Below are 55,038 nucleotides of genomic sequence, written 5' to 3'. Positions count from 1 at the left end.
CTAACTCGTCGACGCAGAGCGAGCTCCTGGGAAGTTGGCTCCGTCTTTTGGCTTTGTCCTTTTGTCGGCTCGACGGACTCGGCTGAGCGCTTAGTTCGTGGTGGTAGATCGGTGGTGCTTGAGGAGGATGCCCGAACTCGGTTTTGAAGCGTGTCAAGCCTAACACTCCGGTCAGTGAATGCGGCTCGTTGAACCAAGCGGGTATAGGCTGGTCCAAGTTCATTTTCATCGTATACATTGCGACTTTTATGATCGACGTACACGTACTGCTGTCCCGTATCGATCACCTGAATTCCGGCGCTTCGTAACTGAGTTTTAAAATCCGCTTCACTCAATTGGCTGTACGACCCCAGACTGTTGTGAATCCGTTGCCGCGTAGCTTCTTTACCACTGCGGATGCGGGTAGCGTTCTGTTTGAACTTGCGCTCCAGTCGTTCGTAGGTCGGTGCAAACGCAAAACGACTGGCTTTGATAGCCGGGCCGATTGCTTCCCCTCGTTGATCGTTCGGCCCATTGTGCAATTGAAACGTAATGCCCTGGTAGGGCTTTCCGTCAGCTGCCACGCCACTCAACTGATTCATCTGTACCCGGTGCTGGTGGAGAAACTCGGAAAAGGTCATCACATTGGAAAAATTATAATCTGTCAGGGCCGTACGAACCACGTTACCGATTGCTTTTTTAGCTTCGGGTTCTTTATAGCTTAAAACCTGCTCGGGTAATAACCCATTCATCAGTACTTGCTTGCCTTGCTTCTCAGCTTCAACCAGGCCGTATTCTTTTTCCAGCGCCTGGCGAATGGCATTACTACGTCGCTGCTGATGAGAATCAGAAATTCGATTTCCCTCGCCATCGACTGATACAGAGACAATGTGTATGTGCGGATGATGAGTGTCTTCATGACGATACATCAAATAGGGTTGATGACTATACCCCAACCGTTCCATGTATTGCTGGCCAATTTCACTGATCCTTTCGTCGGATAATTGTTCGTCGGGATGAAAGGCTAAGGAAACGTGAAACGTTGGCTTGCCAATGCGCGGGTTGCCCGCAGCGTATAAATCTAGGACATCAATTTTATTTTCTACGCTTAACTCATTTCGCTCGTATTGTATAGCGTTGAATCCACCAAGGTAACGCGCTTCGCCATGGGAGACTTTATATTCATTATAATAAACAGCACCCGCTGGTTTAGCCCCCGTGTTAATTCTGGCAATCATAGCCTGTATATAGTTAAAGAGGTGTTGATTTTTCTAGCGATTCAAAGAGCTGTTTGGCCTGTTGAATTAATGTTAGAATCTCGCCGGCTAAACGGGCATTCTTTTCAAATTCACCATGCAGCTGTTCGGGAAAATGATATTGATTAAGCCGCTTGACAGATTGATTATAGTTTACCCCGATATGACGCAGTTCACTGACAAGTTCATTAAGCTTTTTTAACTGATACTGATTTAGGCTGGAAGTAGACGTCACGGCTACTTTTCGGCGCGGAAAAAGTTGTTGTTTGGCGAATTCATTTAAGGAAAGCTTTACACCCCGCCTGGCGTTATCATGATTACCGGTAAGCATGATCATTTCTGGCGGAGTCAAGTAGAGCGTTAGCTTTTCACTGCAGACCAGTTTGGCATCCTTAATCGGGCGGCCTCCTCTTGATGCCTTTGTCCCCATCGTTTTGTCCGCTTTCGACGTTGTGACGCGCTTTGTTTTCATAGCATTATTGCGGTTAATAATCTGCTTATAGCCGCCACCTGCTTAGAAGGTGGTTGGTGACTCGGCATCGGGCGAATGTGTTAACGAGCCCGAAATGCCGCCTTTTTAGCCTCGCAGAGCAAGATTCGTTTGAGCGGGGTAAACTCGACCGTAGGAAGAGTTTTACACCGTGAAAAACACATCTTGCTTTCGCAGTGGCGAACCGGTTTTCGGGCGAGAAAAGCCCCCGATGGGCGAACAAGCTCAAAAACCGGCATTTTCAAAGATTTTGTAGGGATTGACTTAACTGGTTATTAGCCAATGATTCATTTTTTTATTTTAAATGAGTTACAATGGGCTATTATCCGATCATCATTTCAAAGGTAGCTTGTCTTGTAAAACTAAAAAATAGGTGCATTAAGAAAAGTGCGACCGAAAAAAAAATAATTTATACCTACAGATAAGAGTGTATTGACAAGCCCTACTTTTGGATAAAAGAGACTGTAATCGCCCATTCTGATCATCTGGTAGGAGAACTAGGAAGTCTAGGAGAGCTAGGATTCATAGGAAAACTAGGAGGGTTAGGGTAGCTAGGAAGTCTAGGATGTCTAGGGTAGTTAAGAAAGCTAGGAGGGCTAGGAGAGCTAGGTTAGCTAGGAGAGCTAGGAAGTCCAGGAGGGCCAGGAGATGTAGGAAAGCTAGGGTAGGTAGTAAAGTTAGGGTAGGTAGCAGAGCTAGGAAGTCTAGGGTAGCTAGGAAATCTAGGAGATGTAGGATAGCTAGGTTACTTAGGACAGCTAGGGGACTTAGGTGAACTAGTAGAGCTAGGGTAACTAGGCAAGATAAGGTACCTAGAAGACTTAGAGATGCAGGAGAATTAGAAGGGCTAGGACGTCAATTCAACGGTTCGTTTGACGTGATTAAAATTTTAATTACATGATGTTGGTTGAGTCTAAAGACTTAATTTTTCAAAAAATTCTCAAATCAATTTAATCAATAAACAAAATAAGCCATGACTAAAGTAATCAGTTTCATGTCACAGAAGGGGGGTACAGGCAAAACCACTTTATCAATATTAACAGCTACTTTTTTACATTCAATTGGTGCTGGAGTTGCTGTAATTGATGCAGATTTTCCTCAACACTCTTTTACAAGAACCCGAGCAAAGGATCTACTGGATTTAAAAGAAAAACAGGGCAAGAAACAAGATGAATCCTTAACACCGGCTGATTCTCCAATTAACTACTATCCTGTTATTGATGCTACTGTTAAGGAAGGAACAGTTGCATTAAAAGGAATGAAAACAAGCGAACATTTAGAATTCATTTTAATTGACATTCCGGGTACGTTTAATGTTGAAGGTATTGATTATTTAATCGATTCTTTGGATTTAATAATAGTCCCTGTAGAGCTAGAGTATAAATCTATTACGGCAGCATTGGAAACAATGTCTATGATTCGATCGCTAAATCAGAAAGTGACTATAAGTGTTGTATGGACCAAAATTAAGAAGAACCATAAAATCGCCGAGCGCCAGGCTTATGAAGAATACTTTAGATCCAAGTTCAACCCGCATATTTTTCAGTACATGTTAATCGAGACGGTTAAAGTAAGTCAGCTTCTAAATACCATAACCCCGCAGCCTGAATCGATTAGTGAATTCGTTGATGAAGCTGGTACGCTGCTCTTAAATAAGGCAAATACAACTGTTCTAATTAATTAGTTGATATGGCAAAAGTTAAATTACCTCCTCTACCGGAGTTAGAGCCCAAGGGTAGTATAGCTACCTATTTATCGCAAGTCCGTCAGAAACGCGCTGATGAACAAATCATGAACCCGACCGCTGAAGACAACAAACCTTCAACTGCGGACGACCATAGGGGCAAATTGAATTCCCATCTTGAAGGTGAATCGAACACTGAACCGCTTGAATCATCTGTCATTTCACAGTTCAAAGATGCTTCAATAGCACCTAATGACTCCAAAAATATAGTCTTAGATTTAAATGAAGGCAGTGAAAGAGATGCCAGTCAGGATAACGGTTTGTCCAAAATTTTGGACAATCCCCCTAGGGAACCAAATCGAGTAGAGAACCTTGCTGACAAAGATTCTACATCAATGGATGCCTTTTCGAAAGAATCTAATGAGCAGCATCAGGTTGTAACTAAACGATCAAGAGCTAAAACTGAAGTGTCTACCAAGTCTACATTAGCTGTTGTCAAACTTATCAATTCTTTACCAAATAGATTTTCAACAGGATTTTTCGCAAAAGGAGAATCTAAAGTGCGCCTTTCGGAAGAAATGGCTGAACTAATTCAAATTATTGTTGACTGCAGTGCAAGGGTCGATCAGCCAAAATATTTTGCAGATAATTTAGTTAACCATCTTTTGAAAGAGTTCTTCATAAAATACGCATCCGATATTGAGCAACTCAGTATTGAACAACAAGAGCAGCAACTTATCCAACATCGAAAAAAATTGACTCTATTTAAACGTAGTGTAAATCCCTAAATTTTTTATTTTAGTGTTCAAACCATTACCCATGAAGAGTATTGTATAGTGCCTCAATGGCTGTAGCCAATAAGACGCAGGTTCTACGAATCCTCGGTCGTTAAGTAAGTGCTTATCAGCATTTGACCTAATAGTAATTATCCACAATTAAAACCTTTTGCTAATGAATTTACTTGGATTTCTAGCCATTGTTATTGCCGTTACTGGAATGGTCTGGCTACTACAATTAATTTTTAAAGGAAAAGATCGGATCGATATTAATCTATCCGTTGGTCGTAGAGCTACTTCTTCATCCGAGATGCTCACTAACGTAGCTGATTCGAAAAAACCTCATCCGGGCCTTACCCAATCGAAACCAGATTCCATATTGGGTGAAGTTGTCAGCATAGGTAGTAAGATACCGTCATCATCGCCGTCCACTGCTGATTCTTCCGCATCCACAAATCAGATCATTGATTCTCCTGGGTCGTCTCCCGCCGGGTCAAATCAAACAGACCAGGATGCGTACCTAAATAAAGCATTAGAGGACGAATCATTTGAGGAACATACTAACGAATCGCTTTTGCAAGCGGTTGCCAATGGCCAGCTCACGCCGCCAATGGGTCAGCTGACTTTCTCTGGTTTCGGCAGCATTGCTTCTCAACTTCCTTCGGATAGCTTTGATAAGCCTCAAAGCCCGGAGCAGATAGAGGCGATGTTTGCTGTGTTAAAAGAAAGTACCCGGCGTATTGAGCAGCAAATGATCGCCCTTTATGAGGTTCATCGTTCAATGCAAGTCAATCAAGACACACCTTCCAACTTGGCTCAGTCCACAGTAGAAGACCAAACAGCTAATGATGCTGGTGACTATGATTTTGGCGAGGATGATGACGATAATGATAATGAGCACTCATTTGGTGGCGGATTAAACACGCAGCTGACAACGAATCCTTCAGATGAGGAATCACAGAGTGCTCCGGCCACTGAGTTTATTATGACGATGGACGAATTATCCATTCTGGTACCGGATGGCACAATCCAAACATTCGATGCATCGGATGTCTTGGAACCAGCACCTGAGATACGGCATGAAGCATTGCCTTATTTCGCTAACCTAAATAAAACAGGGGAATTAGGCTTTAATGTGGTCGAAGCTATCAAACGAAGAGCACCTTCTCGGGAGGTCAAGCATCGAGTTCGTCAGGTCATACGAGCAATTGATCATTTCAATCTAAATAACGACGCAAATGCTGCTCTACGGTTGACGGCTGTATTCCGGCACTTGCCTGAACACTTAGGAGAATATGATGATGATGTTGCTGCTATCGGGCGAAAGTTTGGACTAATTGAGCCCGCTAGCGAACCGGCTCCAGTAGAAGCTGATTAAGAGTACACGCATTTTTTTCTAAAAGTGTGACCGAAAAAAAAATAATTAAAGGCTTTTGTTTTAGGGTAGTTTTGAATCAATACTTTTGAATCAAGATAGACGGGGGTCTATTTCTAATGAATCAAACCTTTCATAGTCTTATGAAAAAACTAACTGTAAGGGGGTGGAATACCCGAACTCTGGTAATCACCTGCGCGCTCCTGAGCATTGGCGCGTATGCCATGGCCAATGCTGGAGCAGCCACGGCTGCGGCTGGTTTGGAACAAGCCAACACAGGCATTCGGGCTATGTGGCCAACGGTACAAAAGTTGATGTTCACCGTCATGGCGATCATCGGTCTGGTCGGCGCTGCGTCGGTATACGGGAAATGGTCCAATGGTGATCCTGATACCCGAAAAGCCGCGGCTTCCTGGTTCGGTGCCTTGATTTTTGCCGGACTGGTCGTCGTTATATTGGGTGCGGTTTTTTCTCCAGGTTGATATGGCTCACCGATTACCTAGGTCACAATCGCCGAACCCTGCCTGACGGTGGGGTTCGTCGTTTACAGCTGACCCCGACAAGCATTCTTTCACTTCTTAATGGTATCCTCATGTTGACTAGGCCTTGGTTTTTCCCGCTGGTTCTTTTGTCCCTGCTCTTACTGACTTGTTCAGATGTCTGGGCGGGGGGCGCTCCTCCGACAGCCGTAGCCAAAGCTACGTATCAGATATCAAGTGCCTACAAGGCCATGAAGCTTCTGGGCAGAACAGTGGCGATGATTTGCGCGATGATCGGCTCGGTGAAGGTTTATAACAAATTTCAGATGGCTGATCCGGACATGTACCGATCCATATTCGCCTGGATATTTGCCTGTCTGTTCTGCCTGTACTTCCCTTACTTCTTTGACCTGCTTTTCCGCTAAGACGCACAATGTATCAAATCAATAAAGGTGTTGATCGCCCGCCCGAGGTACTCGGAATTCGGGGTATGAATTATTTGATCTACCTGGCGGGTGGCACGGTTGGCGGCATGGTGGTGGCTACCATCGCTATGCTCATCGGCGTACCCGCCGTGTATGCCTATGGCGTCATGTTCGTCATGGTTTTTCTAGGCTACAATACACTGGCCTCCTACAGTAAAAAGCATGGCGAACGTGGACTAGCCAAATTCAATGCGCGGAATCGGTATCCAACCGTCATTCAGGTGCGCAGCACCCGGCCTTACCGGGATATGCTGATCAAGCGAGAGGTGAAAACGTCAACCTGGGATCGATTTAAACTAAAACGCAACTAAATCATGGCCCAACGCACAGAAGACTTAATGAAGTATTGGCCTCTGCGGTCAATTGAGAATGACTGCATCATTTCTAAGATGGGCGATATTACCGTCTGTTATGAAATGATCTTACCTGAGATCTACACGCTTTCCGCGCACGTCACGGAAGGTGAATTTAGGGTTGAAACGGGTGACTTCCGTGAATTAAATGAAATGTGGGGTAAGGCGCTCTCCGTTTTACCAGAACACTCTATTTTTCATAAACAGGACTTTTTCACGGTTGACACCTATGACCCGACGCGGGTAGAGGAAGGAGGGTTTCGAAATACATTTCTGGATAAAGCATCGGCCCGGCATTTTCACGAGAGACCCTACCTGAACCACCGCTGCTATTTATACCTAACTAAAACCTCCAAGCGGGCCGTCTCGACTATGCAGACCAGCCTGGTGTCCGGCCGGTTTCTGTCAAAGGAGATTTCAGACCCGATCAAGCTGTCAGAGTTCTATTCAGCCATCGAACAGTTCGTCTCGATCATCAATTCAACGCGCAACGTAAGCATGCGTCGGCTGGCGGGTGAGGAAATCTATCAGAAGGGCGATAAGCCGGGTATTCTCGAACGCTACATGAGTCTGGAGGCTGAAGCGGATGTGGTACCGCTGTGTGATATACGACGGGGAGAGGATCTGATGATTGGTGATAAGATTGTTAAATACTTCTCTCTTTCAGATATTGAAGACTTACCGGATACCGTGTATACCCACAATGAGGTGAGTGCGCTGTCCACGGAGAATTCAACGGTATCGGTGGGCTTTGCTGCTCCCGTCAGTTTAATGCTGGGGGTCAACCACGTATATAACCAATATATTTTTAAAGAAGATCGTAACGAAATCTTTCCGCAACTGGAAGCGCGGGCTACCCAAATGACCGCCTTGGCGTCCTTCACAAAAGCTAATGCCAGTAATGCAGCCAAAATAAACGATTACCTGCATTACGCGGCCGACACAGGTTACCCGCCCGTAAGGGCACACTACAACCTGCTGGTGTGGACAAATGATAAGGCGGATCTGCCACAACTACGCAACAAAACCAACGCGGCAATTGCCAAGATGGGGGTACGGCCCCGGGAAAATTCGACTAATGACAGTTTATCCATGTTCTGGGCCGGGATTCCGGGCAATGCTGCCGACCTGCCAGATGAAGATAAGTTCTGGGCATTTACGCCCCAGGCGCTTTGCTTGTTAAACGAAGAGTCCGTTTCGCCAAACTCGTATTCGAGCGTGGGCATCCGGGTAACCGATCGGCTATCGGGTAAACCGCTGTATGTTGATTTTTCGGACGCGCCCATGAAGCGAGGCTGGATCACAAACCGGAATAAATTCATCCTGGGTCCTTCCGGTTCGGGCAAAAGCTTTTTGACCAACCATTTCCTGCGGTCCTATTTTATTCAGGGAGCCCATATGGTAATCGTCGACGTTGGCGATTCGTACGAAGGCCTATGCTCGATGTTAGGCGGAAAGTATCTAACGTATAAACCGGAAGCACCTATTACGTTCAATCCCTTTTTCATAGAGGGTCGTGCCAGACCGGACATTGAAAAATTGGAATCGATCAAGGCCTTGCTGCTTTCACTTTGGAAAAAAGAGGAGGAAAACCTGAGCCGGCTGGAGGAGACCGCTCTGTCACTAGCCGTCAATGGGTACTTTTCCCATCTGGACCTTAACCCGGAGATCTTTCCCTCGTTCAATTCCTTTTTTGAGTTCCTCAAAGATGACTTCAAAAAGGCGCTTGATAGCCGGGGTATAACCGCCAAAATGTTTGATTACGACGCCTTCATTGTCGTTATGGAGCCCTTCTACCGGGGTGGGGAATATGATTACCTGCTAAACTCAGAGGATAATCTTGATCTGACCAATGAACGCTTCATTGTCTTCGAGCTCGATAATATCAAAGACAACGCCATTCTGTTTCCAGTGGTCACCATCATCATCATGGATACATTTATTACGAAAATGCGTACGCTCAAAGGCATTCGTAAAATTATCCTTATTGAGGAAGCGTGGAAAGCCATTATGAAAGAGAAGATGGCTGAATACATTAAGTACTTGTATAAGACGGTTCGTAAGCATTTTGGGGAAGCCTGGATTGTGACCCAGGACATCGACGATATCCTGGGGAATAAGATCGTCAAGGACTCGATTATCAACAATGCGGACACCCGTATTTTGATGGATCAGAAGAAGTACAAAAACCGGTTTGAGGAAGTAAAGAAGTTCCTGGCGCTGACCGATCAGGAAAAGAACCTGGCCCTCTCGGTTAATCGCGATCTGAATGCAACCCGGAATTACAAAGAGTTCTTTGTGAGCTTCGCGGGTCAAATCAGCCTGGTTTATGGACTGGAAGTGTCCGTCGAGGAATACCTGGCGTTCACCACCGAACAGAGTGAAAAAGAGGCCGTCAAAAAGCTTGTAGCGGAGAACGGGGGCAATTACGATTTAGGTATCCGCTCCTATCGGGAACAGCATGGGTAAGCTGGCCGACTGCATTGATCATGTCTAAACAAGCCATAACATCCAATCTTCTATGAAACACTTACTCATGCACGGGCTTCTGGGGCTATTGCTAGGCTTGATAGGCCCGGTTTGGGGTTACCTGCCTGCGTTTGGCCAAACGACGGACCCCGTTTCAACAACGGGATCATGGAATCCTTCGACCGACCCATTGTTCAACCCCAACGATCCGTCAACCTGGCCCCCCTCCTATGACCCAAGCAAACCAGGTTCGCTGAGTATGGCCCCTGGAAATGTTCCCCCTGTTGATCCCATTGGCGAGCATCTTGGCGATGATGGTACAAGTGGATCAAGCAGCTTTGGTTCGTTCGTTGGTCAAAAGGTCACCACGTATGCCGATAAGGTAAAATCGGAGGTCGAAAATCTGATCGGTGAGTACGAAGACCAGATTCTTCAGGGATTAACCGATGCGCTGGAAGGCTGGCTGATGAGCCAACTTCAGAGTTTGCTCGGAGCCTCCCCGATCCGTAGCGTGGAGGCCCTCAAAAAGCTAATGAAAGATGCTTACACAAAACAACAGAAGATAGACTACCAACAGTTAAAAGTCGATTTCGCCGAGCAGAAGGGGAATACCGAGCTAAGTGCCGGCTTCAGCGATTACTATAAAACGCTGCATTTAAAAGAACACGCGCAGGCGGTTGAGTATACGATCAAACAGATCAATTCAATGGCCAGCAATAAGGTGTTTACGGCCAGTGAGCAATCCCAGTTGCAAGCCCTCATCGGTGGACTATCGGATATGAGTGATATCGTCAATGAAGTCAAGTTCGCCACGAATCACTCGTCCTCCACGGCTTACATGGCCGAAGCAGACCGAATTCGGACGTTGGATGAAGCGTATAAGCGTATTCTCGACCGCGAAAAACGGGCTCAATCGGTGAAGGCCAAAGTCAAGGCAGTCTTCGTCTATCGGATGAAGGATGCCCAGCGGGATAATACGCTGGATGATCTGATTGGCACCGCAGACACGGGTGGTAACGATGGTAGTCCGCGGGTTCGCCGAATTAAATAAATCAGTTCTCATCGCTTACTCTCTACGATCATGCGTATTTCAAACCTACACGGTTCCGGCCCAACCAGCAGACTGGGATGCTTCTGGCTTGTTTTTTTTCTCCTAAGCGTATGGGTATCACCGGTTCGCGCTCAGGTGTATGATCCTAGTAATCCAACGCCGGGGACGGGCAACACGATCAACGATCTGCCCGATCCTATGTACGTGCATACTGACTGGGGCTCCTCACTCGACGTCCAAACGAAGGTCGATAACATCCTGCGCGTAAGAGGAGGGGAGATCATGAGTGGCTTACAGGATTACCAGGTTGAGCTTACCGATATTTTAATTGATAAGCTCAAGGACGAACTCGTCAAGATGTTCGCCGATATGATGCCCATTGGTTCAATGGCAGAGAAGATCATGTCTACCTATCAAAAGAAGAAGGACGAAAATCTGGCGAAAGCTATCGATCGGGTGAAGGTCCTGTCGAGGAATTCCCTCAATAAGCAATTGAAAACCAAGTATCAGGATTTCAAGGTCAATTACGCCCGGATGAACGCTAAATGGAAAAGCTTACCTGAACTCAAAAATTCGGTGGCCGATCACTTGTCGGAAAGTGAACACGATAAACTCTGGGGCGAACACGTGGTGGTGATGGATGGATTCAAGGATGAGGATACCCATAGTAAACTGAAGTGGCTTTATCCGGAAATCGATCCAAACGCGCCGGGAAATAAGGTAGAGCATGGTTGGCACGCGTTTGTCTCCGATGCCATCGTGATGGATGATGCAAAAAAATATAAGGAACTCCTCATGGCCATTTCTAACAAGGAGTATGACAATGATGCCATGGAAGAAAAGGAAATGGTGGCTTATTCTCACTATGACCGGATGGTGATGAAGCGGGCGATACTCGACCGTATGCGAGAACGGGTGCGTAACCTACAGGGCATCAACAAAAAAGTCAATCAACACATACAAGGCAGTATGCGAAAAGATCAGCGTAAGCAATTGACGGATGCATTGGGCGGTAAGGATACCTACATGCCGCTACCAAAAAAATAAGTACCCCAAGCGGGCGATAAGCCCAACTGATCACCTTTTTTTCAATTCCCATGCAAGATTCAGTTGTTCAACAACTCGACACTTTAGTTAGCCAATTGCTTACGCAATACAGCTGGTTTATTGGTCTGGCCCAAGCCATTGGCGGTTTAGGCGCGCTTTGTTACGTGTTCACGCGGGTATGGGGTCATTTAGCCCGCAATGAAGAAATCGACATTGTGCCGCTGTTTCGCCCGGTAGCGCTGGCGATCTGTTTGATGAGCTATGGTGGTATTGTGAACGGCGTTACCTCGGTAAGCGGAGCGCTTAATGAAATGACTCAACCCTTTATCGACAGCCAAAAAACGCTGGTCGATAATCTAACCAAGCAGAAAAAGACAGCCGTAGCGGCCAAACGACAAAAAACGCTTGGCCTGATCGATTCAGATCATGACGGGGAAGAAAGCTGGATGGAGATACTGAAGGCAATGTTTGACGCGGATAGCGCCACCCAATTTGGAGCCGATATGATGAGTTATTCGGTCCAGAATGTTGTCGATCAGCTCATGACGACACTCGGAGAAGTACTCTACCTATTTGCCTTTTTATGCCTTAAATTTTTAGTCAGCTTCTTCATCGTGGTTTTGCTCATCACCGGTCCAATTACGTTTGGGCTGGCCACGTTCGAATGGTTTTATTCCGGTCTGGCGGCCTGGTGTACCCGGGTGATCAACATGCTGATGTGGATACCTATTACCAATATTTTATCGGGTATGCTGGAAAGCATTCACGTGATGATGCTGCGTAAAGACCTGCAGCAATTAGCGGCTTCTACCGACAGCACCTTTACCCTTGATGATTTTACCATGGTTATTTTTTACCTCATTGGAACAGTGGCGTACCTGACAGTGCCGATGGCCGCCAGTTGGGTAGTTGAATCCAGCGGAGCCGACCAAGCCATCAGCAAGACGCTGGGCGGAGCTAAGGCGGGCGGGGGCGTACTGGGTGGCGTCGGTGGCGTTGGCGGTGGCGTTGCCCGGGGTGCAGGTCGCAGTGTTTCGGGTGGGTTCGAGCGAATCCGCGAATGGAACAGCAAACTGCCCACACTCAATAAGATTTAATTATTCACTTATTCCTTACTAAAAGTTTATGGAAGCTCCTCATTTCAGATCATTACACAACATTGAAACGTCGTTCAAGATGATCCGCACCGTCATGTTTGCGGTCATTTTGGGTACGCTCCTGCTGGCCAGCGGCATTGCCTGGTGGGCGTTCGATATCACCGAGAAGTCGCGTTCCCGGGTGTACGTTATGGAAAACGGCAAAAGCATCATGCTGGCGCTGGCTCAGGATCACAATGTAAACCGGAGTGCTGAGGCCAAAGACCACGTCCGTACTTTCTTACGGCTATTTTTTGACCTGGAGCCTGACAATCAGCAGATCCGTAAGACCATTGAAGAAGCGTCATACCTGGGCGATGAATCTGTCGTCAGGCTTCACAAGGATTTTACCGAAAAAGGCTACTATTCAGACTTGGTACAGGGCAACGTCCACCAAAAGATTGAGATTGACCCGGAGTCAATTCAGGTAAATATGACGCAAAGCCCCTATTATTTCCGAGCTAAAGGCAAACAACTACTCGTTCGGGAATCGACGGTCACCTACCGTAATCTGGATGTAGAAGGGTTTCTGATTGACGTTCAGCGGACCGATCGCAATCCGCATGGCTTTATGATTGAGCGGTTTCACCCGCTGGATAATTCCGATATCCAGACCATCACCCGTAACCAATGAGACAGCCGCTCCGTCGCCGTAACGGGCATTCGCTAGAACCCGACACCGCTTTAACCCCTCAGCCCCGGTGGCTGTCAAGTCCATGGGTAGGAAAACTAAACAACTCCTACCACCAGGCGACCAGTTGGGTGACTGGGTGGATTACGCTTCGAATCCGAACCTGGGAAAGCCAAACCTCGGTTAGCCAGCGTCGCCGGCAAGTGCTGCTATTCTTTGGAGTAATTGGACTTTTCTGGCTCATTCGGTTGCTCTACCTGTTTTATCAACTGCCCCCGCTCTCCGCTTTGGTACCAGCCGTTGGCCAATTCGCCAAGGAAACCAATGTAAGTCGATCTACTACCCGACGGGAATTGTTCAGTGATTCGACCCAAAAAGCCGACTACTTGGAAGCCCGGTCTGGCGTGACCCGGTCTGGCCGGTCCGCTGGCGCGGTGACCCGCCGTGGCCCGGACAAGCTCCCTCAACAGAATAAGAACTAGTCTTTATTTCAAACCAACAATGGAAACGCAAAAACGATCACTTAAAGATTTATTCGGGGACAAACGATTCCTGTGGAGTATCCCTGTGTTTTTAGTCCTGGTTGGGGCTTTTCTGTGGGTTGTTTCCTCTTCTCCCGACAAAGAAGCGCCCCAGCAGGCACCTTCGGTAATCAACACCCGGGTACCCTCGGCCAAAACCGATACGTCCTTGAGCAAAGCTAACAAGCTGGATTTGCAGACGGAAGCCGCAGTGGGTGAAAATCCACAGGCATCGAACATGCAGGGGATTCCGGACGCAAAAGAATACGTATACGGAAGCCGTTACAAAACCCCATCGAGCCGGTCAATGAGTCACTTGGATTCAACTGTCTACGAACCCAATCGACCTTCCCGGCGAAGTCAGTCCAGCGCGGGCGCATTTCCCGATGTTGTCAATCACCGCTCATCGGGTAGCCGCGGCTCCTCTTCATTTCCGCTGACGGAATCCGATAGCCGTCTCGACGATGACGATGCCCCCATCACCTCGCCCCAGCAGGCTAAAGAACAGGCCGATAAAAAAGCGAAGTTGCAGATGGCTCTGGATAAACAGGCGAAGCTGGAACGGCTGTTAACCGAATATAAGCAGGATAAGGCGAGCCGCGAAGCCCGGGAACAGGACAAAACCAAAGCGCTTAAAGTAGTTACCGATGAGGAAGGGCGTTTTGCTGTCCCGATCACTTCGTTGACCGGCCGTGATTATACCGGGCGCAATTCTTTTTTTGGTTTGTACACTGAAGATGCCCGTAAAGCCCAGCAGCGGTTATTGGACGCAGAAGTAGGTACCATTCGGGCGATGGTTTACGGCGACCAGGAAATCAGTAGTATGGGATCGCGCATCAAAATCCGTCTGCTTGAACCGCTTTATATTCGGGGTATCGTTATACCCGCTAATACCCTTTTATACGGAATGGGACAGTTCGCTGGTCAACGCATCAATTTATTGATTCGATCCATTCAATATCAGAATCGTTTATTTCCAACCAATATCCAGGTGTACGATATGGATGGCATGGCAGGCCTTTACGTGCCAAACATGACGAATCTGGATCTGGCCAAACAGACGGCCGCGCAGGTTGCCCAAAGTGGTGGTGGAGGTGGCCTGGGGGGTGGGCTTTACGTCAATTCATCGCCGAGTGCCGTTCTGGCATCAGCCGGACTTCAGGCGGGTCAGCAAATTACCCAGGGCGTAAAGCAAGGTCTCGCGCGGAAAGCGCAAATGCAGCGCGCCTATCTTAAGAACAATTACTTCGTACTGCTGCGTACTGTCGACCGCACCGAACAAGGGGGTACTGGTTCCGTCGGTACACCAGGCAATCCACCAATTATGCCGGTCTCCAGTCCGATAACCGAAAAGCAAATGCAGTTACAGATGCTTCAAAATATTATTAAGGAACAGTAAATCCTGCCGGACGCTGGTCCCTGAAGGCCAGCCTTGTTTAACCTTTATTCGCCAAACTTTTTATGAACGCTTATTTTTTTCGACCTATTGGCCTGATTTACTTCACCGGTATCAGCCTGTTGGTAACCATCGGAGCTTCAGCTCAATCAACAGGAACTAACCGGCCTGTCTCCGCTCCCGGTCAACCAGCTACCGTAGCCTACGCTACTGGACGCCCGTTTCGCCATACGTTCACGGCTGCCCTGCCCAGCCGGGGTCTATTGACAAGCCCTTCAGCCTCGACGGCCACAGCGCCGGTCAGAAAGCCAACCACTGTGGCCGGGGCAACGCCTTCCGTTAAACCGATACCGGCAGGCTTCCGGCAAGTGACTACCGAGCAAACGGGCGCAAAGCTGGTAAAGCCGGATACGTTACCCTCGTTTGGCGCGCCTAAAGTAGCGCCAAGCTCGAGCGAAAAACGATTTATAGCGACCCCTTCGAGATCGGATACAAAATCGGTGTCGGCGCGCTCTCCAGTTCCGGAGACCGATGACCAGGCCGTTCCGGCCAGCCAGATTGATGATACACCTCTCGCCGAGATGACCATTGTCAATAATAACGCGCACGCCCTGCGGGTACCCGCCATACCGATCCGAGACTATAATGTTGTCAAATCGTACTATACGGAGTTGCCCTATAACAAGACGATATCCATTATTTTCCCAACGCCGATTAAATCAGTCGACCTGGGATCGCGCGATATTATTGCCGATAAAGCGTCCGACGTGGAGAACGTGTTGAAGGTAAAAGCCAGTAAAGTGGGTTTTAACGAAACGAATTTTAGCGTCATTACCACCGATGGAAAATTCTATTCATTCGTGGCCAACTATAACGAGCAACCCGCCTTGTTGGCGCTCAACCTGACCATGAACACAATGGCTTCGGAGGGCCCCGCCCGCGTAGGTGGATCGCGGGAAGATTCTGAAGAATTCATCAATGGCCTCAATGCCAAAGATGGCGTTATTCAGTTCTCGGGGATTCGGGCCTCCGCTTCGGAAGTGGTGTATAACTGCGATCAGGTGAATCACAAACGGCGGACGATTCGTCACCTGGGCGTATCAGAAAATCTGATGGAGGCCACCATTCGTGGCTTTTACGTGAAAGACAACGTCATGTACGTCAAATTACAATTGAAAAATAAGTCAAACATCAATTACGATATTGACTACATGCGGTTTTTTATCGTAGACAAGACCATCGCCAAACGAACGACGTTCCAGGAAACCGAGATCGTTCCTTTTTACGTGCACAATGATGGCATTCGGATCATACCGGGACACCAGAAAATGGAACAGGTTCTCGCTTTCCAGAAATTTACCATTCCCGATAACAAACGGATTCTGGTGCAGATCAATGAAGCGGGTGGAGGAAGAGCCCTCACCTTTTTGATGAATAACGAGGACATCATGAACTCAGGAAAACTTTAAATCACATGAGACTACTTCGTTTTCTTCCATTCGCCCTGCTACTGGCTTTCGAGTTACTGAGCCACAGCAGTTTCGGTCAGCGCCATCGCAAAGGTCAGTACGCCTTTTCCCTGCAGGGAGGGATTATGGACCGCTTCCCAAGGGGGATTAACCTGCGGGCTGATCAGCAGGGAAGTCTGGTACGAACTGATTTCGTTCGCTACACGCGTTCGGAACATTATTGGAAAATTGGCTATCAATACGACCGTAAATTCTATCAACCACTGGGTGTCCAGGTGATAAGTGAGCGGCATACCCTGGGCATCGACTACGCGCCGATATCGCTTCACAATTACCGAAGGACCTTTTACATCTCCCCCGTACTTGGCATTTTTACTGGCCTGGAGATTGTCAATCAGGACCGGCACGACCTACCCATTGGTTTCATCGGTGCCCAGAGTCATTTTACCTTTGGAGGTAATATCGGCTTGGAAGCCGAAGTGTTTTTGACCGATCGAATCTCGTTGATTGGTGGGATTACCGAACGATGGTACGCCGTGAGTGATCTTAACCGCCTGCATACCCAGGCTCAACTGGGACTTCGTTTCACCTTCGACTCGTTTTAACCGGCCAAATCATGAAAAACAAATTTGTTTACTTTATCGTCATGGCGACTGGCCTTCTGCTGGGAAGCTGCATGAGTGATGATCTTGGCTTGCAGACCCAGACTCCATTTAGCGTGTCGACTACCAACACGCCCGCGCTGGTGCAAGCAAAAGATACCGTTGAATTTCGCTTACTTATCAATCCCAGCCCTTATCTCTCGGCAACTTCCTACCGGGTCAGTTTTCAGAACACCGACTCAAGCCTCCCCGTAGCGGTTAAAATAGGCAGACAGTTGGCTGCTCAGGGCGAGTGGCTCTCAATAAATGATCTGTCTCCCTGGATTGCTGTTCGTTGTGATTCGGTTGGCCAGCCCAAGCTTTTATTTTACGTTAAAAATCAGTCGGGTGATTTACAAACTGTCGAAGTTAGTTATACCTCTGCCAAGTAAACCATTTACAATAAAAAAGCCGCAGGATCGATCCTGCGGCTTTTTTGTGGACTCAGGCCTTACATAGACGGCTTGCTTTGGTGCTTGATCAAATGAGATGGCAGATCCAGCAAATATTGAACCTGGCCCTGCAGCTGGGTAAGTACCAGCAGTAGAAACTGTAAATCCCCCAGTTCCCAGCTGGTTTCCTCCCGAACGCGAACCAACAGTAACTGGGTGATGAGCGGCTCATCGATTGGTAAGCTTTTAATCATACCGGGAGGCATCGCCTGGAGCTGCTTCCAGATATACGCCCGGCAGTCCGCCAGTAGTAAAACCACGGCGAGTTCGTCCTCCATGTGTAAGCCCCGCAAGAGATCAATAACATTATTGAAGGTAAAAGGTCGTCGCCCGCCGCGTTTATTGTAATAGGAGGCCTGGGAATCAGCCCAAAAAGGCTGTACATGGGAAAACCGTTTTCCTTGCAGCTTCACTAGTAACAGTTGCTGGATTGCCTGATATTGTTCGAGAAGGGCTTCGAGAGAAAGTTGCATGGTAAAAAAAAGCCGGGCCATTCCTGGCCTGGCCGTGTAAAAACTTTATACCCGACTTGCGGGCAATTCGATTACGTTGTCAATAGGGCAGCGGTTTGTCCGGTCTGCCGGCGCGGTTATCCGGCTAGGCTTGACTCAACCACCTTAGGCCGAGGTTTTGCCTGGGACGCAGGTTGATTATATGAATTTGGCAGTACGTTCTGATCCCGTAAATCGTCCCCGGACCCAACCTGAATCGTACGGCGACGAACGACGACTTTACGCACGGGGGCCTCCAGCGAAGGCAGAGTAGGCTTCAAGGCTCCCCCGATAAACTTCGCGATAAGGGCGATTAGATACGTGCCAACCAGAAATCCAACCAAAAAAATGACAAACATGGCCATTGTAATAACAACGGGCACATCTTCCGTTATTAATAAGCGAAAGGTACTGTCTATTAAAGAATTCTCAAAATTTCAACGCGTTATTTTGCCCCTAGCGCTCCGCAACTCTTCCCAGTAGTCTCTCTAGGATTTAGCGAGCGATCGTATCGCTAGTCCCCACCAAATAGCTTTGGCCACAAAGATTACAGAGGTTCTAATCCATTGATTACCGATGGCTGTTAATCGACGTCCGATAGTGAAAAGTTTAGTTATAGTTGATTCCAGAAGTCTAATTTCATTTCTGGTGAATGTGCTTTTACAGGCTGCACAGTCAAATAGTAACTATCACCAGTGGAACCCCCAGGCTCTTTTGGCTGCATGGTCCAACTTATTGTAAATTCGTCTTTATACCTCAGAATATCGCCTTTCAATCGTTGTGTCTCAAAGTTGCCTTCATCTGGTAATAGGCCACATTCATAATAATCTGTTGCAATACTTCTGGCGAAATCCTCAGCCATTGTCCGGTTAGAGAATAACAGGTATTTAGTCCCCTCTGACCAATCATTGCGATCAAAGCGCTCAAGAATTAATAAATAGGTCGCATCCATGGTAATTAAGTCCGTAATCATTTAAATTCCTCGCTTAGCGTCGTTACCTCTCCGGCTGATCAGCCAAATAACAGCCCTTATTAGTCGGGATTGGCAGGTAACGCGTTAAGCGCGTTAAGCCATGGTTTCAAGTCCGTCGCTTGCAACAACTGGTGAAGATACCGGGTCTGTCCTGGGGGGACAGTTTGGAGCAGGGCCGCAAGCAGGTTTTCCGCTAACTGAGTCAGGACCGACTCGGCTTGGGGCAGCCAGCCTTGCCGTTGCTCATACGCCTGGAACACAGCAATCAGATACGCCACTTCATTAGCCGCCTGATGCTGACCGTCCGTCTGATGCGCCAAGGCGGTCCGCCGAAGCGGTGCCAGGCTAATATAACCAAGTGGGCCTAAGGCTACGAGCTGACCAGCCGTTACGGGTAAATGCGTATAGATGCACCGCAAAGGCCAATTCCCGACGGGGGCTGTTACAAGAGGAAAGGTTGGCGGTATCGTATTCATAACTTGCGATTACTCATTGATAAATATACCAAATTCATTCTATACAGATGTCAGTACCCGTAGAAAGCTTCGGTGTAAAACTTGAGAAGATTGTCCGTGATGGTTTCAACCGGTAGTTGTCCGATCCAGACGAGTGTTATACGTATATAGGTATACGTTAGCGCCGTTTTATGTTTCCAGTGGTCATTCTCCGTTCGTTTCCCATTAGACCCGCATCCAGCCCAGACGTGGATGACATCAAAACGACTAGCCCTCTCAGAAGGTCTGCCGTAGGTAAGGAAGGCCACTAAACGGAGAGTCACAATCTGGCCATTTTTTACGGGGGATAAAGGGTTAGTTATGAGGGGAGGGAAAAGGTTGATAAACCCTCTTCCCTCCCCAGTAAGAATTATTTTCAGCCACTATTCTTTAGAGAACTGCGTGGTTCAACTGGTGAAAAAGGCTTCCATCCAGGTCGTAGCGTTGATTTATGGTTAAGGATGTTGGCTGATGAAATAACGCGTGATTCAGCCCATTATACAATAGCCACAAATTTGGCTTGGCGGCTAATCGACCAACCTCCACGTCCATTCGTTCAAGGGCAAGTTGCACCAGTTTCTTTGGCACCTTCACTCCTTTCAGGTAGCTCTCCGCCCGCTGCCGCTTGATCGTATGTTCAGCCAGCCGGGTATACATCTGAGCCGTCAGGGAATCCTGAGCGGAAACGAATTCATTAAACATTCCGCTGAGCGTCTTTTCGAAATCGGCTTCGGTAAATCCGGTATGACGGATTCGGCTGTAAGCCAGTGTTGTTTCTTGCCCCACCTCGACGTGTTCGGTCGTTTCGATACGCGCCGGTTCAAAAATTGTTTTCGTTTCCCGAACATTGGTATGACGAGTTGGCTGCCCCTCGGCAAGCCATTGAACGTACTCGTCTAAGCTCATAAACTCGTCCGCCCATCCCATCAATCCATTTCCACAGACCAGTCGGTAATAACTGATGCGCATGCGCGGGGCAATTTCGGTTGTGTCAATACTACGTTGCGTTGAGAGAACTTTCCCCTGAATGGTAAATGGGCTCTTACCCGAATACGAATTGGTGATAATAATCGCTTTCTGCAATGTATCGGGCGTTGTCGAGGGCTGACCGCCCGGCCGCTTGGGGGAAACTACCTCAAACCGTTCTTCAGGCAAGGTTAAGGTCAGCGAAAACTCACCCTGGTCCGAATACGAGGCTTGCAGGGTATGCCGTCCCAGAACCCGACCGGCTACATCGCGAATTAACTGATTTGGGAAGAGGGAATAATTATTACCCTGTAAGCCAAAAATTACTGGCTTGGTGGCCTGGGGCGGCCTGCCAACAATAAACTTTTGCCGATCCCGAGCGACGGACTCGTAACCCGGCATGAGGGCTGAAAACTCCTGTAACTGAACGGGAAATGCGATCTGATTCCAATCTTCGGTTTGGGAAAGTCCCTTTGCTTTTGCCATGATCGTCAGTAATAAGGGGTTTGTAATTGAGAATTTTGCTTATCTAAAGATAACCATGGGCGCATTGCCAACCCATATAATTAACAGTTAACTAATTGATTATCTGTAGTTTTCTTCCCTGTTATGCCTCTTTTTGGGCGTATACAAACTCAAGCCATGCGATCGTTTCAGCCAATGATTTTGTCCAAAATTTTGTACAAACGCTGCTGGCAAGTCAAACTTTTCGTAGCTGCCTTAGGCAGATGTGGCCCAGTAATACAGCCTGAAAAAGTGAAGTAAAACGTTCAGGGCCTTCGCCCTGTGGCTTACTCAGCGAGTATTAGTCCCTGCTGTAATGCCCATTGTTGGACCCAATGCTGAAGCTTCGTTCGATCATCGTCCAGAAGTGGTTCAAAATCCCGGCCGACTTCCTCAAGCAGACGGTCTATAGCAAGCGGTCTGCTAGCCGTTCCGCCAAACAGCTCATCCATGACGGGACGTAATTCGGCCAAGATCTGTTCGATTGACGACTGCGAAAATGTAAGCGGTAAAGGAAATAATTCAGCCCATTGCAGCGGGGGGATTCCTGAAATCAAAAATTCACGATATGGCGGTGTCAGGAACGGAAAAGCGTCCTGCATTAAATCACCCAGACGGGCTTTCCTTCGCCCTTCTTCAAACTGTTCTAGGGTACAGGGCACGACGTGCTTACCGACTTCCTTAGTAAGCATGTTGATGCGCTGAACCGTAATTCCTTCCAGGCAGGGCCAATACGTTCCTTCGGGCAAAAAGCCGGGTCGAATACCAATTGATGTCGTCTCCATAATTGACTAATGGTTTGTCGTAATGACTTCATGTATCGGGTCAAACGTTAGGGCTAATACGCTGGGCAATTCAATAAGAACGATAAATTATGGTCCGATTTATTCGGCTTAAATTTTGGATAACTAGTTGATTATTAACCCTGTACTAAGATACTCATTTGACTTTTCAATTAGGAAATAGGCCAGTATAGTTGCCGTATGTCCCTGTGCCCTTCTCCCCTGTTATGGCCCCTGCGGGATGAAGTAGTGAAGTGAGGTGAAACCAGTTTACCCAGACCGGCCCTTAGAGCTGGTTTGGGTATTGACTCAAAAAAAGTAGGTCGCTCCTATCCCGATCCCGCTCCCGCTCAACAGATTCACGGATACCCACACATGCCGTAATTCGGCTGAGACCTGGACACCATACAGTAATACGGGCTTGAGTTTACCCGCTTGCAGAAGCTGCGCGTAGCGAATGGGCTGGTTATCCGCAATGGTCACTTCCTGATAGAGGGAAGCTCCGGCCAGGCCACCGATGAAAATATGGGGTCGGGCGACAAATCCGATCCCGGCTAATAGGGAGGGGTTAGCTTTGTACTGGCCCTGCGCCCCTACGTACAGTTCGTTCTTTCGGCGGCCAGCGAGCAGTGTTACATAGCCGCCCCATTTGGTTTTAGCGGTGGCATTAACGAACAGGGTACCATTCGTTTGCACAGCCAGACCAAGACCAACTTTGCCAACTGCCTTTTTTGTGAGGCAGCTATCCGGCTTATTAATGCGCTCGACGGCATCGAAGAATGCTTTTAAACCCATTGACTGCGTATTCATGCCCAGCGCGTACGGATTCAAGTAAGAACTCTTAACCCCTGACGGCTTAGCCAGTGTGGTAGCCGGTGTGGCCTGCCCATAACAAGTAGGGCAAAACAGCAGGGTAGCAATCCAGTACAATAAGAATGTGGCAAATACCAGACCCATTCCTTTCAAAAAATTTACGACCTGCGAGCGTTGGGGTTCTACAAGTTTAAACATGGTTTTTGGGGCGGTACGCCGCCGCGTTTGTGCCTACCGGCGATGGATGATTTATTTGACCTTACTAAAGATACCACCCCTACACCTTAAATTGCTGTTTAACAGATAGTTATGTCACAAGCTATCCGTCGCCCTTTTCCCTGTTATGATCCCCCCGTAGGGGGTTAGGGGGGCCACACTATCGAATCCAATGTCACCGCAGGTGATGAGAAGGTGAAGTGATATGCGGTGGTATTTAGCCTTGTTGCCTACAGCTTTCCGATTTCATGTCTCAAAAAAAAACGGTTCGTGTGTGGGACACGAACCGTTCATACTACGTCAGCTTTTTTTGTTCAAGACGAATACTCATCATCAACAAATTCTTCTTCTGACTCCTGGCTAACCGATTTTTTATCCAGAACTTTTACCCGTGCATTCTTTATTTTAATGCTGGCGACTGGCTTACCTTCTTTATCCGTGTAGGCTTCCGCCGTTACTTTGCCTTCTACCAGCATCAGTCGACCCTTGCTATAGGTTTCCGTGCGATCACCTTTGACTACGCATTCTACCCAGATGGTTTTAGAAACCAGCTCCTGCGTATCTTTTGTCTTGTAGCTGTCATCCAGCCCGACAGATATTGCCGTTAATGGCTGACTCTGCGCGTCATTAAAAACCCTTGTTGATCCAACGTGACCAATACCTACGAATTTGTTCAACCCGAACATTGACATGGCTTTACCGGTTTGTGCCTGATTAGGCGATGATTAACTGATTTAACACTATAAAGATAACCCCTATTTATTTTAGCTATTAGTCTGAATGTCAGTAACTTAATCACCAACAAAACACTTGCTTCCCTGTTATATGCCGCCCCTTCCGGTGGTTTTAATTTCACTTATCGGTAAGATGGCGTCTATGCCGCTTTACGGTGGTTTTGCCCTCAACGCTATAGGCTATATCACTGAGTTAACATCTTTATTTTCCGTCAGTTATTTCCTGACATAAAGATAAATAATTCGATAAGAGAAGTTCATAAAGTTCTTTTTGTTTTTTTTTCGGTCAATCCAACTGATATGATGTTATCTTGTAATTACTGCTACCAATCCTTGTTCAAATGTCGCTTGTTAGCCAACTAGACTTATTTGCACAACAGCCACAACTCATTCGGTATGAATTGTCAGGCACAAATCATAGCCGGTTTACCGCCGATGATGCTGACCGGCCCGATCAAGAATCGGGTCAGATAGACTTACGAAATGATCGGGGTGATGTATTGATTTCTTTACCTAGCCGGCGTAATCGATCCGTATCGGAACAGGCGCGTCGTCGCTTACTACTGGAGACGGCCTTTTCTCAAGGCCGGGTGCTGGCAGGCCTGCAGCTGCCTGGGCTCAGATTGGTCCACGTTCACTTGGTTGGCAACAGGCGTATGGATTTAACGTGTGCCACATTGCCTAAGGCACTTGTCACGGCGGGTCGTTTATGGGCTGATCTGCGGGGATCGACGCTGACGGATCTGGTGGCATCTCAGGCCGATTGGCACGGCAGCCAGCTGGCTGACTGTCAGTTAACGGGGGTTAGGGTTACGGGGTCTAATTTCCAATCGGTCAGCTTTCGTAGATCAACCCTGGATAAAGCCCATTTTCTGGATTGTCAACTACAAATGAGCGATTTATCCTGGTGCCAGTTACGCCATGCCAGTTTAAAAGGGTCTGATCTTTCGGGCTGTGACCTGCGATATGCTGATCTTACCGGTTGCGATATCCGGGGGACATACCTGCGGGGAATTTCTATTTCGGTCGCGGTACTGGAGAAGGCAAATATAAAACCGATACGTCAGCGTGTACAGCACCTGGTTTTGGCTTATCCAGGGCTAAAACCAGTATGGGTTACGGCTCTTGAGGCGGGTCACTGGCAGGCCGGATCGGCCGAGCGCTTAAGCGATTTTCTATCCCGGTGCCTTGGCTACCGGGTTGGTGCGGGCTGGCAAAATGTACACGGCAGTACCGAATGGATTATCTGGCAATTTCTGCGCTCGATTCAAACCGGTGAGCGGCCCTATACTCATCCCCTGGCTAACCTGCTCTATAAATGGGTCTCGCTTTAGTGGCCGGCCCGTATGGTTCACTTACTTAACGATGAGGGGGTGAAGTTGTCATGACCAACAAAACAGGGCAAACGCACAGCGATTGCCCTGGTCTACCCCTCCCCTTTTCAACCATTCCTCTACAACCGAAGGTAAAACCCGGTTTCCCGTTCAATTACCTCTATTACCTCCTCCCCATAAACCCGGTCCATCCGAACGGTTCTTGCCGGATCGCTATGTGATTTGACAAAGTCAAGCGTATACAGATCCAAACCGGGTCGGTAAAACATATTTATGGCTACACACTTAGCTCCTGACCCCATTAACCAGGATAGTAGATACTGCTGATTACTGAATCGGATGTGGGTTGCCCCCATCATAATAAATCCCATGTTTGTAATCAGTGAATGCATCTCCATGATTTCAGGACTTGCTAATTTCAAATTTGCCGTTACATCAGTGGCTTGCGCAGTGTTCATCGTTTTAAGCTCATTTACCGAATTGATCTTATATAAAAATACACCTTTGCGGCCCCGTCTCTCCAGGTAACAACGAATTGATGAACTGCTTACGGCTGATTTATCCCCTGTTATACTGAGCCAGCATATGGCTCTGAATAAGTGAAGTGTATGATCTGCCCCTTGATCGCACAAGGGCGCAATAGGGCAGTTTTAGTTTTCTAGCATTCGTTACGAGACCAGGTAAAAAATAGCCGTCATGGGATTGATTATTAACCAGACATTTCCATTACAGGTACCCGACCAGTACTGATGCACCCATCCCTTATAAAAGCCCTCCTGGTGCTTCAGGGTAATGGTGTAGTCGTATTCTTTAGTTGACCAATCGATCGTGTGTTCAGCCTGAAGCTTGATGGCCCGTTTTAAGGTATCCAGATGAAAGCTCCGCATTTCAGGCGGCAGTATGGTTTCCAGTTCCAGCGTCTTAAAGTTTAATTCTGTCAGCAGATTTGGTTGACTAGCCAGTACGTCATAAACACCACCAAACTGATGGCTCTTTTGCTCGAAACCCGCTTTAAGCATGGGTAAATTTGCTTCCTTATAGCCACGATATAAGTTTTCCCACAAATGAGGATGACGCTGCTCAACGAAAGCCTGACGGTATAATAGAAATTGAAGAAAGTTATGATGCGCCTGGGTTGCATCCGTAACGGGGGGGTAACCTGAATTCATAGCCGAGGGAGATTTATTAAGGCACAAAAATTAGTTAACTTGCTGATTTACTGATAGTAATATAACTATTTTTTGCCGATTTGCCAATAAAGCAGGCTCGCGTTTCTCTTCATTTTCTCCCCCGTTATTTATGTACACAAACAAAAAAGAGGGCCGTGGCCCCCTTCTGTTGATTATCCAAATTTTTACATTGTTAGGTATGACTGGGTTCAACCTGCGTGGTGGAAGTCTCTGACAAGTCCTCAGCAGATGATTCATCCGAATGGGGATGGGTATAGGAATCATTGAGCAGGTCTTCCCGGCCATCGGGTTCGGTGTCGACTGGGTTGGGGTTGTGAATTAAGTCAGTCGCTTCCAAATTTGATTCCTGCTCAGAAAATGCGCGGGCGGCTTTATTTGTTTTGTTCGATTGGGGCCGAACAACTAGCCAGTAGTACCCGCCAGCCCCAGCTAGGACCAATAAAAGCATTGAAGGTAACCAGGTGCTGCTGGTAGGAGCGGGTTGTTCTTTTATAGAAGCCACCTTTGGCGTCTTGTCTGTGCTTTGCTGGATCTTCGAGCGTTGGTTGGCCAGCGCTGATTCAACCGCTAAGCTATCCTGTATCGCTTTGCGGGGAAAGATTTCGTCCGTCAGAATGTAAAGCTTACTGGCGTACAGACGAGCGTCCTGGGGCTGACCGTTAATCTGGAGAAGGCCAAAGCGAACAAAACGAACCTGAGTATAAAAATCCATCTTTGACACCACTTCGCTGAGTGAAGCGATGGGAAGATCCATGAGTCCCCGCATGGTTATCGAATCTTGTCGGGTGAGTTGAATCTGATCCGAAAACCGTAATACAGACGGTGAACTGATCATGGTTCGTCGGGCCGAGTCCGATAGGTCAAAAGAGGCCGATGAGGCCCCGATGGGCATCCGTAACTTGAGCTTTTGGGCATCCAATTCACGCTGAACCGCATCAGGCGTTGTTGCCTGAACAGTGGGGGTGGGTGTTGCAATCGAGGGTGCGGCCGGGGGTGTTGGCTGCCTGGCCATCAGTGGGCTAGCCAACCCAATAAGCAGGAATACGTTTCTGATCATGAGTTAAACGCAAGCTTTTAGTTGTTTTTTTTCGGTCATTTCACTTCACACAAATATAGACGAATATCTCACATGCACTAGTAAGCTCTTGGGTACCGGATTTGTATTTAGCAAACTATTTTTTTTTCGGTCACTCGCTTTTTTCAATCTCGGTATTAATGAAAAGGTGAAGTAAAAACCATCCCGCCGGCCTGCGGGCACTCCCATTATTCTTCGTCATCAGGCAACGAGCGTTGGTCAAGAATGTAGTCGGCTGCGGCCTGCGCTTTAGAAGCGGCCTTCACGATGATCGTTCGATCGCTGGACAACAGTTTGCTGTAGTGGTCGATATAAGCCGCTGCATTTTCCAGCAAATCGTCACGCTCACTAAAATCAACGCCCAAAGCATTCAATAAAAATGACGTACCTAATTCAGCAATCAGTTCTTCAAATGCGTAAGCCAATGCATTCGGCTCGCGGTTTGCAACATAGGCGGCTATAGACTCCCGGTTTAACCGCTTGGGGTGACCCGTAGCGTGAACAAGTTCATGGAACATCGTTTTGTAATAATTTTCGGGTGTCCTGAACTCGCTGATGGTTGGTATGACAATGGAATCTTTGCGGGGTAGATAGCAAGGAGTGCCGGGGCACGTATGGGAAATCTGAATACCGTCCTGGCTCATCCGGTCGACAATCTCCTGCAATTCATTGATTTGCAGTTGTCGGTTGGTTTCAACCAGCGCGTCCAAATCTGGCAGTTTGAAATCAATACCGTCTGTCTGGTCAATATTCCAGATGTAGTAAAACCGGAATAACGGCGCTGCGCTTTTTCCTTCGGCTAATAAGGCTGCTTTCTTGTCTTCGCTGGGGAATTTCCAGAACGTAACAATATGCCCTTTTTCGCCCTTTCTGACTCGTCCGCCCAGTTGGTTAATTTGCTTTAGGGTTAAGTAATACGGTTTCTCGTACGGAAGCAGAGCCAGCAGCAACATATTGATGGACGTATAAGGCCGTTTCGAGCAGTAATTTTGCGGAAAACCATACCCATTCTTCTTGTACTGAGCTTTCCAGGGGATGACTCCTTTTTCTAATTGAGTAATAATTGTTTGGGTGATTTTATCATATAAAAAAGCCATCTTCCCGCCCTTTTTATCCTCCGTGGCGGTCAACGAAGTAGGTGAGACATAATTTTGAGTGCGTTTTCCTACATTGGATTTTTTGGCCGTTTTTTTTGATAGCGTTGTCATGATAAAGGGGTTTTTGCTCTTTGTTTGTAGCCTAAATTTACCCCCTAAACCCCTCTAATACCCTGATAATGAACGGCTGATAGATTTACTATGAGTTACCTTTTTCCCTGTTATAAAAAAATGAATCTAGTGAGGTTTTTCTTAACCCTGGCCGCGTAATTTTTGTAGCTGGCACTTTTCTGATTCACTAATAGACATAAAAATAGCAGACACCGTAAGATGTCTGCCAGGATACTTGATACATTCCGACTTACTACCTTTTCGCCCCGATTAAGTCCCAGAATTCCTGGATCGTCAGGGTGTCGGAATACTGCTCATCAATCGCACGATCATCACCCCGGAGCGTTTGCCAGCTTTCGGAAAGACCTTCACGAATTAGAAAAGAACCCCGTAGGTTAATCATAATCTCACCAGGTAAGGCCTGAAAGATCTTTTCACTCAACGCTTCACTGAGTGCCTGGCGCGAACCCGCTGGTGCGACATCCATAGCCGTCTCACCCGTTTCCTCATCGCCCAGATCTACTAATGATTCCTCTCCTAGATCGCTGCCCGTTGCCGTTTTGGTTTCCTCTGCTAACCCCGTTGCATCGTTCATCGCCTGACGCGTATGCTCCAGGGCAGCATCGGAAAAATCGTCGTTGGAATCAGGATTTTTGCCAAAGGCATTTTTTGCTGGTGCCCGGTCCTTAGGGGCCTTTTTGTTGAGTGGAACCCCTCCTTTCTCGGCAGTTTTTTTAATGCGGCTGGCCGTAATCGGCTTGCCGTCTTGCTGGCTCTGGGCTACAGTCTTCTTCCAAATACTGGTTCGTTGATCTTCCGGCAGCTGAGCCAGCGCAGCCGCGTGAGATTCGGTAGTAGGCAAGGGAATGGGCGTGTTTTTCCCGTTTGGTTGTTCACCTCCTTGTTGACCCGTTTCTTCATCCTCCTCCTCGGGTGCTGACCACACGTAGCTTGTAGGGCCCGTAGATTGCGTAGCCGTTTCCGCTTCTCCTGGTTCGGCAGAATTTGTGTCATCACGGGACTCTTCCGTGTAGGCAACGTCCTCGGGTTGTTTCGCCGTTGAGGGTGCGGGCTTTGTTCGACGTACTTTCCCGGTAGGAACGGCCTGGTAGCCCTGGGTCGACGAATCATCCGTTGCTTCAACCGGATCAGATTTGATTTCTTCCGCAATCTGATTAACAACTTTAGCCGCTTCAATAAGTTGATAGCCTCGATTTCGGTTGAGACTGAACCGTTCCAGCATATACTGTTCGATGGTCAGGTGAGTAGCCCGGTACAGTTTATTTTCCTGAATTTCGATCAACGCCCGGCCGACTTCCAGAAAGGTATTCATGCCCTTATCAATCGTTGCCTCTAGCGTGACCAGTCGGGCGGCTTCGGCCGCCGACAAAGTTGAGAGGGTTTTGACCGAGCTGGAACCAAACCGGCGCGTCGGCGCTGGTACATCGTTGACCACCACCTCGGGCTCTGGTTCTGGCGTTAACGCGCTGCTGAGAACACCGCCTACCTGTTGCGAAAAATCTTTTGTTTTCTTAGCCATAATTGACACTTATTTGGCGGTAGTAAGAACGGCTAGCAGCTCATCCACTAACTGATTAAAATCCTCAGCTCCGTTACTGCCCGGATCATAATCAAATATGGATTTATGATCGGCTGCGCTTTCCATCAGGCCAATGCTCTGCCGGATGGCTGCGGTAAAGACAGGCAATTTACTGTCAACCAAGGCTTTCTTGATTTCAGAACCAAACTTCGTACGTTCCCCAAACCGATTTTTAAGAATGCCTGCCAGTTCAAGCGATCGGTTAAAATCTTTCTTGATGCGGGTCGCCTGCTTGATAATCTGGGCCAGTCCCTGGAAGGCAAAATTTTCACCCTGCAGCGGAACAATGTAGTAATGGGCAGCACATAAGGCATTCCGGGTAAGGATACCCAGGTTAGGCGGGCAATCAATCACGACGAAGTCATAAAATGCGTCCGGTGCTTTTTCGACCTCTTCCTCGATCAAATTCCGTAGGGCGAAAAATTCCGCGTCGTTACTTAAAATGGCGTCGGAACGCTGCAGATCCAGACTAGCGGGCAGAAAGCCAAAGGGATGGCCATGTGTCTTAGTCATCTCGATTACGTCTTCCCACTGCGCATCCCCCGTCAGCAAATCACCGACATGCTTGGATTTAGAGGGCAGGCCTACGGCCATGGTCAGGTTATGCTGAGGGTCCAAATCTACCATCAGCACTGAGTGACCGCGCCGGTTTATACCGGCCGCCAGGTTAAAGGTTATCGTTGTTTTGCCCGTGCCGCCTTTGTTATTGAATACGGCAAGAATAATTGGTTTTGACATGGTAATAAGTAACGGGGAAGAAATGCGTCAACAAAAAAACTAAGGAATATCTACATTCAGCGAAAATGGACCAACTTGTTTCAACCGGCCGGTAGAAGCGGTCGGTACAACCGGGCGTATCGGACCAAAATTTTATACATTTCCAGCCGGTAAAGACACGACAGTTGGTTCATATACATGGTCAGGCTGTGCTATCGGAGGTGGATTAAGTAAACTCGCGTGTGGTAAAGTTGCCGGTTCCTTGGGCCGGTTCTGGGCAAATTGCCGGGCATGATCAAGGGAAAAGTCGGGCAGTAAGTTCAGGTAGGTGAACTGTTTGGCCTTATCGCTTGATTTACCACGTTTAATGCTGAGGACAAAGGGTACCATACACAAACTTCCCAGCAATTGCTTCCAGGTGTCTACCATGTTAGTGACCTGGGGAATGGTGGATTGAGCGCCATGCGTCATGATCTGCCAATACCCTACCAGGGGAAAGTCCCGAATCATAAAACGCAGGGATAAGGTCGGCTTCCAAACGATGTGCTTGGCCTTATCGGGCGCAAGTCCCTTCTGTAGATGCGCTTCGGTCCGTAAGGCAATATCCGGAACCTGTTGCAACGTGACCAGTTTGGTATAGCCTGGACTTCCGTCTTTAGGTCGGAAATAAAACGTTTGTCCGTCCGAATAGGCGTATAAATCACCTTTCCGATCCCTGATTTCCAGCCGTACATTACAGCTAGCTTCCTCCGCATCATTGTAAAAACAAATTGGTAACTGGCGGGGCTCCGGTCCATACAGTTGCGTGAATAAATCCTGAGCCCGGCCACGGGGCACAAAGTAATCCGTGGCGGTTGGGTAGACTTTCCCACCCTCCGTCTGCGCGAGCTTTCCCAAGCCAATTCGTCCTATTTCAGGAATAGCTTCCTGCGGAATGCCACCAGTAGACACGGGTTGCATTGTCGATATAATCCGCATAGTTCAATGTAGGTAGACAGGGTAAATCATTTCAATATGGCTTAAATATAAAGCAATATGTATTTTTTTTTTCGGTCATTGCAACATAAAGTTAAGGAATTTCTCTTCAATTTTTGATTTAATGTGCTGATTTTCATTCTGTAAGCTACGCTGCTGTCCACGACCATAATGATCCATTTTAAGCAAAATTGTCCGCTACTATGGGTAGTTAACACGTTTAGGGTACGTCTGCCAGCGACGCCAATAAACCGATTTCTCCGATAGGTCCGGATTCGGCCCGCGACGGTGGCGCGGTGTATTATCGGTTACCTTGATAAGCGCATCCCGTGGCGGGGCAGGAAGCTAGGGGCTGCTGACAAATCGCATCGATTGTCAGACCCAGTTGTGCACCGGCATTGTCAAAGCATTTCAAGCCCATATTGATACGGGGTTTGCCTCCAATAAAGCATTTTCTTTAACGTCCTTCGTAGCGGTCATGGAGCTTCAGAAACCCCTTGAAATGCGCAGCGAAATCGGGTTGATCGCTGTAAACCCAGTCCCCACTAGCCATAAGGTGTTTTTTCTCATGACCAACTGGCCGTAGATGGGGGACGTATTCATCGCCTAACGCACTTGGTTCAAGGTAAACAGCGGGGCATCGCTCCGAGACAAATGCATTCCCGGTGATGCCTTCACCGACAATGATGACGCTATCGACGTGACCCAGCAAATGGCGCTCATTGGGTCCATAATGACGATAGATTTGAGCACGGATGCCATTTTGTTTTTGAAGAGCGGGGGTAAGAACAGTCTGCATAGCGGAGTAGTGGCTGATTTTCTATACCCTAAAGATCGTCAGAACAGGCCATTGCCTGGGGGTTAAGGGAAACTCGTTATTACCCGCGCAATGTCCCCTTTCCCCTGTTATAATGGGCGTAGCCTTCTCCCCGACCATCACCACGGATGATTAGTCATGCCCTTTGTCCTTTGAGTAGGTGAAGTGAAGCAGGCATGACCGTTTGAAGCCGGTCATCAACTGAATAGCTATCCCAGAAACCCTTTACTGTTACTCCACAGATAAACCCATTCAAAGACGTCATTTTCCTGCGGATCATTCACCTCAATAGTAAACTTATCCAGTACCAGTTCTCCCAGGCCCGTTAAGTTTACGTCCTCATCCTGGTTAGGATTGTAATTGCCCGATAATGTTTGGTCAATTTGATACAGTTCATTCAGGAACTGGTAAACGGCTTGCTGGATCAGGGACTTCGTCTCCATAACAGGGCGTAAGGGTTTAGTGCTGAATCGGCACTGGTTTATAACTTTCTTTTAGGCACTACCCGTCAGTAGGTATTACCTGAATAAGTGAGAAGGTAAGTTTTTAGGTGGTACCAGTTTTTTTCTATTCTTACGCCAGCGGGTGAAAAAAGCCGTATTATTTTTAAAAAACCAGAGCTGAATTTGAATAAACTCACGGGCAAACTTCCTCGACACCTTATTATCCGACAGTAACTTTTTGTAAATCGGCTCATTCGCCTTAACCCGCTCGGCATTGGTGTTAATCCGGTGATGAATTAATAGACGGTACTTTTCTCGCACTTGAAGAGGCTGTTTATAACTACCAAAGCTTAAGTCTTCAAACGGTATATTGCTCATAACGATCAGGTGTTTACCTTCCTAAAAATACGATTTATGGTGGGGGCAGTTGATTACAATAGGGGGTAGCTGCGGCTGATAGGCAAGTTTTATTCCCCTGTTTTAATATTGCCTGAATTCGTGAAGTGAGGTAGCCAAGTCTCTATCAGGTTAGTCAATACTTAGAGACAACACAATGACCATGAGAAAAACGGTATTCTCGCAACTGTTCGATACTCCAGTGACCATATTTCTCCAGTGCCTTCTTGAGGTACTGTGGTAGAGCGAGTTTCCCTTTTACGCCATGGTTGACTTTGGACTGAGCGAATTTAGCCAGCTTAGCTGTTTCGCGCTCTACCCACTGTTGCCAGCGATCCGGATGGGCTCTGTACAAATAAACGATCTCGACTTCGTTCTGAAAGGGACAGAACATACAATTACTTGGGTATGGAACCGGATATCCGTACCCGGCAATGATGCGTTGGCAGGCGGCCCGGTCGTGGCCCAGTTCCAGGAGCGGATAGCGATGCTCAACGCACAGTTTCCGCCATTTTGGGATATAGGCGGGACCGGTGTCGCCATCTTGAAACAGAACGTATTCATCCGGCTCGGCTGGCGTTTTGGGGCCTGGATTAGCGACCCGGCTTTCCTCCCCGGCTGCAAAACCGATCCAGCTGACCAGTTTACCGAAATAATGGCGGTACTGGTAAAAAACGGAAGGGTCATTGCCACGATAGCCGTAATGATCTCGTAGCCACTGCGCCAGAAATCGATAGCTGACTTTAATCTTCAGATTATCGGTGCAGGATTTAGCAAAGGTTACGCCCATAATGTTGTTATTGCGCTCCATCTGATCCGTAAGGCTCTGCCAGGTTGCCCCGTGAAAGCCCATGTCCGGCGTCACGAACGTAAAATCAATCCCAACCGTTGGACACCATTGTTTTAGCCACGAAACGTACTCTTCTGTTTCCTGATATTCATTGCCGGTGTCAGTCATTAAGGCACAGAAATTAGATTTACCCAAAAACGTTTCCCGAAAACCTATATCATGCTGGCACAACATCAGTAACGCTACGGAGTCCTGACCACCCCCTACAAAGAGGACACGAGTCGGTAGATGAGGGTCAAATAGTCCAGCCATCATACGTGTTTGGGGTTATATATGAGGAGCGTAAACGGTTTACCGGGTTTGTCAACATTCAGTAAGTGCCCTGCCCAAAGCAGTTATTTTCGCGGCTGTCATACGGATGGGCAGAAGCACTGGCTTGGAGAAAGTGCAAAATTCAACTGGTCATCATTCAAGCGAACGGGTAAGATTATACGTTAAGAAAAAACTGACATCTGCTGCGCCGTTTGATCCGTGTCCGTCGCCGTCCTGAGGACCATGAATACGTAGGGATCGGGTTTATCAAATGCCAGGGTGCCTTTCACGGGCATAAGCTCCAACTCAACAAGGCCCGAAATTGACACCCGCCAGCCCTGCCGAGCACCCTGCTCCTGGTCACTGACTTTACCCTTATCTCCACCCTTGCGTAAATACTGACCCAGTGGGTTACTCCCCACTTTCATCGGGCTACAACGCGGAAATTGACAGTTGATGTAGTTGATTCGATTGGTGAGCCGTTCAATGAACACGTTCGGCTCGTCGGTCAACTGATTACAATAGGCTGGCATGACATCCAAAATCGCCTTTTGGAGTTTATTGGCGGGACTGCCCGCGTGGGACTTACGAATAAAAAATTGAGTATCCATGACCGTAGGAGAGTTACCGGGGCGGTGGCGTATGTTGGCTTACTTAAAAATACGGCTTTTATAGGACTCAATTCCCCATAAGGCTACTTTAATAGGCTATCAATCAGTCTACTGATAAGCCTTTTCCCCTGTTATGGTCATTGAACATACCGGCTTGAGAAGGTGAAGTAAAGTAAACAGGGTAAAGCCATCCCGGTTAGGCGATGGGCAAAGGAGCGGTGCGACCCGTTTCCAGATTAAGGAAACACCCCCGGTGGGGTGTCATCGCTTTACGAAACAGGGTCCAAAGTAGGGAACAGCCATGATTGGCCAGTGTTGAATTAATAAATAACTCCTGCTTTTGCAACGCTTCGGCCAGTGAACAGCTGGGCGTATTATCGGACTGGTCAGCTTCGAAAAGTAACTGGTCAAATTCGTCCGTAATAATGGGAAGCTGGCCAACAGCAACATACTCCTGCGTAGGGGGTTGTTCAATTTCGCCAACAGTCGATAAAATGACCTGACCGATTTGTTGACTGTTCCCGTAATCAAGCCAGTAATAGGGTCTGTCGCGGTCATGTTTGGCCTGTACCCTTAGTTCCTGTAATATCAGCGCGATTTCCCGCCGTGCCGATACGGTATCTACGCACGTAATGAACAGATTGGCCGATGCGTGCTGGCGCGAATTTCCCCGAAGGCGGCTGATACAGTAGGGGGTTGGAACCGCTTTCCAGTTGGTGCCAAAAAAACCGTTGACCCGGTTAATTAAGGCAACTGCTTTGTTGAGTTTCAATTCAGAATGGGCAAATAACTGTCTACCCAGGTTCGCTTGGCTGACGGTATCACCGTCCCATAACCGAACCTGCAAACCGGGATGGCCTAATTCGGTAAAGGCGTGGTTCATTCTGGCCAGCAAGGTCAACACCTGCGAGCCGGTCCCCCCGGCCCCGATTAAATTAACCGTCAGAGGATTGGTCGGATTCAGCAGGTATGAAGCGGTAAAATGAACACTTGGTCGCGCCTGATCGGGCGAATCCACGCGGGGTCTAATTGTTTCCATCTGTATAACCAGTAAGCTGTTTTAACGTGAAGGGGCTGGTAACGAGTACGTCAAGGGGAAAATCTGTATGCTGATCAATCAGTCGTTGCCATAGTTGAATAATGTTACCCTGAACAGGCTGATGTTCATCGAACAGGTGTGAGAAGTACGAATTGAAATAGCTTTCTTCCCATGCCGCCATAAATTCGTTGAGCGTGGACGACTGACGAATACCGACACTGACAGTTCCCATGCAGACCCCTCCCTGCTTGTTGGTATTGAAAAAGGGAGCATAATACAAGGGGGTATCTATCGTCGGTTTCTCGGCACTCAGCAGGGCAAACAGAAATAAATAATTCTTGGAAGCCAACCATACCAACGGGGGTAGAGGGGCCATCCCGTTCGGTATAGTTAATGACTCGATGAAATATAAGTTACGCTGTTGCGGGGGGGTGTACCACATTACCCGGCCTTGATCGACATCCAGATAAAGTACGTTTTCGGGCAATAGCCCGTTGAGTCGTAAAAAACCTTTTTTCTTTTCTTTTTCCACCGTCAGGATTTTGGCTAACTGCCTTGACTCTTGTTCGGTTAAGGGATGGAAATTAATGGGATGACCAGAAACCGGGTCAACGTCGAAGGCTTGCACATGCCCATGATGACTATTGCTCGCCTGTCGATAGACCAGCAGTCCCTGCGTCGGCAGATACGACTTCCCGTAATTTGCGGTTATGTTGTTCATCAGCAAGGTTTTTTAGTAGGTCGGCTAACTCATCAAGGCTGGTATAGAATACCTCCTCAAAGGCTAAACAAAGCGGTGGTTTGGCGCAAGGCCGGTCAAACAACTGATACGCCAATGGTTCTTCAACGTACCCGCCCCCGTTAAAATCGCAGTCCAACGATTCCAGTATGTTATCATGGACCCAATCCCCCCATTGCCATAAAAAACCAATTCGTTGGTCGGGGTCAATTGAATAATCATCGTCGGAATGGGCCAATCCCCGCTCATAGCTTCGGTAGTAGGCGCGGTCAGGGTACTGACGATATAAACTCAAAAATGAGCCACTAATCCGGTGTAATGCTTCTTCCCATTCATCGGTAGGCCGGAAGGATTGGTGCCGCGTTTCAAACGCATCCAGATGCCGCTGGTTCCAACCTATGTACCGTTGTAGGATAGAACCGCCCAGTCGGGTATTGGTTAACAGCGTCTCAAAATCAGCCAGCTGGTTTTCCTCGTCGTCCTCCCGCATGGATTCAGCCATCATATTACATTGGTAATAGACAAAGCTACTCTCGTCCGAAAAGAAGGCCACACCTGCCACCGTATGCAGATACGATACCAACGAACATAACAGGGCCGAAGCCGACAACCTGCTTTTTCCCTTGAGCGTCTGGTAAAGGGGTTCCAGCGGTATATAATACGAGCTAAAGCCCGTTTCATAGACCTTGTAAACGGCAAGGGTTGATCGGAGGGTATCATCGTCCTCGATGATGGCCAGCGATGCATTGGGGTCTGCCGCTTGCAGGGCAGCTTCGGCCTGTGAAAACGCAAGGAAAACATTATGCGGATAAACGCTGGTATTTTCCATTGCCGTTACGTCAAAACCAAACCCATACGCTTGAGATAAAAACAACAGGGATTGAAAGAACTCAGCTTCGATAATCGCCTGATCGTGGAGTTCGGCCAGTTCCTCAACAACTGGCTCGAAACGGTATCTTAAAAAACCATTGGTAGCTGACTCAGCGGTAAAGAGCGTCGTTTCTGAACGACGCTGTGAGCCGCGTCGGGGAGTGAGTTGAGGGTGAGCAGAAACGCGGCTATTGCCGAGGAGCGTTGCCATTGATTGGAATACTGATAGTCCGTTGAAATAACTCTGGCGGGTTTGCCCATGATCGCTACTGATTAACCTTTCGTACCCATAACGCTATCAAAACGGTACTCGATGCGGTCGTTTCTGACTTGCCCCTCACTTACTTTTGCAGTCGTTAACAGGGGATAACTGTTGGCATAAAAATTCAGTACGGCTTGGGGGCTTAAGGAACGTTCAGGGTCAGCCAGTTCAACAGGCTGGCCTTTGTCCTGAATAATAAATACCCGTTTATAGGTTGTGGCGATCAGGTTCATACGAGTTGTTTATGCATTAATTGATTCAAATAGGGTAGGGGCACTGAACTTCTGAACTAATTCTTCCCGCTTTTTGGTGATGGCTTCCTGTTGGTTGGGGAATAGGGTCAGGTCGGGCAGTTTTGCACACGCTTCGCGGTATTTTCCGGCTTCTTCCAGTTCAGCCACTTTGACCATGAGGCCATCATAGGTTTTTTTCTGTTCCTCAGCTTCTTTTCTCTGTTTGTTTTCAACCGCTTTTGCCATTGCCGACTGCTCACTGGCCAGCGCAACACTTTTGAGATGGTCCTCCATACTGACCAGCAATTGGGAAGTCTGCTGATACGGCTCTGTAATCTTTCTGAAAAAAGCTTCATCAATGGCTTCTGGAAGTCCATTGAACAACAAGGGCTTTATTAGCTGTTGGGCCTTATCTCCGCATTGCTCGTTGGTCAGCAGAACGCTAACAATGAGTTTTTCACCTACGGTTTGACAGACGATTCTTAAATCGCCCTGTAAGCCAAGCTGGTGGACTTTTTGAAAAAACTCCATACGCTTTTCAGGAAATGAATTGTGTGTTGTTTACTGGTCTAAAGATAGCCATTCAGCCGGGTATGGGGTGGGGTAACGAGTATTGGTTATAGGGATGGGGAAAGCCCTTTTCCCTGTTATGTTTAGCTTATTACAGGTTAGCCTGCCTGGGTTCAGGAGTCGACCCCAGCGCAGTCAACACAGATGAGTAGGTGAAGTAAAGTAGAGATAGCCGACTCGCCCGCTGTGTGCGCTGCGATCGGTATACGACCATCGAAGGAAGGCGCTTCGGTGGTTAGGGCTGAAAAATCCGGATGCGCCGGATCGATCAGAAAATTGTCGTCCCGTAGGGCCTATTCCAGCCCAGAACCGCCGTTCCGGGAACCTCCGTTCCGGGTCAGGTCGTAAATAGAAACCGAGTAAAACGAATGTGACAGGCTACCCATTAAGCCAAACGAAACACGCACACCATCCACCGTTCCGGTAGAGTCAGAATAAAATATTGTAAACTCATTGAGCTTCACCGGCTGGCCTTCTACCCGTTGGTAGTGAATCAACCGGCACAGGGCGTTATTCATATCATTGGTTAAGCTACGCCCTCCCTGATCCAAATCAATTAGAAAAAGCGTCTTGGCTTTAAGGTCGATTTGAAACTGCACGTCTGATTGCGGGTAGCCTAAAATCTGGTATTTGGGGAGCGTGTGTTTGGGTAGCTGACCGTTATGACCATTTTCCATATCAGTAGACGTTTGCTGGTTTACGACTTAAAAATAGCGTTCGATACGGAAATAGACTGGCTTAGGACCCAAACTGTAGGGCAACATAAGCGCGCCTTCTCCCCTGTTATGGCCTGGCCCTAGGCGTAATAAAAAAGGTGAAGTGACTCTTTTATTAGCGAACGCCTACCTATATACGTAGCCTTATCAGGTAACTAATCTGGCGTACTCAACCGCTAAATCGTCCATTAGCTGAGGAAGTCGTTTACCCAAATCCGGGTAATCGGGCCGTTGAAATACATCGTTGAAAAATTCTTCACACCCCTCCAGGGCTGCCCCGGTCAGGCCTTTACTGATTAACCGTTGTTTAGCCTGCCCAAACAACGTTTCCATCCGCTGGCTATACAACCCATACAGGATGGAATGAAACAGGTTTTTTGCGTCCGTCAGGGCGGCATGCTCGAGCCGGTAATGCAGGCGGATGGCTGGGCTGGCGGTCGCATAATGGGTCCCATTTTGCTTGAACCATTCTTCTGCCTGCTTTCGGGGCTCCAGCAGTGTATGGACGTATTCATCATACAGACATGGCCACAGTTCCAGCACCTCACTTAGCGTCCGCTCCTGCCAGTCCTCATCACTGCCAATGCGTTCGATCAGACTGCCCACATCCGGCAAGGGCGTAACGCGCAGCGGTTGTAGAGCGACGTCTGCAGGAGAACTAAAGAGGTCCAGTTGCCTACTTGCCATGGCGGCGTTTATTTTAAGCTATAAAATTTCACCCGCTTATCGGCGTGTTGGTCGATCAGCCGCTGCTCAGTGGCTTTACGATCGCGTTTATCGCACCAAAGTTGCGCGTACGAAGTCCGGTCCACCTCGATGGGAATACGGTACTCTAAACGCCCCCCGGCCAGTTTGATCCGGCGAATATGGAGGGTTGGGGGCCGCTTGCTTTTGCGGACGGGCGGCACCTGAATCTGGCGAAGGCAGGGAGCAGTTGAGGCGTTTTCCATGTACTAAAGATACGCCCGTCAGCCCTGGGTATGGTCGCTAGTTGATACGGCTTGCAAAGCTGTGTTGCCTTTTTTTCCCCGTTATCCTGGATGAGGAGGTGAAGTGATACAGGCAGGGCGAATAGGTTCGTTAATGACGACTGTGGAGCGTTTTACCCTTTTCCGGTTCCCAAAGACGTCCCAGTCTTAGGCTATTTTCACGGACATCGTTCAGGTTTTTTGCCCGTGTCTTTTTTTTGTCGCCTGCTCCGGCTACGTCTGGCCTGACCCAAGTCCACAGCCACTGGCTTTTTCGTTTTTCGAAGCGATTTCTGACGTAATAATTCTGCGTACCGCAGTTGAATAGATTCCTCAGTCGTGTAGGGCATGTCGGCCCATCCATACAGCTGCGCGATGTGCTGTCGCACCACAGCCAGTACCTTTGCATCGTCCAGTCCGATCATCTCGGTTGGCCAGCCTTTGGTAAAGCGGATTCGTTTCGGCAGCCTTTGTTGTAAGGCGGTCCTCTCCTGCGCTCGATACCTGGCTTGTTGGTGGCCCATTTGCTGTTCAGCTGATAGAAGCTCTGGTGCCAGGCTTGCCAGCCAGGTAGAACCCTGAAAGGAGAAACCCGATGCATTTTCAAGATCGATCAGCTGACGGTACGCTGCGTGATTGTGGAGGGCCTTAAGCGCCCCGCGTAAATCGGACTGACTAGACATAATGCAAAAGGTACACGAAACCCGGCTGCAACCGAAGTGTCGATAGGCTTGGTGAATGGGCAAATTCCCTACCTTGTGCGCGTCCCAAACCTGAGCCAGCGTCCAGTCAACCAGGGGATTCCAGGAAATACCGCTTGTATTCTTTTTCTTACGCAACAGGGCCGGCTGGGGCTGCTGGACGGGAGTACGCTGCCGGTCCTTGCTTTCGGCCCGGCGAACGCCGGTTACCGAAATGATTACCTGATTGGGAAACAGTTCGGTTAGTCGCTGGCAGATAATGGCTGTTTTCAACTCGCTCGTGCAGAACCGCATTGATGGGGTCGACCAGGGCAGGATTAGCGACACGCAGGAGAGGTTTTTATAGCGTTCCACATTAGACTGCCAACGTTGTTGCCAACGCTCGATCATGCCTCCCTGCCGGCGTTGTACGGTAATTAACGGAATGCCTAGCTGATGGGCCACCCGTTGACAAATACGGGCGGAGTCCTCCCATTCAATCTGTCCCAGGTCTGCATGAACCAGGACGCGCGGCCCCCGGTGACCGATCCGGTTCAGGTAAGCCATTACTGCCCAGGCACAGGCCGATGAATCTTTTCCGCCACTAATGCCAATGGCAACCGGGGCCTGCTGAGCAAGTAGGCGATTGACTTCGTCATCAATGGCCAGGCCAAAACCCTCGTCCGTTGAAAGGACGGACATTTCAGGTGAAGCAAAAAGAGAAAGCTGGCTCATATAAGGATTTGGTTTACCTTCTTTGCTGTCCGGCATGACCTACCGGAGGTCTGGGATTGATTGCGTTGCAGCATACTTTGTAACACGGGTAACAGCGTGTATACCCGGCTTTGGGCAATGGGTAAACGCACACCACCCACTAACTCAACTTCAAACAAAGGCCGTTTCTGAGAGCGGGTTTGCTGGTGTATCTGAAGCAGGTATTCCGGATTGATAACGTATTGTTTATGAATCCGCAGAAAGCTGGGATAATACTGAGCCACTAGGGCAAGCGGGCCCCGTCGAAGATCCCGGTATCCCGATAAAAGATGGGTCCAGGTATAATTCTGTTCGCCTGACAAATAACATACCTGTCGAGCCAATGAGAAGGGTCGATGATTCATGACGGGGAAGAATTAATAAACAGGTTAACGAGCCACCCCACGACTAAAGAGCGCTTAGGGGCAAGGCGTCCCTTAGTAAGCTTGTCTGACGGCTCTCTCTAAAGTCCGCCAATCAACTTGGCTTTTTGAATTCAAGAATCAGTTCTCCATCCTGCCAGAGTTCGGTATTATTCCTGTACACTTCTCTTGACCATTCCACGAAATGTCTGGCGTCTGACTGGAATTTGAACGTAGCGAATGGTTCGGTTTGACCCTTGATGCGAACTTCACATCTAAAGGGATTTTCTTTTTGCTTGGCCATAGCATCCGGGGACAGTTCACTGTTTCTTCTTTCCTAAAGATACAGCTCTCCAGGGTGAGCAATGACCAAAACGTACTTGCTGCGCGTATCGTCGGGGCCGCCCTTTCCCCTGTTATACCGGCGTTTACGCCGTCTTTTTTACAAGTCAACTTTTATCCTTTATTTTAATCAGTCAATCGCCTTTAGCGATCTGTATGGATCAGATTTTACGCTCATGACTCTTTTCTTCTGCTGCATTGGTCTTATCGCACTGGTGTCAGTCCTTACGGTGCTGGCCTTAATTTTACTGAGTAGGTTACGCCGTGAGCAGCAGCGTCGTGTGCAGTTGCACCAGCAGGTATGCCGTCAACAACATCGGCTTCAGGTTGATCAGGATGTGATCCGGCAGTTGAATCACCGAAGTGGGGTTTCGCATGAGCAGGTGCAGCGGTGGATCGATGGCCTAACCGAAAGCGAATTTTACGCCACCTTCTAGTGGGAAGATTTGGTTGATGAGTCAGGTGAAGTTATCGCCTTGTATGGCCAGGGAAATCTCCCCTTACGCCGACTGGATCGCAGCCGGATGGCCAGTCAGCAAGGTATCGACCTGTTAAGTCATTCCTTTACTCGTCGGCAACGCATTTACTACCAAATGCGCCGGCATATCCTGTCCACTGACGAAGGCCCTTGGCTTAGCTAGTTCACACATTAATCGACACGGCATCATTCCAATTTAAGTCCAAGGTGAGGTAAACTTTCATCATTCGAATAAAGCAGAAGTGTATCAGCATGACAGGGGTTAGGCTTCCCTTCCTTTGATAAAAGGGCGCAAAAGCAGGCTAAATTTTTTCCTTTCAGTAATCCCAGGTTACCACGCATCCAAACAAACCGCTGGCGAATGGCTTCGCTAACAAAAGACTCATCGCTCGGTATACCATAGGGATCAGCCAGGAGCTGAGCGAACCGGTCAACGACCAGTTGCTGGGCTAGTTGGCGAATTTGTTCCGGGTCAACGATTCCTGCTTTAGTGGTGCTGCTACATTTGACTGGACATTAAGTTAAGGACGATCTAACTTAGTGGACCATGAAAACAAGGAGACAGTACGACGAAGAATTCAAAAAGATGGCCGTGGAGCTTTCAGAGGCAAAAGGATCTTTGAAAGCAACCGCTGAAGAGTTAGGCATAACCCCACAAATCCTAACCCGATGGCGCAGAGAGCGAGTGGTGATTTCTGGCACCCCAGCCGTTAGCCGGGCCCAGGTGAGCCAAGAGCAACAAGAAATAGTGCGCCTGAAAAGAGAGCTTAAACAGGCCGAATTAGAACGCGATATCTTAAAAAAGGCGGTCGGCATCTTCTCCAGGAGCGACGGGAAATATTCGGATTTATAAAAGCTCACCAACGTGAGTTTCCCGTTGAGACGATGTGTAAAGTCTTACTGGTGAGCCGTAGTAGCTATTATTATTGGCTAGTCCAACGACCCACAAAATGGGCAAGTGAAAATGAAGCTATCACTCAAGTAATCAGCAGCTTATTCACCGCCAGTAAAGGGCGGTATGGTAGTCCAAAAATCACTCAGGATCTAAAGGCTCAGGGCGTAAACGTATCCCGTCCCCGAGTGGCCAGACTCATGAAGCAGGCTAATCTGAAAAGTGTCATTCAGAAGAAGTATGTGGTCACCACGACGGATTCAAAGCACACTTACCCAGTAGCCGAAAACCATTTGAACCGCCAATTCAATCCGGTAAAACCGGGCCAGGCCTGGGTTTCGGATCTGACTTATATTCGTACGGGTGAAGGGTGGCTCTACCTGACTATGATTATGGATTTGTATGATCGGAAAGTGATTGGCTGGGCTTTGAGTAAGTCAATGAAGGCGTCTGAAACGACCATTCCAGCTTGGCAGATGGCCCTTAAAAACCGGCCTATCGAGCGGGCCTTAATCTTTCACTCAGATCGAGGAGTGCAGTATGCTTGTCATGCGTTTACAAAACTGCTGAAAAAACACCCACTGGTTGTACAAAGCATGAGTGGGAAAGGTAACTGTTGGGACAATGCGGTGGCCGAAAGCTTTTTCAAGAGCCTCAAGTCGGAGTTAGTCTATCAGCAGGATTTTGAAACGCAAGCCATAGCTAAACAGGCTGTTTTTGAATACAGGGTAAATCTAAAAAAAGGGAGCAAATTCGTCACGTTCATTTTACGAATCTATTTTACTGTTCTGGCACTGAGTATCTCATGCAATTTAAAGATAGTCGATAGGGGGCTATCGTCGCTAAAATCATACTCGCCTTGCAGATTGACATGATGCCAGGTGTGGGTGTTAGTTTGCAGAATGGCTTCCAATAAAACCTTACGTTCCGCCGAATTCGCACAACGTTTGAGCTGTTCACTTAAGTACAAGAGATTCCAGTAATTGATGGCGTTCATGATTAAACGCTTACAGCCCTCAGCAATTAATTGTTCCTGATACGTAGCCCAGCCAAGCTCGCCATTATTGCCCAGATTGACCGCTTTGGCAAACCGATTCGCATGTTCCACGCGGGTTAGAATTCCCTCAACGGTTTCCCTCAACTGGGGTTCGCTGATATAACGCAGAATGTATTCCGTCTTGAACAAACGCCCTAAATCCCGTAATGCCCGGTAAAGTGGATGCTGTCGGTCGTACGAATTAAGCCGCTTAAAAAGCTGTGATGCTTTAGCGTAGCCTAGTTTGATCGTGGCCACCAAACGCAGAATCTCATCCCATTGACTGACAACATGCTCATAATCGATACGCGCATCTGGCCCAATCCGACACCCCTGCTCTTTATAAATTGATACGGCATCAAGGCTGTAAAGCCGCTGTCGATGGATCGAGGCAAAGCGAGGACGAAACTCCACGCCAATCAGGCCGGTAACCCCGAAGATAGGTTCCGAAAAGCCGTGCTGGTCGGTGGCGTGGGCGTCAGGTGTAATCACTTCATTATACGTAATGGCGTCCAGCATGTACGGGGCTTCCCGATCAGCGGCACTAAACGCCGTCGAATAAATTAACTGACCGGCTTCATCCAGATGGGAGTAAATCGTAATGCCCTGACCATTGCCAAAATACTTGTAAGAGGCTGAAGCCCGTAAGAGGGGAATTGATACGTCATATTTCTGACCATCCGAGCCGGTTTGAATAAAGTTTGCCCGGCGCCGAAACTGTTCGGTCAGGGGTAATTCGTTGCTTTTGGTTAGAATCAGATCGTTGGCCTTTAAGACGCTTTCGGGCGAAAAGTAGTGAGTTGCCACGGTTTCCAGACTGTTGATCGGAATGTTTTTGGAAATCATGGCCATTTTGCGAATGCCAATATTCTCCCCATAACCAATCAGGGCGGCTAACAGCAGGCTATTGTCGGGTCGAGACGGTTTGTGAGCGAAACCCTGGTGTTCAAAGGCGGACAGGAAGTCCGTTAACTCATCCACGTCCAATAGCACATCCCGCAACGAGATGACCCGGCTGGTTGGATAGAGATTGGTTTGAGGAGATGGTTGTTCTGATTCTCGCCCCCGGTAACGATGTAAATGCCAATCCCCGGCCTTGTCGAAATAAACCTGGGCGTTGGTGTTGAGGTGCTGGTTGGTCAGCCTAAACTGGGCGTTGAGTCGCTCATTGATCTTGGCTAACGTTGGTTCGGCTTTTACATAGCGAAGTAGATTAGCTTTTTGTAAATACGCCTGACGATGGATCTGCCACTGGCGACGGGGTATCAGGTATTCATCAAAAGCACGATGTTCATAGGAGGACAACACATTTAGACTGCCATCCCGTAAATGATCACGGATCTTCCAAAACAACAGCGCTTTGTAGAGTGATACCCGCAATTTACCGGTTAGGGTGAAGATGCGTTGCCGGTCCGCCATATCCAGAAAGTCGAGAGGAAGGTTATTACTTTGAGTGAGTTCACCTTTAGTGGCTTGAAACAGGCGAAGGGCGGCTACCAGGGCGGGGGGTGAGCTTTGCTCATCGAAAACTAAGGCTTGGACCACTCCTGCCACACGAGTCTGAAGCTTCAGCGACGCTCTTTCCAAAGCGTCATAGAAGTCATCCCGGTCATGAATGGACTGATTGACCGTTTTCAGATCGATCAATCGCTCTTTATCGGTTTGCAAATCGTTACCCGACAGGCGATGACGTTGAAATAAGTCCCGAATCTGGTCAATCTTCTGGGCAGCCTCCAGGCCCGGCAAATCAACGATTTCTTCGATCTGAACTAGCGCCTGAATATGGATGTCGCTCCGCCGGGTGACCCGGTGAACCAACTGGGCGTTGGCGTATCGGCTTTCGAACTGCTCATCCTTGAGGGTTTGTTCACATTCATTGAGAATGTTGGTTACCGCCTGTCGCAGGGTGAGCACTAATGCGTCACCCACACTTAAGTACTGATGAATAATAAATGCAATCAGTCGTAAGTACCGTTCGCTGGTGCGTTGAACAGTCTGTTTGGACTGGGTGTCTAATACGTATTGCGCATAATAGCGGATGGCATCATCCGATAAATTTAATCGGACAATCAAGGGAGCCAGCTGAGAAAAGAGTAGTTTTAATTCCCGGAATAGCTCGACCCGCTGTTTAATTTGACCTGGCTGCATCGACTGACTGATTCGTTTGAAGTGAGTCAGTCGATACGGAAATAACTGAGTAGCTGAACCGGCTGGGCTGCTCTGCCGCCCCAACAGCGTATCCAATAATTGGCTGTCGTTTTCCTGGAGGTAGCGGTCAATAATTTGCTCCAGATTCGCTTGAAAGGATTGCAGCGCTTCAATTAGGATAAGCCGCAACGTATTATAGGGGGGTATTTCAATCCGGCGTTCCTGCAAATAACCCGTCAGGGCATCCAACACTAGAGCAGGGCGGGTTTGGAGGTGGGCCAATCGCTGGGCTTCTACCAGTAATTCCTGCTCGTGGGTCCGATCAAAAGCCTGATAGCCTAAATGAGCTAAAATGGTTTCTCGGTGGCGGAAGGCTGTCCGGCTGCGGGTATATTTAGTTAAATCGATTTGGTTGGGATCAAGCTGCGTTCTTGCACAGAGCCAATTGATGATGTCAGGCTCAAATCGATCGGCCACGAAGAAGCGGTTAGTGATTCGGAAGTAGCCAAGTTGTAGCAAAAAGCCGATTTTATTGGTTGAGGATTGGATTTGCCCCATATAGGTCGTAGCCCAGGTTGGCAAATCCAGCAAGATGGTTCGGTGCTGTTGAGTTAATACAGGCGGGGAATCAAATCGAATTCGCTCTTCAGCAGAGATAAAGGCTCGACGTGGCATTCAACAGACGATTGAAAGTAAGCACTGCTCATGGGGAAAATAAATGATTAGGAATAACTGAGCAACGCATAGACCCACTGAGTAGCCAATAGGAATCATTCTATCTGCAACTGCGTACTACGACTGAGTGACATCAAAATAAATGGATATTAAAGGTGGATTTCGCGAACATGGTATTCTACGCTATGTACGACATCCTTTGTATCTGGGGATGATTCTGGCGCTGTTTGGCGTTCTTGTATATCAACCCACCTGGGCCAACCTTATTTTCCTTTTGGCCGCCAGCCTTTACATACGCATTGGAATTTATTTCGAGGAGCGGAAACTCATCGAGGAATTCGGTGAACTCTACAGGCACTATCGCCGACGGGTTCCCATGCTCGTGCCACACTGGTCAAAAACTGGTTAGAACGTACTTCGTTTGATACGTTGATCGACAGATGATTCAACATGCTTAATTCTAAATACCTGCCAAGGCTATTGACTCAAGTTTTCTGAGTAAGCAACTTGCCGGTTATGTTGACTGTTACACTATCAGCCTATTAATATAAGGACTATTCGATGACATTGACGACCACTTATTTGCAGGAAACGTTTGCTGGTACGTTCGAACTCGCGTTACTGACTGACATGGCGCAGGCAGGACTCTATAAGCGGGTGCCCACGGGTGCTTATTTAATTCGACCCGGCGAATACATTCGGTCCGTACCCATTATTATTCGCGGTTCGGTCAAGATCATGCGACCGGATGAGCTGGGTCGGGAAGCCCTTCTGTATTATCTGGGCGGTTTAGATTCCTGCGCCATGTCGCTTACCGGCTGTCTGGGCCAAAAGAAAAGTGAGATCACGGCCCTGGTCGAAGAAGAAACCGAGCTGATTGCCATTCCCATGGAAAAAGTCGATGAGTGGATGTGCCGCTATTCAACCTGGAAACAGTTTATATTTCATACGTACCAGAAGCGATTTAACGATCTGCTAGGGACAATCGATCAGGTAGCGTTTCATAAACTCGACGAACGGCTACTGGCTTATCTGCGTAAAAAGACCCAAAGCTGCCAGTGTACCGTCATTTCAATCACCCATCAGGAAATCGCCCAGGAACTGGCTACGTCACGGGAAGTGATTTCCCGCTTGCTGAAACAGCTGGAGAAAGCAGCCCATATAAAATTGATGCGCCATAAAATTGCCATACTCTAGGAGAATTCGGGGTTCCTGTAACATTTGTCACGGAAGCCTAAAAGAAGGCCCGCTACTTTCGTTAAAAAAGTAGCGTTTATGACCACTCTGCAAGTCGCTGGTTTCTCTTCATCCATTCTGATCGGTATTAGCCTGGGCTTACTAGGGGGTGGTGGCAGTATACTGACTTTGCCCGTTCTGGTATACCTGCTCCACATTAATCCCATCCTGTCAACGGCTTATTCCCTGTTCATTGTTGGCACAACCTCCCTGGTAGGGTCAATCAATTACATGAAACAGGGGCTAATTAATTACTCGGCGGCTGTTGCCTTTGCACTCCCTTCCCTGGTTACGGTCATCCTGGCCCGTCAGTTTATGCTGCCTCATATTCCCGCTCAACTTCCGCTTTGGGCCGGATTTGTGCTGACGAAACCAGTCGCGCTGATGGTTCTGTTTGCGCTGATTATGCTGGCCGCAGCCTATTCAATGATTCGGGAGAACAAAGCCGTCTCCGTAACTGAGCGGGAGGATAAGGGAACTAATTTTCCCGTCATTGCCCTGGAGGGAGGGCTGGTTGGCCTGGTGACCGGTATCGTTGGGGCGGGTGGGGGATTCCTGATTATCCCGACGCTGGTGCTCTTTGCCCGGTTGCCCATGAAAACAGCCATTGGTAGTTCGCTGCTGATTATCGCATTCAATTCACTCGTTGGGTTTACCAGCAGTCCAGCCGACCAGGTAATCGATTGGGGCTTTCTGAGCGTATTTACGGCACTTTCCGTGGGCGGTATTTTTCTGGGCAGTCAGTTGGCCCGCTATATCGCCGGGCAGCACTTGCGGAAAGCCTTTGGCTGGTTTGTGCTGGGCATGGGCGTATTCATCCTGACAAAAGAGTTGCTTTTTTAGATGATTTTGAGGGCTGTGTGACAAGTATCACAGAACCCCGGAGATCCACTTCCTAGTTTTGATTCACTATTCAGTCCGTATGTTAATCCAATCGTTTTATGAAAATTGAGCAGATTTATACCGGTTGCTTATCGCAGGGAACCTACTATATCGAAAGCAACGGGGAAGCCGCTGTCATTGATCCCTTACGGGAGGTGGCTTCGTACCTGGAGAAAGCTCATAGCGATGGGGCGACGATTAAGTATGTATTTGAGACGCACCTGCACGCTGATTTTGTGTCGGGTCATCTTGACTTAGCCCGGCAGGCAGGCGCACCAATCATCTATGGCCCCAACGCACAGACTGGCTTTGAATCCTATAGTGCCCGCGCCGGAGAAGAATTTCCACTGGGTGCGCTAACGATTCAAGTACTGCATACACCGGGTCATACGATTGAATCGAGCTGTTATCTGCTCCTGGATGCGGCCCGGCTGCCCATCGCGCTTTTTAGTGGCGATACCTTGTTTATTGGCGATGTTGGGCGACCCGACCTGGCACAGGGATCTGCATTGACCACGCCGGATTTAGCCGGCATGCTCTTCGATTCGCTTAGAACTCAGATTATGCCCTTACCGGACAACGTAGTGATTTATCCGGCTCACGGAGCGGGCTCCGCTTGTGGCAAAAGCATGAGTAAAGAAACCAGCGATACGCTGGGCAATCAGAAACGGGTCAATTATGCGCTCCGAGCCGACATGAGCCGGCTGGAATTTATTCAGGAAGTAACCGACGGACTAGCCAAACCGCCCCCTTATTTTCCTGAAAACGTCCGCATGAACCGGGAAGGCTACGAACAGATTGACCGTGTGTTGAAACGGGGCGCGCAGCCACTTAGCCCACAGGCCTTTGAAGCGGCCGCCAACCAGACCGGTGCGCTCTTGCTGGATACCCGCGACGCACAGCTCTTCGCTACCGGGTTTGTGCCCAACGCCATTAATATTGGCCTGAATGGGCAGTTTGCTCCCTGGGTAGGCGCACTCATCCCAGACGTGAGACAGCCAATTTTGCTCATTACAGAAGCGGGCAAAGCGGCTGAATCGCTGGTTCGATTGGCCCGGGTGGGTTACGATCAGGTTATTGGCTACCTGGATGGCGGACTAAACGCCTGGATCAATGCCGGTCATGAGGTTGACTATATTCCGTCTCTTTCAGCCGATGAAGTGGCCACTCGGTTAGCGCTGGATGAGCTTACCCTCGTGGATGTACGTAAGCCGGGCGAGTTTGCCGCTGAGCACATCGATGGGGCGATTAATCTACCCCTTGATACGTTGAATGACAGGATGGCGGAAATAAAAAAAGAAGGGTCGGTCTATGTGCACTGCGCAGGCGGATACCGCTCCATGATGGCCCTGTCGATTCTGAAGGCCCGTGGCTTCGATAACCTGATCGACATTGCCGGTGGGTTTGCCGCTATGCAGCAAACCGGGCGTTTCAACACGACTAATTTCGTTTGTCCCGCTACCCAGCAGTAATTTATCACTATCATGACTGAAAATCATCAACACTGGGAAACCGTTTACCGGACCAAACAACCCGACCAGGTAAGCTGGACGCAGGCTATTCCCCAGACATCGCTGGAATTCATTCGCCGTTGCCAGCTACCCAAAACAGCCCCCATCATCGACATTGGGGGGGGCGATAGTACCCTGGTTGACTGTCTACTCGCTGACGGTTACGAGCAGATTACCGTACTTGACATTTCGGCCCACGCCCTGACCAGAGCGCAACAACGAATCGGCCAGCAGGCAAACCGGGTCAACTGGATCGTGAGTGATGTGCTGACCTTCCGGCCAACGTCGACCTATGCCATTTGGCACGACCGGGCCACGTTTCATTTTCTAACGTCGACGGATCAGATTGCGACCTACCTTCAGACGGCCCGACAGGCCGTTACCGGATTCATCACCATGGGTACCTTTTCGGAGAATGGGCCGGACCGATGCAGTGGACTGGCCGTTAAACAGTACTCTGAACCGGAGCTGGAAGGGCAACTAAAGGCGGGCTTTACGAAGCTTCATTGCGTGACGGAAGATCACCAAACCCCATTAGGTACCACCCAGAACTTTCTGTTTTGTCGCTTTAAACGGAATTTATCAAGTAGCTTATAGCCAATCGAGTACCTTATGGAATTTCTGCATATAATCCGTCAACCCTGGCCCTGGTACGTAGCGGGGCCGCTCATCGGCCTTACCGTTCCCACGCTGCTACTGATGGGCAATAAGTCATTCGGTATCTCGTCGTCGCTTCGGCACATCTGCGCGGCCTGCCTGCCCGCTAACATTTCCTTTTTTCACTATGACTGGAAGAAAGAAGCCTGGAATTTATTTTTTGTGGCGGGTGTGCTACTGGGTGGCTTTATAGCCACCCGCTTTTTGGCCAACCCTGATTCGATGCGCCTAGCACCTCGGACCGTAGTGGCTTTACAGGCTCTGGGGATTCGGGATTTTTCGGGACTGATGCCCGCCGACCTATTCGCCCTGTCGAATCTGTTTACGCTCAAAGGGTTGTTCTTCAGCGTTATTGGGGGGTTGATGGTGGGCTTCGGAACCCGGTGGGCCGGAGGTTGTACATCGGGGCATGCCATCATGGGCCTCTCCAACCTGCAATGGCCATCATTGGTGGCGACAATTTGTTTTATGGTGGGCGGCTTTGTGATGACGCACCTCTTACTGCCGTTTATTTTCGCCTGGGTCAACTAAACCATCCTTCCCCTTGAATCAATCCTTTCCCCTAAAGCCGCGTTCATCGACTGTCCTGGGATCTCTCCACGAAGCGCCCGGGGCAAAAACTAAACCCGAAACGGGGCTTGCCAATCTAAAGTACCTGATTGTCGGTCTGCTGTTTGGCGTTGTCTTCGTCAAAGCTGAAATCATTTCCTGGTTCCGGATTCAGGAAATGTTTCGGCTTGATTCGTTTCACATGTACGGGGTTATCGGCAGTGCCGTTGTGGTAGGGCTCTTATCCGTACAACTCATTAAGCGCTTCGGTATCAAAACGATGACTGGCGAGCCGGTTCATATTGCGCCTAAGGTTTTTTACAAAGGCCAGATCTATGGCGGGCTTATTTTTGGCTTGGGTTGGGCCATTACCGGTGCATGTCCAGGCCCCTTATTCGCTCAGATTGGCAGTGGGTATGGCCTTGTGGCGGTTACACTGCTGAGTGCTATAGGAGGTACGTGGCTGTATGGCTACTTCCGGGAGAAACTGCCGCAGTAATAGGGTCGTTTACGTTTCCACACGGCGGTTTTCACGATTTATAGTATAACGGCCTGTCCTGGTTCGGTCATGTAATGAAACTGAATACCTAATTTCTCAACGTAAGGCCCGTATGTTTCATACCGTTGCTTAAGAAAGAACGATTTGGCATACCCATCGTGAACGGGCAGGATCTGTTTGGGTTGCATCTGTTTGGCAAAATCGGCCACCACGAGCTCGGTCAGAAACGGAGCCATGACGGGCAGCACCAGCAACTTGATCCCTTATTAGTCAGCAAAATAGGGGAGAACGAGTCCGCGGGATTGAGCACCTGATTGTCAATGACAAAGGCAAACATCTTAGGTAAGTGATCGACCAAAACGGGCTCATGAGGAACCGAAATCGCTTGTAGGGTAAACGGACCGAGTTGAAGGGTTCCTTCCTCAATAACCCGCACCGGAATTGCCTGCGGGTGGAGTTTATCGGCGACTTCCTGCGTCGAAAATACCTGGGTTCAACTCAAGTTGGAGATTTCAGAGGCATAGAGCAATGGTCCCGCTCCGGCGTACAGGCCGTGCGGTGGATTCCGTAGCATTTTGACCGGGTCACGCCAGACCGGGTCACGCCAGACCGGGTCACGCCAGACCGGGTCACGCTTGACAGCACCACGGTCAGTTTAACGTGAAATAAATAGCCGCCGTGGCGCGGTCCGTCATTTTTGAAATTGGGCGGCCCCGCGGGGTGGTCAGTTTCGCTGAAATCTTCAAGTTGTCAATTAAATGAGCTAAAAAATGCCTTAGAGTTAGTGAGTCTTTATACTGATTACAATCATTGGGTATAGCCGAGCAGGTGTGCCGCGGCAGACGGTCAGTGTCCAATTAGTTTAAATCCAACCCCTAATTTTTCAATAATAAATAAATTTTTTGAGACGAAACCAGATACCACTGTGGTAAAGCAGCGGGCGACAGCTGCCAACAAAACACTTGTAACCATGTAATCCAGTCCTTAATCCGTATCATCCAGCCAATGTGTTATGGCAAATTTGATGTCGCGCAGACAGACTTGCCGATTAACTTCGCTGCCCGCCGGGTAAGCCGTCGTTCTTTGGTGCCGAATGGATGTAACGCCTGACTGATTGATCGCCTGCTGGACGGGTTTTTCTATCGCCTTCATCAGCAGAAGCAAACTGGCGGGCTGGTAACTACGCAGCCGTTGACTCAGGGAGTCTATCGCTAGGTGACGATCATGCTGCCGTTGGCGTTTACTGGATGTATCGATGGGTTGCCAACTAAGATGATCCAGGTAGCAGCCCAAGGAGGCAAAAAAGTAAAGAAAGGCTTCCGTTGATGCAAAGGGCCCAAACACGTCCTTAAAGGCAGCATAGACAGTTCGGTATAGATTGGTGTTGCCCAAATAAAAATGCTTTTCGGTCGTGCCGGGGGCTTCGGCCACAAACAGTACGTTGATTCGGGCTGGTCTGTAGCGTTGATCGAACCGATTCCGATCAAACTCAGGAGTGGTCATTGTTTAAGTATTTATACTAATAGGTGAGACGCACGGTTACGGAACTCCCGGCAAAAGATAAGTCGCCAGGCCGTAACGCGTTGATTCGGTTTTTAAAAAAAGACAGTTAACTAGATCGATTGGACAAAAATCGTACGTTGTCAACAACCTTAGGCGCACTGACAACGCACGATTTTTCTGGCTACAATCAAGTAGGATAACCTACCGGGTATGCCACTTAGGCGTCTCAAGCGGGAGTCTACGCCCGTCGAAGGGCGTTTTGATAGGACCGTAATTCTTGACCAGATAATCCAGAATCGGCTTTTCT

68 protein-coding genes (2 of these 68 only partly in view) are annotated in these 55,038 nt (G+C 48.5%); 29 read left to right on the top strand and 39 right to left on the bottom strand.

Going from position 1 to position 55,038, the window contains the following annotated elements:
- Positions 1-1,217, bottom strand: the 5' end (the start) of a protein-coding gene (locus ACYVGR_RS30065) for a relaxase/mobilization nuclease domain-containing protein (RefSeq protein WP_460963674.1). 2,167 nt of this gene lie to the left of the window's left edge; the window shows 1,217 of its 3,384 coding nt (coding positions 1-1,217); its start codon is at positions 1,215-1,217; the stop codon falls past the left edge of the window.
- 13 nt (positions 1,218-1,230) lie between these two features.
- The gene (locus ACYVGR_RS30060) at positions 1,231-1,707 is read right to left on the bottom strand and encodes a plasmid mobilization protein (protein ID WP_460963673.1); all 477 of its coding nucleotides are present in this window, start codon (positions 1,705-1,707) and stop codon (positions 1,231-1,233) included.
- A gap of 991 nt (positions 1,708-2,698) precedes the next feature.
- Between ACYVGR_RS30060 and ACYVGR_RS30055 the strand changes: the two genes are divergently transcribed.
- From ACYVGR_RS30055 to ACYVGR_RS29980, 16 genes are all read left to right on the top strand, one after another.
- Complete coding sequence (locus tag ACYVGR_RS30055; protein WP_460963672.1) at positions 2,699-3,409, top strand: ParA family protein; 711 nt, start codon at positions 2,699-2,701, stop codon at positions 3,407-3,409.
- A gap of 5 nt (positions 3,410-3,414) precedes the next feature.
- The gene (locus ACYVGR_RS30050; RefSeq protein ID WP_460963671.1) at positions 3,415-4,197 is read left to right on the top strand and encodes a hypothetical protein; all 783 of its coding nucleotides are present in this window, start codon (positions 3,415-3,417) and stop codon (positions 4,195-4,197) included.
- Positions 4,198-4,360: 163 nt separating this feature from the next.
- Positions 4,361-5,563, top strand: coding sequence for a hypothetical protein (locus ACYVGR_RS30045; RefSeq protein ID WP_460963670.1), 1,203 nt, complete (start codon positions 4,361-4,363; stop codon positions 5,561-5,563).
- Positions 5,564-5,703: 140 nt separating this feature from the next.
- Positions 5,704-6,042, top strand: coding sequence for a DUF4134 family protein (locus tag ACYVGR_RS30040; RefSeq protein ID WP_460963669.1), 339 nt, complete (start codon positions 5,704-5,706; stop codon positions 6,040-6,042).
- 110 nt (positions 6,043-6,152) lie between these two features.
- A complete protein-coding gene (locus tag ACYVGR_RS30035) occupies positions 6,153-6,464 on the top strand; it encodes a DUF4134 family protein (RefSeq protein WP_460963668.1) in 312 nt (103 codons plus the stop codon).
- Between the two features lie 8 nt (positions 6,465-6,472).
- Positions 6,473-6,835: a DUF4133 domain-containing protein gene (locus ACYVGR_RS30030; protein WP_460963667.1), complete on the top strand. Its 363-nt coding sequence runs from the start codon at positions 6,473-6,475 to the stop codon at positions 6,833-6,835.
- Positions 6,836-6,838: 3 nt separating this feature from the next.
- Complete coding sequence (locus ACYVGR_RS30025) at positions 6,839-9,346, top strand: TraG family conjugative transposon ATPase (protein WP_460963666.1); 2,508 nt, start codon at positions 6,839-6,841, stop codon at positions 9,344-9,346.
- A gap of 52 nt (positions 9,347-9,398) precedes the next feature.
- Complete coding sequence (locus ACYVGR_RS30020; protein ID WP_460963665.1) at positions 9,399-10,397, top strand: hypothetical protein; 999 nt, start codon at positions 9,399-9,401, stop codon at positions 10,395-10,397.
- Between the two features lie 30 nt (positions 10,398-10,427).
- On the top strand, positions 10,428-11,444 hold the full coding sequence (locus ACYVGR_RS30015; RefSeq protein ID WP_460963664.1) for a hypothetical protein: 1,017 nt from the start codon (positions 10,428-10,430) through the stop codon (positions 11,442-11,444).
- 50 nt (positions 11,445-11,494) lie between these two features.
- Positions 11,495-12,541: a hypothetical protein gene (locus tag ACYVGR_RS30010; RefSeq protein WP_460963663.1), complete on the top strand. Its 1,047-nt coding sequence runs from the start codon at positions 11,495-11,497 to the stop codon at positions 12,539-12,541.
- Between the two features lie 28 nt (positions 12,542-12,569).
- The gene (gene traK, locus ACYVGR_RS30005) at positions 12,570-13,214 is read left to right on the top strand and encodes a conjugative transposon protein TraK (RefSeq protein WP_100990270.1); all 645 of its coding nucleotides are present in this window, start codon (positions 12,570-12,572) and stop codon (positions 13,212-13,214) included.
- Positions 13,211-13,693, top strand: a complete 483-nt coding sequence (locus ACYVGR_RS30000) for a hypothetical protein (RefSeq protein ID WP_460963662.1) — start codon at positions 13,211-13,213, stop codon at positions 13,691-13,693. The genes traK and ACYVGR_RS30000 overlap by 4 nt, the downstream gene beginning before the upstream one ends.
- Positions 13,694-13,712: 19 nt before the next feature.
- Positions 13,713-15,131: a conjugative transposon protein TraM gene (traM, locus tag ACYVGR_RS29995; protein ID WP_460963661.1), complete on the top strand. Its 1,419-nt coding sequence runs from the start codon at positions 13,713-13,715 to the stop codon at positions 15,129-15,131.
- A 62-nt stretch (positions 15,132-15,193) separates the two neighbouring features.
- Entirely contained in the window at positions 15,194-16,597 is a 1,404-nt protein-coding gene (gene traN, locus ACYVGR_RS29990) for a conjugative transposon protein TraN (protein ID WP_460963660.1), read from the top strand.
- A gap of 5 nt (positions 16,598-16,602) precedes the next feature.
- Positions 16,603-17,202 (top strand): conjugal transfer protein TraO, encoded by a 600-nt coding sequence (locus tag ACYVGR_RS29985; protein WP_460963659.1) that lies wholly within the window; start codon positions 16,603-16,605, stop codon positions 17,200-17,202.
- Positions 17,203-17,213: 11 nt separating this feature from the next.
- The gene (locus ACYVGR_RS29980) at positions 17,214-17,630 is read left to right on the top strand and encodes a TraQ conjugal transfer family protein (protein ID WP_460963658.1); all 417 of its coding nucleotides are present in this window, start codon (positions 17,214-17,216) and stop codon (positions 17,628-17,630) included.
- Positions 17,631-17,689: 59 nt separating this feature from the next.
- On the opposite strand, the gene ACYVGR_RS29975 is transcribed toward ACYVGR_RS29980, so the two are convergent.
- The 9 genes from ACYVGR_RS29975 to ACYVGR_RS29935 all read right to left on the bottom strand — a co-directional run bounded on the left by ACYVGR_RS29975 (position 17,690) and on the right by ACYVGR_RS29935 (position 23,621).
- Positions 17,690-18,163, bottom strand: a complete 474-nt coding sequence (locus tag ACYVGR_RS29975) for a hypothetical protein (RefSeq protein WP_157816036.1) — start codon at positions 18,161-18,163, stop codon at positions 17,690-17,692.
- Positions 18,164-18,279: 116 nt separating this feature from the next.
- Entirely contained in the window at positions 18,280-18,540 is a 261-nt protein-coding gene (locus ACYVGR_RS29970; RefSeq protein ID WP_460963657.1) for a hypothetical protein, read from the bottom strand.
- Between the two features lie 254 nt (positions 18,541-18,794).
- The gene (locus ACYVGR_RS29965) at positions 18,795-19,133 is read right to left on the bottom strand and encodes a hypothetical protein (RefSeq protein WP_460963656.1); all 339 of its coding nucleotides are present in this window, start codon (positions 19,131-19,133) and stop codon (positions 18,795-18,797) included.
- Between the two features lie 80 nt (positions 19,134-19,213).
- Positions 19,214-19,630, bottom strand: coding sequence for a hypothetical protein (locus tag ACYVGR_RS29960; RefSeq protein ID WP_460963655.1), 417 nt, complete (start codon positions 19,628-19,630; stop codon positions 19,214-19,216).
- 50 nt (positions 19,631-19,680) lie between these two features.
- Entirely contained in the window at positions 19,681-19,932 is a 252-nt protein-coding gene (locus ACYVGR_RS29955) for a hypothetical protein (protein ID WP_460963654.1), read from the bottom strand.
- A 106-nt stretch (positions 19,933-20,038) separates the two neighbouring features.
- Positions 20,039-21,100: a hypothetical protein gene (locus ACYVGR_RS29950; protein WP_460963653.1), complete on the bottom strand. Its 1,062-nt coding sequence runs from the start codon at positions 21,098-21,100 to the stop codon at positions 20,039-20,041.
- 305 nt (positions 21,101-21,405) lie between these two features.
- Positions 21,406-21,903, bottom strand: a complete 498-nt coding sequence (locus ACYVGR_RS29945) for a hypothetical protein (RefSeq protein WP_460963652.1) — start codon at positions 21,901-21,903, stop codon at positions 21,406-21,408.
- Positions 21,904-22,209: 306 nt separating this feature from the next.
- On the bottom strand, positions 22,210-22,911 hold the full coding sequence (locus tag ACYVGR_RS29940; RefSeq protein WP_460963651.1) for a hypothetical protein: 702 nt from the start codon (positions 22,909-22,911) through the stop codon (positions 22,210-22,212).
- 332 nt (positions 22,912-23,243) lie between these two features.
- The gene (locus ACYVGR_RS29935; protein ID WP_460963650.1) at positions 23,244-23,621 is read right to left on the bottom strand and encodes a single-stranded DNA-binding protein; all 378 of its coding nucleotides are present in this window, start codon (positions 23,619-23,621) and stop codon (positions 23,244-23,246) included.
- Between the two features lie 383 nt (positions 23,622-24,004).
- On the opposite strand from ACYVGR_RS29935, the gene ACYVGR_RS29930 reads away from it, so the two are divergent.
- Entirely contained in the window at positions 24,005-24,997 is a 993-nt protein-coding gene (locus ACYVGR_RS29930) for a pentapeptide repeat-containing protein (RefSeq protein WP_460963649.1), read from the top strand.
- Positions 24,998-25,116: 119 nt separating this feature from the next.
- On the opposite strand, the gene ACYVGR_RS29925 is transcribed toward ACYVGR_RS29930, so the two are convergent.
- From ACYVGR_RS29925 to ACYVGR_RS29815, 23 genes are all read right to left on the bottom strand, one after another.
- Positions 25,117-25,455 (bottom strand): hypothetical protein, encoded by a 339-nt coding sequence (locus tag ACYVGR_RS29925; protein WP_460963648.1) that lies wholly within the window; start codon positions 25,453-25,455, stop codon positions 25,117-25,119.
- 210 nt (positions 25,456-25,665) lie between these two features.
- Positions 25,666-26,166: a hypothetical protein gene (locus tag ACYVGR_RS29920; RefSeq protein ID WP_460963647.1), complete on the bottom strand. Its 501-nt coding sequence runs from the start codon at positions 26,164-26,166 to the stop codon at positions 25,666-25,668.
- 193 nt (positions 26,167-26,359) lie between these two features.
- Entirely contained in the window at positions 26,360-27,244 is an 885-nt protein-coding gene (locus ACYVGR_RS29915) for a hypothetical protein (RefSeq protein WP_460963646.1), read from the bottom strand.
- A gap of 206 nt (positions 27,245-27,450) precedes the next feature.
- Positions 27,451-28,470: an ArdC family protein gene (locus ACYVGR_RS29910; protein ID WP_460963645.1), complete on the bottom strand. Its 1,020-nt coding sequence runs from the start codon at positions 28,468-28,470 to the stop codon at positions 27,451-27,453.
- 253 nt (positions 28,471-28,723) lie between these two features.
- Positions 28,724-30,010 (bottom strand): hypothetical protein, encoded by a 1,287-nt coding sequence (locus ACYVGR_RS29905; protein ID WP_460963644.1) that lies wholly within the window; start codon positions 30,008-30,010, stop codon positions 28,724-28,726.
- A gap of 9 nt (positions 30,011-30,019) precedes the next feature.
- Complete coding sequence (locus ACYVGR_RS29900) at positions 30,020-30,808, bottom strand: ParA family protein (protein WP_460963643.1); 789 nt, start codon at positions 30,806-30,808, stop codon at positions 30,020-30,022.
- A 132-nt stretch (positions 30,809-30,940) separates the two neighbouring features.
- Positions 30,941-31,765 (bottom strand): recombination directionality factor, encoded by an 825-nt coding sequence (locus ACYVGR_RS29895; protein WP_460963642.1) that lies wholly within the window; start codon positions 31,763-31,765, stop codon positions 30,941-30,943.
- A 454-nt stretch (positions 31,766-32,219) separates the two neighbouring features.
- Positions 32,220-32,561, bottom strand: coding sequence for a hypothetical protein (locus tag ACYVGR_RS29890; RefSeq protein WP_460963641.1), 342 nt, complete (start codon positions 32,559-32,561; stop codon positions 32,220-32,222).
- Between the two features lie 227 nt (positions 32,562-32,788).
- On the bottom strand, positions 32,789-33,022 hold the full coding sequence (locus ACYVGR_RS29885) for a hypothetical protein (RefSeq protein ID WP_460963640.1): 234 nt from the start codon (positions 33,020-33,022) through the stop codon (positions 32,789-32,791).
- Between the two features lie 75 nt (positions 33,023-33,097).
- Entirely contained in the window at positions 33,098-33,400 is a 303-nt protein-coding gene (locus ACYVGR_RS29880) for a hypothetical protein (protein ID WP_460963639.1), read from the bottom strand.
- Between the two features lie 154 nt (positions 33,401-33,554).
- A complete protein-coding gene (locus ACYVGR_RS29875; protein WP_460963638.1) occupies positions 33,555-34,523 on the bottom strand; it encodes an adenine nucleotide alpha hydrolase family protein in 969 nt (322 codons plus the stop codon).
- Positions 34,524-34,702: 179 nt separating this feature from the next.
- Positions 34,703-35,131, bottom strand: coding sequence for a hypothetical protein (locus ACYVGR_RS29870; protein ID WP_460963637.1), 429 nt, complete (start codon positions 35,129-35,131; stop codon positions 34,703-34,705).
- 196 nt (positions 35,132-35,327) lie between these two features.
- A complete protein-coding gene (locus tag ACYVGR_RS29865; RefSeq protein WP_460963636.1) occupies positions 35,328-36,170 on the bottom strand; it encodes a PRTRC system ThiF family protein in 843 nt (280 codons plus the stop codon).
- Positions 36,157-36,891, bottom strand: a complete 735-nt coding sequence (locus tag ACYVGR_RS29860) for a PRTRC system protein B (protein ID WP_460963635.1) — start codon at positions 36,889-36,891, stop codon at positions 36,157-36,159. Before ACYVGR_RS29860 ends, ACYVGR_RS29865 begins: the two co-directional genes overlap by 14 nt.
- Positions 36,812-37,990: a hypothetical protein gene (locus tag ACYVGR_RS29855; RefSeq protein WP_460963634.1), complete on the bottom strand. Its 1,179-nt coding sequence runs from the start codon at positions 37,988-37,990 to the stop codon at positions 36,812-36,814. Before ACYVGR_RS29855 ends, ACYVGR_RS29860 begins: the two co-directional genes overlap by 80 nt.
- 62 nt (positions 37,991-38,052) lie before the next feature.
- Positions 38,053-38,274 (bottom strand): PRTRC system protein C, encoded by a 222-nt coding sequence (locus ACYVGR_RS29850; protein WP_100990059.1) that lies wholly within the window; start codon positions 38,272-38,274, stop codon positions 38,053-38,055.
- A gap of 9 nt (positions 38,275-38,283) precedes the next feature.
- Positions 38,284-38,805 carry a prtrc system protein e gene (locus tag ACYVGR_RS29845; RefSeq protein ID WP_460963633.1) on the bottom strand — a complete coding sequence of 174 codons (522 nt, stop codon included), beginning with the start codon at positions 38,803-38,805 and terminating at the stop codon, positions 38,284-38,286.
- Between the two features lie 130 nt (positions 38,806-38,935).
- The gene (locus tag ACYVGR_RS29840; protein ID WP_460963632.1) at positions 38,936-39,058 is read right to left on the bottom strand and encodes a hypothetical protein; all 123 of its coding nucleotides are present in this window, start codon (positions 39,056-39,058) and stop codon (positions 38,936-38,938) included.
- Between the two features lie 79 nt (positions 39,059-39,137).
- The gene (locus tag ACYVGR_RS29835; protein ID WP_460963631.1) at positions 39,138-39,521 is read right to left on the bottom strand and encodes a hypothetical protein; all 384 of its coding nucleotides are present in this window, start codon (positions 39,519-39,521) and stop codon (positions 39,138-39,140) included.
- 186 nt (positions 39,522-39,707) lie between these two features.
- The gene (locus ACYVGR_RS29830; protein ID WP_460963630.1) at positions 39,708-40,247 is read right to left on the bottom strand and encodes a hypothetical protein; all 540 of its coding nucleotides are present in this window, start codon (positions 40,245-40,247) and stop codon (positions 39,708-39,710) included.
- Positions 40,248-40,255: 8 nt separating this feature from the next.
- Positions 40,256-40,510, bottom strand: coding sequence for a hypothetical protein (locus ACYVGR_RS29825; RefSeq protein WP_460963629.1), 255 nt, complete (start codon positions 40,508-40,510; stop codon positions 40,256-40,258).
- A gap of 197 nt (positions 40,511-40,707) precedes the next feature.
- Entirely contained in the window at positions 40,708-41,910 is a 1,203-nt protein-coding gene (locus ACYVGR_RS29820) for a phosphoadenosine phosphosulfate reductase domain-containing protein (protein WP_460963628.1), read from the bottom strand.
- A 29-nt stretch (positions 41,911-41,939) separates the two neighbouring features.
- Positions 41,940-42,326 (bottom strand): LytTR family transcriptional regulator DNA-binding domain-containing protein, encoded by a 387-nt coding sequence (locus ACYVGR_RS29815; RefSeq protein ID WP_460963627.1) that lies wholly within the window; start codon positions 42,324-42,326, stop codon positions 41,940-41,942.
- A gap of 362 nt (positions 42,327-42,688) precedes the next feature.
- Between ACYVGR_RS29815 and ACYVGR_RS29810 the strand changes: the two genes are divergently transcribed.
- Both ACYVGR_RS29810 and ACYVGR_RS29805 read left to right on the top strand, forming a co-directional pair.
- The gene (locus ACYVGR_RS29810) at positions 42,689-43,102 is read left to right on the top strand and encodes a hypothetical protein (protein ID WP_460963626.1); all 414 of its coding nucleotides are present in this window, start codon (positions 42,689-42,691) and stop codon (positions 43,100-43,102) included.
- 9 nt (positions 43,103-43,111) lie between these two features.
- Complete coding sequence (locus ACYVGR_RS29805) at positions 43,112-43,306, top strand: hypothetical protein (RefSeq protein WP_460963625.1); 195 nt, start codon at positions 43,112-43,114, stop codon at positions 43,304-43,306.
- 23 nt (positions 43,307-43,329) lie between these two features.
- Here the strand turns inward: ACYVGR_RS29805 and ACYVGR_RS29800 are convergent, their stop codons facing one another.
- A complete protein-coding gene (locus tag ACYVGR_RS29800; RefSeq protein ID WP_460963791.1) occupies positions 43,330-43,584 on the bottom strand; it encodes a DUF4326 domain-containing protein in 255 nt (84 codons plus the stop codon).
- A gap of 106 nt (positions 43,585-43,690) precedes the next feature.
- On the opposite strand from ACYVGR_RS29800, the gene ACYVGR_RS29795 reads away from it, so the two are divergent.
- Positions 43,691-43,996, top strand: coding sequence for a transposase (locus ACYVGR_RS29795; protein ID WP_460963624.1), 306 nt, complete (start codon positions 43,691-43,693; stop codon positions 43,994-43,996).
- On the top strand, positions 43,924-44,910 hold the full coding sequence (locus ACYVGR_RS29790; RefSeq protein WP_460963790.1) for an IS3 family transposase: 987 nt from the start codon (positions 43,924-43,926) through the stop codon (positions 44,908-44,910). The genes ACYVGR_RS29795 and ACYVGR_RS29790 overlap by 73 nt, the downstream gene beginning before the upstream one ends.
- On the opposite strand, the gene ACYVGR_RS29785 is transcribed toward ACYVGR_RS29790, so the two are convergent.
- The gene (locus ACYVGR_RS29785) at positions 44,811-47,894 is read right to left on the bottom strand and encodes a Tn3 family transposase (RefSeq protein ID WP_012931353.1); all 3,084 of its coding nucleotides are present in this window, start codon (positions 47,892-47,894) and stop codon (positions 44,811-44,813) included. The genes ACYVGR_RS29790 and ACYVGR_RS29785 overlap by 100 nt on opposite strands.
- Positions 47,895-48,036: 142 nt before the next feature.
- Here ACYVGR_RS29785 and ACYVGR_RS29780 point away from each other — a divergent pair, with 142 nt between their 5' ends.
- From ACYVGR_RS29780 to ACYVGR_RS29750, 7 genes are all read left to right on the top strand, one after another.
- Entirely contained in the window at positions 48,037-48,303 is a 267-nt protein-coding gene (locus ACYVGR_RS29780) for a methyltransferase family protein (protein ID WP_106139129.1), read from the top strand.
- A 152-nt stretch (positions 48,304-48,455) separates the two neighbouring features.
- Positions 48,456-49,091 (top strand): Crp/Fnr family transcriptional regulator, encoded by a 636-nt coding sequence (locus ACYVGR_RS29775; protein WP_012931354.1) that lies wholly within the window; start codon positions 48,456-48,458, stop codon positions 49,089-49,091.
- Between the two features lie 78 nt (positions 49,092-49,169).
- Entirely contained in the window at positions 49,170-49,973 is an 804-nt protein-coding gene (locus tag ACYVGR_RS29770) for a sulfite exporter TauE/SafE family protein (RefSeq protein ID WP_460963623.1), read from the top strand.
- A gap of 98 nt (positions 49,974-50,071) precedes the next feature.
- Complete coding sequence (locus tag ACYVGR_RS29765) at positions 50,072-51,484, top strand: MBL fold metallo-hydrolase (protein ID WP_460963622.1); 1,413 nt, start codon at positions 50,072-50,074, stop codon at positions 51,482-51,484.
- 12 nt (positions 51,485-51,496) lie between these two features.
- Positions 51,497-52,120 (top strand): class I SAM-dependent methyltransferase, encoded by a 624-nt coding sequence (locus tag ACYVGR_RS29760; RefSeq protein ID WP_012931357.1) that lies wholly within the window; start codon positions 51,497-51,499, stop codon positions 52,118-52,120.
- Between the two features lie 15 nt (positions 52,121-52,135).
- Positions 52,136-52,711 (top strand): YeeE/YedE family protein, encoded by a 576-nt coding sequence (locus tag ACYVGR_RS29755; protein ID WP_460963621.1) that lies wholly within the window; start codon positions 52,136-52,138, stop codon positions 52,709-52,711.
- 55 nt (positions 52,712-52,766) lie between these two features.
- Positions 52,767-53,228: a DUF6691 family protein gene (locus ACYVGR_RS29750; protein ID WP_425291218.1), complete on the top strand. Its 462-nt coding sequence runs from the start codon at positions 52,767-52,769 to the stop codon at positions 53,226-53,228.
- A gap of 38 nt (positions 53,229-53,266) precedes the next feature.
- Here ACYVGR_RS29750 and ACYVGR_RS29745 read toward each other — a convergent pair whose 3' ends face one another.
- Positions 53,267-53,464, bottom strand: coding sequence for a hypothetical protein (locus tag ACYVGR_RS29745; RefSeq protein WP_460963620.1), 198 nt, complete (start codon positions 53,462-53,464; stop codon positions 53,267-53,269).
- Positions 53,465-53,634: 170 nt separating this feature from the next.
- On the opposite strand from ACYVGR_RS29745, the gene ACYVGR_RS29740 reads away from it, so the two are divergent.
- Complete coding sequence (locus tag ACYVGR_RS29740) at positions 53,635-53,799, top strand: hypothetical protein (protein ID WP_460963619.1); 165 nt, start codon at positions 53,635-53,637, stop codon at positions 53,797-53,799.
- 413 nt (positions 53,800-54,212) lie between these two features.
- Here the strand turns inward: ACYVGR_RS29740 and ACYVGR_RS29735 are convergent, their stop codons facing one another.
- Both ACYVGR_RS29735 and ACYVGR_RS29730 read right to left on the bottom strand, forming a co-directional pair.
- Positions 54,213-54,731 (bottom strand): hypothetical protein, encoded by a 519-nt coding sequence (locus ACYVGR_RS29735; protein WP_012931361.1) that lies wholly within the window; start codon positions 54,729-54,731, stop codon positions 54,213-54,215.
- Between the two features lie 201 nt (positions 54,732-54,932).
- Positions 54,933-55,038 carry the end of a hypothetical protein gene (locus tag ACYVGR_RS29730; protein ID WP_012931362.1) on the bottom strand. 446 nt of this gene lie beyond the right edge of the window, so the window shows 106 of its 552 coding nt (coding positions 447-552); its start codon lies off the right edge, out of view; it ends in the stop codon at positions 54,933-54,935.

The organism is Spirosoma litoris (assembly GCF_054776755.1).
This window is presented reverse-complemented; position numbering and strand designations above follow the sequence as displayed.

Bases quoted from the DNA above. Each gene is read 5' to 3' on its own strand.
- ACYVGR_RS30060 (WP_460963673.1), bottom strand. From the start codon at position 1,707: ATGAAAACAAAGCGCGTCACAACGTCGAAAGCGGACAAAACGATGGGG.
- ACYVGR_RS30055 (WP_460963672.1), top strand. From the start codon at position 2,699: ATGACTAAAGTAATCAGTTTCATGTCACAGAAGGGGGGTACAGGCAAA.
- ACYVGR_RS30050 (WP_460963671.1), top strand. From the start codon at position 3,415: ATGGCAAAAGTTAAATTACCTCCTCTACCGGAGTTAGAGCCCAAGGGT.
- ACYVGR_RS30045 (WP_460963670.1), top strand. From the start codon at position 4,361: ATGAATTTACTTGGATTTCTAGCCATTGTTATTGCCGTTACTGGAATG.
- ACYVGR_RS30040 (WP_460963669.1), top strand. From the start codon at position 5,704: ATGAAAAAACTAACTGTAAGGGGGTGGAATACCCGAACTCTGGTAATC.
- ACYVGR_RS30035 (WP_460963668.1), top strand. From the start codon at position 6,153: ATGTTGACTAGGCCTTGGTTTTTCCCGCTGGTTCTTTTGTCCCTGCTC.
- ACYVGR_RS30030 (WP_460963667.1), top strand. From the start codon at position 6,473: ATGTATCAAATCAATAAAGGTGTTGATCGCCCGCCCGAGGTACTCGGA.
- ACYVGR_RS30025 (WP_460963666.1), top strand. From the start codon at position 6,839: ATGGCCCAACGCACAGAAGACTTAATGAAGTATTGGCCTCTGCGGTCA.
- ACYVGR_RS30020 (WP_460963665.1), top strand. From the start codon at position 9,399: ATGAAACACTTACTCATGCACGGGCTTCTGGGGCTATTGCTAGGCTTG.
- ACYVGR_RS30015 (WP_460963664.1), top strand. From the start codon at position 10,428: ATGCGTATTTCAAACCTACACGGTTCCGGCCCAACCAGCAGACTGGGA.
- ACYVGR_RS30010 (WP_460963663.1), top strand. From the start codon at position 11,495: ATGCAAGATTCAGTTGTTCAACAACTCGACACTTTAGTTAGCCAATTG.
- traK (WP_100990270.1), top strand. From the start codon at position 12,570: ATGGAAGCTCCTCATTTCAGATCATTACACAACATTGAAACGTCGTTC.
- ACYVGR_RS30000 (WP_460963662.1), top strand. From the start codon at position 13,211: ATGAGACAGCCGCTCCGTCGCCGTAACGGGCATTCGCTAGAACCCGAC.
- traM (WP_460963661.1), top strand. From the start codon at position 13,713: ATGGAAACGCAAAAACGATCACTTAAAGATTTATTCGGGGACAAACGA.
- traN (WP_460963660.1), top strand. From the start codon at position 15,194: ATGAACGCTTATTTTTTTCGACCTATTGGCCTGATTTACTTCACCGGT.
- ACYVGR_RS29985 (WP_460963659.1), top strand. From the start codon at position 16,603: ATGAGACTACTTCGTTTTCTTCCATTCGCCCTGCTACTGGCTTTCGAG.
- ACYVGR_RS29980 (WP_460963658.1), top strand. From the start codon at position 17,214: ATGAAAAACAAATTTGTTTACTTTATCGTCATGGCGACTGGCCTTCTG.
- ACYVGR_RS29975 (WP_157816036.1), bottom strand. From the start codon at position 18,163: ATGCAACTTTCTCTCGAAGCCCTTCTCGAACAATATCAGGCAATCCAG.
- ACYVGR_RS29970 (WP_460963657.1), bottom strand. From the start codon at position 18,540: ATGTTTGTCATTTTTTTGGTTGGATTTCTGGTTGGCACGTATCTAATC.
- ACYVGR_RS29965 (WP_460963656.1), bottom strand. From the start codon at position 19,133: ATGGATGCGACCTATTTATTAATTCTTGAGCGCTTTGATCGCAATGAT.
- ACYVGR_RS29960 (WP_460963655.1), bottom strand. From the start codon at position 19,630: ATGAATACGATACCGCCAACCTTTCCTCTTGTAACAGCCCCCGTCGGG.
- ACYVGR_RS29950 (WP_460963653.1), bottom strand. From the start codon at position 21,100: ATGGCAAAAGCAAAGGGACTTTCCCAAACCGAAGATTGGAATCAGATC.
- ACYVGR_RS29945 (WP_460963652.1), bottom strand. From the start codon at position 21,903: ATGGAGACGACATCAATTGGTATTCGACCCGGCTTTTTGCCCGAAGGA.
- ACYVGR_RS29940 (WP_460963651.1), bottom strand. From the start codon at position 22,911: ATGTTTAAACTTGTAGAACCCCAACGCTCGCAGGTCGTAAATTTTTTG.
- ACYVGR_RS29935 (WP_460963650.1), bottom strand. From the start codon at position 23,621: ATGTCAATGTTCGGGTTGAACAAATTCGTAGGTATTGGTCACGTTGGA.
- ACYVGR_RS29930 (WP_460963649.1), top strand. From the start codon at position 24,005: ATGTCGCTTGTTAGCCAACTAGACTTATTTGCACAACAGCCACAACTC.
- ACYVGR_RS29925 (WP_460963648.1), bottom strand. From the start codon at position 25,455: ATGAACACTGCGCAAGCCACTGATGTAACGGCAAATTTGAAATTAGCA.
- ACYVGR_RS29920 (WP_460963647.1), bottom strand. From the start codon at position 26,166: ATGAATTCAGGTTACCCCCCCGTTACGGATGCAACCCAGGCGCATCAT.
- ACYVGR_RS29915 (WP_460963646.1), bottom strand. From the start codon at position 27,244: ATGATCAGAAACGTATTCCTGCTTATTGGGTTGGCTAGCCCACTGATG.
- ACYVGR_RS29910 (WP_460963645.1), bottom strand. From the start codon at position 28,470: ATGACAACGCTATCAAAAAAAACGGCCAAAAAATCCAATGTAGGAAAA.
- ACYVGR_RS29905 (WP_460963644.1), bottom strand. From the start codon at position 30,010: ATGGCTAAGAAAACAAAAGATTTTTCGCAACAGGTAGGCGGTGTTCTC.
- ACYVGR_RS29900 (WP_460963643.1), bottom strand. From the start codon at position 30,808: ATGTCAAAACCAATTATTCTTGCCGTATTCAATAACAAAGGCGGCACG.
- ACYVGR_RS29895 (WP_460963642.1), bottom strand. From the start codon at position 31,765: ATGCGGATTATATCGACAATGCAACCCGTGTCTACTGGTGGCATTCCG.
- ACYVGR_RS29890 (WP_460963641.1), bottom strand. From the start codon at position 32,561: ATGCAGACTGTTCTTACCCCCGCTCTTCAAAAACAAAATGGCATCCGT.
- ACYVGR_RS29885 (WP_460963640.1), bottom strand. From the start codon at position 33,022: ATGGAGACGAAGTCCCTGATCCAGCAAGCCGTTTACCAGTTCCTGAAT.
- ACYVGR_RS29880 (WP_460963639.1), bottom strand. From the start codon at position 33,400: ATGAGCAATATACCGTTTGAAGACTTAAGCTTTGGTAGTTATAAACAG.
- ACYVGR_RS29875 (WP_460963638.1), bottom strand. From the start codon at position 34,523: ATGATGGCTGGACTATTTGACCCTCATCTACCGACTCGTGTCCTCTTT.
- ACYVGR_RS29870 (WP_460963637.1), bottom strand. From the start codon at position 35,131: ATGGATACTCAATTTTTTATTCGTAAGTCCCACGCGGGCAGTCCCGCC.
- ACYVGR_RS29865 (WP_460963636.1), bottom strand. From the start codon at position 36,170: ATGGAAACAATTAGACCCCGCGTGGATTCGCCCGATCAGGCGCGACCA.
- ACYVGR_RS29860 (WP_460963635.1), bottom strand. From the start codon at position 36,891: ATGAACAACATAACCGCAAATTACGGGAAGTCGTATCTGCCGACGCAG.
- ACYVGR_RS29855 (WP_460963634.1), bottom strand. From the start codon at position 37,990: ATGGCAACGCTCCTCGGCAATAGCCGCGTTTCTGCTCACCCTCAACTC.
- ACYVGR_RS29850 (WP_100990059.1), bottom strand. From the start codon at position 38,274: ATGAACCTGATCGCCACAACCTATAAACGGGTATTTATTATTCAGGAC.
- ACYVGR_RS29845 (WP_460963633.1), bottom strand. From the start codon at position 38,805: ATGGAGTTTTTTCAAAAAGTCCACCAGCTTGGCTTACAGGGCGATTTA.
- ACYVGR_RS29840 (WP_460963632.1), bottom strand. From the start codon at position 39,058: ATGGTCGTATACCGATCGCAGCGCACACAGCGGGCGAGTCGGCTATCT.
- ACYVGR_RS29835 (WP_460963631.1), bottom strand. From the start codon at position 39,521: ATGGAAAATGGTCATAACGGTCAGCTACCCAAACACACGCTCCCCAAA.
- ACYVGR_RS29830 (WP_460963630.1), bottom strand. From the start codon at position 40,247: ATGGCAAGTAGGCAACTGGACCTCTTTAGTTCTCCTGCAGACGTCGCT.
- ACYVGR_RS29825 (WP_460963629.1), bottom strand. From the start codon at position 40,510: ATGGAAAACGCCTCAACTGCTCCCTGCCTTCGCCAGATTCAGGTGCCG.
- ACYVGR_RS29820 (WP_460963628.1), bottom strand. From the start codon at position 41,910: ATGTCCGTCCTTTCAACGGACGAGGGTTTTGGCCTGGCCATTGATGAC.
- ACYVGR_RS29815 (WP_460963627.1), bottom strand. From the start codon at position 42,326: ATGAATCATCGACCCTTCTCATTGGCTCGACAGGTATGTTATTTGTCA.
- ACYVGR_RS29810 (WP_460963626.1), top strand. From the start codon at position 42,689: ATGACCAAAACGTACTTGCTGCGCGTATCGTCGGGGCCGCCCTTTCCC.
- ACYVGR_RS29795 (WP_460963624.1), top strand. From the start codon at position 43,691: ATGAAAACAAGGAGACAGTACGACGAAGAATTCAAAAAGATGGCCGTG.
- ACYVGR_RS29785 (WP_012931353.1), bottom strand. From the start codon at position 47,894: ATGCCACGTCGAGCCTTTATCTCTGCTGAAGAGCGAATTCGATTTGAT.
- ACYVGR_RS29780 (WP_106139129.1), top strand. From the start codon at position 48,037: ATGGATATTAAAGGTGGATTTCGCGAACATGGTATTCTACGCTATGTA.
- ACYVGR_RS29775 (WP_012931354.1), top strand. From the start codon at position 48,456: ATGACATTGACGACCACTTATTTGCAGGAAACGTTTGCTGGTACGTTC.
- ACYVGR_RS29770 (WP_460963623.1), top strand. From the start codon at position 49,170: ATGACCACTCTGCAAGTCGCTGGTTTCTCTTCATCCATTCTGATCGGT.
- ACYVGR_RS29765 (WP_460963622.1), top strand. From the start codon at position 50,072: ATGAAAATTGAGCAGATTTATACCGGTTGCTTATCGCAGGGAACCTAC.
- ACYVGR_RS29760 (WP_012931357.1), top strand. From the start codon at position 51,497: ATGACTGAAAATCATCAACACTGGGAAACCGTTTACCGGACCAAACAA.
- ACYVGR_RS29755 (WP_460963621.1), top strand. From the start codon at position 52,136: ATGGAATTTCTGCATATAATCCGTCAACCCTGGCCCTGGTACGTAGCG.
- ACYVGR_RS29745 (WP_460963620.1), bottom strand. From the start codon at position 53,464: ATGGCTCCGTTTCTGACCGAGCTCGTGGTGGCCGATTTTGCCAAACAG.
- ACYVGR_RS29735 (WP_012931361.1), bottom strand. From the start codon at position 54,731: ATGACCACTCCTGAGTTTGATCGGAATCGGTTCGATCAACGCTACAGA.